This window comes from Acidocella aminolytica 101 = DSM 11237, from assembly GCF_900129125.1.
In the GTDB taxonomy this organism is placed as follows: Bacteria; Pseudomonadota; Alphaproteobacteria; order Acetobacterales; family Acetobacteraceae; genus Acidocella; species Acidocella aminolytica.
Genome location: NZ_FQVJ01000011.1, coordinates 55,720 through 106,680, shown reverse-complemented (window position 1 = coordinate 106,680; position 50,961 = coordinate 55,720). Strand labels below are relative to the sequence as shown.

Annotated in this window: 63 protein-coding genes, 1 tRNA gene, 1 other RNA gene and 2 pseudogenes (1 of these 67 only partly in view); 33 read left to right on the top strand and 34 right to left on the bottom strand. The window is 59.4% G+C overall.

Annotated elements, in window-relative coordinates; all coding sequences use genetic code 11:
• Positions 1-141: 141 nt before the first annotated feature.
• Complete coding sequence (locus BUB54_RS08170; RefSeq protein ID WP_217652465.1) at positions 142-1,140, top strand: IS4 family transposase; 999 nt, start codon at positions 142-144, stop codon at positions 1,138-1,140.
• Positions 1,141-1,217: 77 nt separating this feature from the next.
• Positions 1,218-1,349, top strand: coding sequence for a hypothetical protein (locus BUB54_RS21785; protein WP_280521937.1), 132 nt, complete (start codon positions 1,218-1,220; stop codon positions 1,347-1,349).
• A 42-nt stretch (positions 1,350-1,391) separates the two neighbouring features.
• Here BUB54_RS21785 and BUB54_RS08160 read toward each other — a convergent pair whose 3' ends face one another.
• Positions 1,392-1,676: a hypothetical protein gene (locus tag BUB54_RS08160; RefSeq protein WP_139284837.1), complete on the bottom strand. Its 285-nt coding sequence runs from the start codon at positions 1,674-1,676 to the stop codon at positions 1,392-1,394.
• Positions 1,677-1,721: 45 nt separating this feature from the next.
• A complete protein-coding gene (locus BUB54_RS08155; protein WP_048878712.1) occupies positions 1,722-2,957 on the bottom strand; it encodes an MFS transporter in 1,236 nt (411 codons plus the stop codon).
• A gap of 121 nt (positions 2,958-3,078) precedes the next feature.
• Between BUB54_RS08155 and BUB54_RS08150 the strand changes: the two genes are divergently transcribed.
• Positions 3,079-4,107 (top strand): aspartate-semialdehyde dehydrogenase, encoded by a 1,029-nt coding sequence (locus BUB54_RS08150; RefSeq protein WP_048878711.1) that lies wholly within the window; start codon positions 3,079-3,081, stop codon positions 4,105-4,107.
• A gap of 148 nt (positions 4,108-4,255) precedes the next feature.
• Positions 4,256-5,377, top strand: coding sequence for a mannosyltransferase family protein (locus BUB54_RS08145; protein WP_264798185.1), 1,122 nt, complete (start codon positions 4,256-4,258; stop codon positions 5,375-5,377).
• On the opposite strand, the gene BUB54_RS08140 is transcribed toward BUB54_RS08145, so the two are convergent.
• The 3 genes from BUB54_RS08140 to rph are packed head-to-tail and all read right to left on the bottom strand — an operon-like array spanning position 5,343 to position 7,455.
• On the bottom strand, positions 5,343-6,032 hold the full coding sequence (locus tag BUB54_RS08140; RefSeq protein WP_048878709.1) for an SIMPL domain-containing protein: 690 nt from the start codon (positions 6,030-6,032) through the stop codon (positions 5,343-5,345). The genes BUB54_RS08145 and BUB54_RS08140 overlap by 35 nt on opposite strands.
• Before the next feature lie 22 nt (positions 6,033-6,054).
• Positions 6,055-6,732 carry a 2-C-methyl-D-erythritol 4-phosphate cytidylyltransferase gene (gene ispD / locus BUB54_RS08135; RefSeq protein ID WP_048878708.1) on the bottom strand — a complete coding sequence of 226 codons (678 nt, stop codon included), beginning with the start codon at positions 6,730-6,732 and terminating at the stop codon, positions 6,055-6,057.
• Between the two features lie 9 nt (positions 6,733-6,741).
• The gene (rph, locus tag BUB54_RS08130) at positions 6,742-7,455 is read right to left on the bottom strand and encodes a ribonuclease PH (RefSeq protein ID WP_048878707.1); all 714 of its coding nucleotides are present in this window, start codon (positions 7,453-7,455) and stop codon (positions 6,742-6,744) included.
• A gap of 51 nt (positions 7,456-7,506) precedes the next feature.
• On the opposite strand from rph, the gene hrcA reads away from it, so the two are divergent.
• Entirely contained in the window at positions 7,507-8,574 is a 1,068-nt protein-coding gene (gene hrcA / locus BUB54_RS08125; RefSeq protein WP_048878706.1) for a heat-inducible transcriptional repressor HrcA, read from the top strand.
• A gap of 33 nt (positions 8,575-8,607) precedes the next feature.
• Here the strand turns inward: hrcA and BUB54_RS08120 are convergent, their stop codons facing one another.
• From BUB54_RS08120 to BUB54_RS20200, 9 genes and pseudogenes are all read right to left on the bottom strand, one after another.
• Positions 8,608-10,143 (bottom strand): Do family serine endopeptidase, encoded by a 1,536-nt coding sequence (locus tag BUB54_RS08120; protein ID WP_048878705.1) that lies wholly within the window; start codon positions 10,141-10,143, stop codon positions 8,608-8,610.
• A gap of 175 nt (positions 10,144-10,318) precedes the next feature.
• Positions 10,319-10,435, bottom strand: a complete 117-nt coding sequence (locus BUB54_RS21920) for a hypothetical protein (protein ID WP_307189080.1) — start codon at positions 10,433-10,435, stop codon at positions 10,319-10,321.
• Positions 10,407-10,625, bottom strand: coding sequence for a hypothetical protein (locus tag BUB54_RS21915; RefSeq protein ID WP_307189081.1), 219 nt, complete (start codon positions 10,623-10,625; stop codon positions 10,407-10,409). Before BUB54_RS21915 ends, BUB54_RS21920 begins: the two co-directional genes overlap by 29 nt.
• A 95-nt stretch (positions 10,626-10,720) precedes the next feature.
• Positions 10,721-10,840, bottom strand: a pseudogene (locus BUB54_RS21910) (pirin family protein); the annotation flags it as partial.
• A gap of 28 nt (positions 10,841-10,868) precedes the next feature.
• Positions 10,869-10,913, bottom strand: a pseudogene (locus BUB54_RS21905) (hypothetical protein); the annotation flags it as partial.
• 142 nt (positions 10,914-11,055) lie between these two features.
• Positions 11,056-11,925 (bottom strand): universal stress protein, encoded by an 870-nt coding sequence (locus tag BUB54_RS08110; RefSeq protein ID WP_048878704.1) that lies wholly within the window; start codon positions 11,923-11,925, stop codon positions 11,056-11,058.
• Positions 11,926-11,988: 63 nt separating this feature from the next.
• On the bottom strand, positions 11,989-13,245 hold the full coding sequence (locus BUB54_RS08105) for an NAD(P)/FAD-dependent oxidoreductase (RefSeq protein WP_048878703.1): 1,257 nt from the start codon (positions 13,243-13,245) through the stop codon (positions 11,989-11,991).
• A gap of 137 nt (positions 13,246-13,382) precedes the next feature.
• Positions 13,383-14,732: a glutamine synthetase family protein gene (locus BUB54_RS08100; RefSeq protein ID WP_048878702.1), complete on the bottom strand. Its 1,350-nt coding sequence runs from the start codon at positions 14,730-14,732 to the stop codon at positions 13,383-13,385.
• Positions 14,733-14,819: 87 nt separating this feature from the next.
• A complete protein-coding gene (locus BUB54_RS20200) occupies positions 14,820-15,038 on the bottom strand; it encodes a hypothetical protein (protein WP_139284836.1) in 219 nt (72 codons plus the stop codon).
• A 425-nt stretch (positions 15,039-15,463) separates the two neighbouring features.
• Between BUB54_RS20200 and BUB54_RS08095 the strand changes: the two genes are divergently transcribed.
• Both BUB54_RS08095 and BUB54_RS08090 read left to right on the top strand, forming a co-directional pair.
• Positions 15,464-16,015 (top strand): cupin domain-containing protein, encoded by a 552-nt coding sequence (locus BUB54_RS08095; RefSeq protein ID WP_139284835.1) that lies wholly within the window; start codon positions 15,464-15,466, stop codon positions 16,013-16,015.
• 2 nt (positions 16,016-16,017) lie between these two features.
• Positions 16,018-16,428, top strand: a complete 411-nt coding sequence (locus BUB54_RS08090; RefSeq protein ID WP_048878700.1) for a GFA family protein — start codon at positions 16,018-16,020, stop codon at positions 16,426-16,428.
• Here BUB54_RS08090 and BUB54_RS08085 read toward each other — a convergent pair.
• On the bottom strand, positions 16,416-18,071 hold the full coding sequence (locus BUB54_RS08085; RefSeq protein ID WP_048878699.1) for a glycoside hydrolase family 17 protein: 1,656 nt from the start codon (positions 18,069-18,071) through the stop codon (positions 16,416-16,418). The genes BUB54_RS08090 and BUB54_RS08085 overlap by 13 nt on opposite strands.
• 41 nt (positions 18,072-18,112) lie before the next feature.
• On the opposite strand from BUB54_RS08085, the gene BUB54_RS08080 reads away from it, so the two are divergent.
• The gene (locus tag BUB54_RS08080; RefSeq protein WP_048878698.1) at positions 18,113-18,544 is read left to right on the top strand and encodes a CoA-binding protein; all 432 of its coding nucleotides are present in this window, start codon (positions 18,113-18,115) and stop codon (positions 18,542-18,544) included.
• A 69-nt stretch (positions 18,545-18,613) separates the two neighbouring features.
• On the opposite strand, the gene BUB54_RS08075 is transcribed toward BUB54_RS08080, so the two are convergent.
• Positions 18,614-18,689, bottom strand: a tRNA-Lys gene (locus BUB54_RS08075).
• An 80-nt stretch (positions 18,690-18,769) separates the two neighbouring features.
• Here BUB54_RS08075 and BUB54_RS21445 point away from each other — a divergent pair.
• Positions 18,770-19,297 (top strand): chromate transporter, encoded by a 528-nt coding sequence (locus BUB54_RS21445; protein ID WP_241869369.1) that lies wholly within the window; start codon positions 18,770-18,772, stop codon positions 19,295-19,297.
• Between the two features lie 198 nt (positions 19,298-19,495).
• Positions 19,496-19,867 (top strand): chromate transporter, encoded by a 372-nt coding sequence (locus BUB54_RS21440; RefSeq protein ID WP_241869368.1) that lies wholly within the window; start codon positions 19,496-19,498, stop codon positions 19,865-19,867.
• Positions 19,868-20,077: 210 nt separating this feature from the next.
• Here BUB54_RS21440 and BUB54_RS08065 read toward each other — a convergent pair whose 3' ends face one another.
• Positions 20,078-21,214, bottom strand: coding sequence for a GNAT family N-acetyltransferase (locus BUB54_RS08065; protein ID WP_048878697.1), 1,137 nt, complete (start codon positions 21,212-21,214; stop codon positions 20,078-20,080).
• Positions 21,215-21,271: 57 nt separating this feature from the next.
• Between BUB54_RS08065 and pepN the strand changes: the two genes are divergently transcribed.
• From pepN to BUB54_RS08050, 3 genes are read left to right on the top strand one after another with little or no spacing between them, the layout of a single operon-like run.
• A complete protein-coding gene (gene pepN, locus BUB54_RS08060; RefSeq protein ID WP_048878717.1) occupies positions 21,272-23,857 on the top strand; it encodes an aminopeptidase N in 2,586 nt (861 codons plus the stop codon).
• 11 nt (positions 23,858-23,868) lie between these two features.
• Positions 23,869-24,555 carry a glutathione binding-like protein gene (locus BUB54_RS08055; protein ID WP_048878696.1) on the top strand — a complete coding sequence of 229 codons (687 nt, stop codon included), beginning with the start codon at positions 23,869-23,871 and terminating at the stop codon, positions 24,553-24,555.
• Entirely contained in the window at positions 24,552-25,223 is a 672-nt protein-coding gene (locus BUB54_RS08050; RefSeq protein ID WP_048878695.1) for a glutathione S-transferase N-terminal domain-containing protein, read from the top strand. The genes BUB54_RS08055 and BUB54_RS08050 overlap by 4 nt, the downstream gene beginning before the upstream one ends.
• Before the next feature lie 56 nt (positions 25,224-25,279).
• Here BUB54_RS08050 and BUB54_RS08045 read toward each other — a convergent pair whose 3' ends face one another.
• From BUB54_RS08045 to BUB54_RS08015, 7 genes are all read right to left on the bottom strand, one after another.
• The gene (locus BUB54_RS08045) at positions 25,280-25,906 is read right to left on the bottom strand and encodes a phosphoribosylanthranilate isomerase (RefSeq protein ID WP_048878694.1); all 627 of its coding nucleotides are present in this window, start codon (positions 25,904-25,906) and stop codon (positions 25,280-25,282) included.
• Positions 25,903-26,592, bottom strand: coding sequence for an orotidine-5'-phosphate decarboxylase (gene pyrF, locus BUB54_RS08040; protein WP_048878693.1), 690 nt, complete (start codon positions 26,590-26,592; stop codon positions 25,903-25,905). The genes BUB54_RS08045 and pyrF overlap by 4 nt, the downstream gene beginning before the upstream one ends.
• Positions 26,593-26,599: 7 nt before the next feature.
• Positions 26,600-26,854 (bottom strand): LapA family protein, encoded by a 255-nt coding sequence (locus tag BUB54_RS08035; protein ID WP_048878692.1) that lies wholly within the window; start codon positions 26,852-26,854, stop codon positions 26,600-26,602.
• 26 nt (positions 26,855-26,880) lie between these two features.
• Positions 26,881-27,207 (bottom strand): integration host factor subunit beta, encoded by a 327-nt coding sequence (locus tag BUB54_RS08030; protein WP_048878716.1) that lies wholly within the window; start codon positions 27,205-27,207, stop codon positions 26,881-26,883.
• Positions 27,208-27,325: 118 nt separating this feature from the next.
• Positions 27,326-27,484, bottom strand: a non-coding RNA gene (gene ssrS / locus BUB54_RS08025) — 6S RNA.
• 53 nt (positions 27,485-27,537) lie between these two features.
• Positions 27,538-27,864, bottom strand: coding sequence for a cell division protein ZapA (locus BUB54_RS08020; RefSeq protein WP_048878691.1), 327 nt, complete (start codon positions 27,862-27,864; stop codon positions 27,538-27,540).
• A 4-nt stretch (positions 27,865-27,868) separates the two neighbouring features.
• Positions 27,869-28,072 carry a hypothetical protein gene (locus tag BUB54_RS08015; RefSeq protein ID WP_048878690.1) on the bottom strand — a complete coding sequence of 68 codons (204 nt, stop codon included), beginning with the start codon at positions 28,070-28,072 and terminating at the stop codon, positions 27,869-27,871.
• Between the two features lie 52 nt (positions 28,073-28,124).
• Here BUB54_RS08015 and BUB54_RS08010 point away from each other — a divergent pair, with 52 nt between their 5' ends.
• From BUB54_RS08010 to thiE, 3 genes are all read left to right on the top strand, one after another.
• Complete coding sequence (locus BUB54_RS08010; protein ID WP_048878689.1) at positions 28,125-28,520, top strand: hypothetical protein; 396 nt, start codon at positions 28,125-28,127, stop codon at positions 28,518-28,520.
• Between the two features lie 57 nt (positions 28,521-28,577).
• Positions 28,578-29,492 (top strand): class I fructose-bisphosphate aldolase, encoded by a 915-nt coding sequence (locus BUB54_RS08005; RefSeq protein WP_048878688.1) that lies wholly within the window; start codon positions 28,578-28,580, stop codon positions 29,490-29,492.
• A 134-nt stretch (positions 29,493-29,626) separates the two neighbouring features.
• The gene (gene thiE, locus BUB54_RS08000) at positions 29,627-30,253 is read left to right on the top strand and encodes a thiamine phosphate synthase (RefSeq protein WP_048878687.1); all 627 of its coding nucleotides are present in this window, start codon (positions 29,627-29,629) and stop codon (positions 30,251-30,253) included.
• 3 nt (positions 30,254-30,256) lie between these two features.
• Here the strand turns inward: thiE and BUB54_RS07995 are convergent, their stop codons facing one another.
• Together BUB54_RS07995 and epmA are read right to left on the bottom strand one after the other, a co-directional pair.
• Positions 30,257-30,610 (bottom strand): hypothetical protein, encoded by a 354-nt coding sequence (locus BUB54_RS07995; RefSeq protein WP_048878686.1) that lies wholly within the window; start codon positions 30,608-30,610, stop codon positions 30,257-30,259.
• A gap of 60 nt (positions 30,611-30,670) precedes the next feature.
• On the bottom strand, positions 30,671-31,639 hold the full coding sequence (gene epmA, locus BUB54_RS07990; protein WP_048878685.1) for an EF-P lysine aminoacylase EpmA: 969 nt from the start codon (positions 31,637-31,639) through the stop codon (positions 30,671-30,673).
• Between the two features lie 23 nt (positions 31,640-31,662).
• On the opposite strand from epmA, the gene BUB54_RS07985 reads away from it, so the two are divergent.
• The 6 genes from BUB54_RS07985 to BUB54_RS07970 are packed head-to-tail and all read left to right on the top strand — an operon-like array spanning position 31,663 to position 35,208.
• Positions 31,663-32,634 carry a lysine-2,3-aminomutase-like protein gene (locus BUB54_RS07985; protein ID WP_048878684.1) on the top strand — a complete coding sequence of 324 codons (972 nt, stop codon included), beginning with the start codon at positions 31,663-31,665 and terminating at the stop codon, positions 32,632-32,634.
• Between the two features lie 39 nt (positions 32,635-32,673).
• Complete coding sequence (locus tag BUB54_RS07980) at positions 32,674-32,988, top strand: ArsR/SmtB family transcription factor (protein WP_048878683.1); 315 nt, start codon at positions 32,674-32,676, stop codon at positions 32,986-32,988.
• On the top strand, positions 32,985-33,212 hold the full coding sequence (locus BUB54_RS21435; protein ID WP_241869366.1) for a hypothetical protein: 228 nt from the start codon (positions 32,985-32,987) through the stop codon (positions 33,210-33,212). Before BUB54_RS07980 ends, BUB54_RS21435 begins: the two co-directional genes overlap by 4 nt.
• Positions 33,170-33,997, top strand: coding sequence for an MFS transporter (locus BUB54_RS07975; RefSeq protein WP_241869365.1), 828 nt, complete (start codon positions 33,170-33,172; stop codon positions 33,995-33,997). The genes BUB54_RS21435 and BUB54_RS07975 overlap by 43 nt, the downstream gene beginning before the upstream one ends.
• Positions 33,939-34,163, top strand: a complete 225-nt coding sequence (locus BUB54_RS21110; protein WP_217652464.1) for a hypothetical protein — start codon at positions 33,939-33,941, stop codon at positions 34,161-34,163. Before BUB54_RS07975 ends, BUB54_RS21110 begins: the two co-directional genes overlap by 59 nt.
• The gene (locus BUB54_RS07970) at positions 34,147-35,208 is read left to right on the top strand and encodes an alkene reductase (RefSeq protein ID WP_048878682.1); all 1,062 of its coding nucleotides are present in this window, start codon (positions 34,147-34,149) and stop codon (positions 35,206-35,208) included. Before BUB54_RS21110 ends, BUB54_RS07970 begins: the two co-directional genes overlap by 17 nt.
• A 57-nt stretch (positions 35,209-35,265) precedes the next feature.
• Here the strand turns inward: BUB54_RS07970 and BUB54_RS07965 are convergent, their stop codons facing one another.
• The gene (locus BUB54_RS07965; RefSeq protein WP_052948352.1) at positions 35,266-36,228 is read right to left on the bottom strand and encodes a GGDEF domain-containing protein; all 963 of its coding nucleotides are present in this window, start codon (positions 36,226-36,228) and stop codon (positions 35,266-35,268) included.
• Between the two features lie 47 nt (positions 36,229-36,275).
• Positions 36,276-37,445 (bottom strand): YbfB/YjiJ family MFS transporter, encoded by a 1,170-nt coding sequence (locus BUB54_RS07960; protein ID WP_073211458.1) that lies wholly within the window; start codon positions 37,443-37,445, stop codon positions 36,276-36,278.
• Between the two features lie 137 nt (positions 37,446-37,582).
• Between BUB54_RS07960 and purC the strand changes: the two genes are divergently transcribed.
• The 11 genes from purC to BUB54_RS07905 all read left to right on the top strand — a co-directional run bounded on the left by purC (position 37,583) and on the right by BUB54_RS07905 (position 47,453).
• Entirely contained in the window at positions 37,583-38,347 is a 765-nt protein-coding gene (gene purC, locus BUB54_RS07955) for a phosphoribosylaminoimidazolesuccinocarboxamide synthase (protein ID WP_048878680.1), read from the top strand.
• Positions 38,348-38,397: 50 nt separating this feature from the next.
• The gene (gene purS / locus BUB54_RS07950; protein WP_048878679.1) at positions 38,398-38,640 is read left to right on the top strand and encodes a phosphoribosylformylglycinamidine synthase subunit PurS; all 243 of its coding nucleotides are present in this window, start codon (positions 38,398-38,400) and stop codon (positions 38,638-38,640) included.
• Between the two features lie 82 nt (positions 38,641-38,722).
• Entirely contained in the window at positions 38,723-39,964 is a 1,242-nt protein-coding gene (kch, locus tag BUB54_RS07945) for a voltage-gated potassium channel protein (RefSeq protein WP_048878678.1), read from the top strand.
• A gap of 46 nt (positions 39,965-40,010) precedes the next feature.
• Positions 40,011-40,673 carry a phosphoribosylformylglycinamidine synthase subunit PurQ gene (purQ, locus tag BUB54_RS07940; RefSeq protein ID WP_048878677.1) on the top strand — a complete coding sequence of 221 codons (663 nt, stop codon included), beginning with the start codon at positions 40,011-40,013 and terminating at the stop codon, positions 40,671-40,673.
• Positions 40,670-42,838: a phosphoribosylformylglycinamidine synthase subunit PurL gene (gene purL, locus BUB54_RS07935; RefSeq protein WP_048878676.1), complete on the top strand. Its 2,169-nt coding sequence runs from the start codon at positions 40,670-40,672 to the stop codon at positions 42,836-42,838. The genes purQ and purL overlap by 4 nt, the downstream gene beginning before the upstream one ends.
• Positions 42,839-42,853: 15 nt before the next feature.
• Positions 42,854-43,087: a BolA/IbaG family iron-sulfur metabolism protein gene (locus BUB54_RS07930; RefSeq protein ID WP_048878675.1), complete on the top strand. Its 234-nt coding sequence runs from the start codon at positions 42,854-42,856 to the stop codon at positions 43,085-43,087.
• 14 nt (positions 43,088-43,101) lie between these two features.
• Entirely contained in the window at positions 43,102-43,437 is a 336-nt protein-coding gene (gene grxD / locus BUB54_RS07925; protein WP_048878674.1) for a Grx4 family monothiol glutaredoxin, read from the top strand.
• A gap of 118 nt (positions 43,438-43,555) precedes the next feature.
• On the top strand, positions 43,556-44,275 hold the full coding sequence (locus BUB54_RS07920) for a glycosyltransferase family 4 protein (protein WP_048878673.1): 720 nt from the start codon (positions 43,556-43,558) through the stop codon (positions 44,273-44,275).
• A gap of 343 nt (positions 44,276-44,618) precedes the next feature.
• Positions 44,619-45,362: an EAL domain-containing protein gene (locus tag BUB54_RS07915; protein WP_158320098.1), complete on the top strand. Its 744-nt coding sequence runs from the start codon at positions 44,619-44,621 to the stop codon at positions 45,360-45,362.
• Between the two features lie 81 nt (positions 45,363-45,443).
• Entirely contained in the window at positions 45,444-45,710 is a 267-nt protein-coding gene (locus tag BUB54_RS07910; RefSeq protein WP_048878671.1) for a DUF3253 domain-containing protein, read from the top strand.
• A 15-nt stretch (positions 45,711-45,725) separates the two neighbouring features.
• A complete protein-coding gene (locus tag BUB54_RS07905) occupies positions 45,726-47,453 on the top strand; it encodes an ABC transporter ATP-binding protein/permease (RefSeq protein WP_048878670.1) in 1,728 nt (575 codons plus the stop codon).
• A 44-nt stretch (positions 47,454-47,497) separates the two neighbouring features.
• Here the strand turns inward: BUB54_RS07905 and BUB54_RS07900 are convergent, their stop codons facing one another.
• From BUB54_RS07900 to BUB54_RS07875, 6 genes are all read right to left on the bottom strand, one after another.
• Positions 47,498-47,968 (bottom strand): Hint domain-containing protein, encoded by a 471-nt coding sequence (locus BUB54_RS07900; protein WP_048878669.1) that lies wholly within the window; start codon positions 47,966-47,968, stop codon positions 47,498-47,500.
• Complete coding sequence (locus BUB54_RS21780; protein ID WP_048878668.1) at positions 47,943-48,272, bottom strand: Hint domain-containing protein; 330 nt, start codon at positions 48,270-48,272, stop codon at positions 47,943-47,945. The genes BUB54_RS07900 and BUB54_RS21780 overlap by 26 nt, the downstream gene beginning before the upstream one ends.
• Positions 48,273-48,382: 110 nt before the next feature.
• Complete coding sequence (locus tag BUB54_RS07890; protein WP_048878667.1) at positions 48,383-48,607, bottom strand: hypothetical protein; 225 nt, start codon at positions 48,605-48,607, stop codon at positions 48,383-48,385.
• Positions 48,608-48,711: 104 nt separating this feature from the next.
• Positions 48,712-49,752 carry a tRNA 2-thiouridine(34) synthase MnmA gene (mnmA, locus tag BUB54_RS07885; RefSeq protein WP_048878666.1) on the bottom strand — a complete coding sequence of 347 codons (1,041 nt, stop codon included), beginning with the start codon at positions 49,750-49,752 and terminating at the stop codon, positions 48,712-48,714.
• A gap of 1 nt (position 49,753) precedes the next feature.
• Entirely contained in the window at positions 49,754-50,083 is a 330-nt protein-coding gene (locus BUB54_RS07880; protein ID WP_048878665.1) for a ferredoxin family 2Fe-2S iron-sulfur cluster binding protein, read from the bottom strand.
• A 29-nt stretch (positions 50,084-50,112) separates the two neighbouring features.
• Positions 50,113-50,961: the 3' portion of a cysteine desulfurase family protein gene (locus BUB54_RS07875; RefSeq protein WP_048878664.1), read on the bottom strand. Its footprint extends 243 nt past the window's final position; 849 of the gene's 1,092 nt are visible here — the last part of the coding sequence; its start codon lies off the right edge, out of view — the gene reads right to left on this strand; its stop codon occupies positions 50,113-50,115.

Below are 50,961 nucleotides of genomic sequence, written 5' to 3'. Positions count from 1 at the left end.
TGGCCATCCAAGACACCAGCGAGATTGTGCTGGGCGGGCCGAAGGTCCGTCAGGCGGGCTTTGGCCCAGTTGGCCGTGGCGGCTTTCTGGGTGGGGTCCTGCTCCATCCCGTGCTGGTGGTTGATGCCATGAGCGGTGAACTTGTGGGGGCTTGCTGATTTTGCCCTGTGGAACCGCGACAAGCAAAATGAATTGCACCACGCCAGGCGGCCGCTGGAGCAAAAGGAATCCCGGAAATGGCTGAATGGCGTAAGATGTGCCAGCGATACGCTTGGCAAGGCTCGACGCATCACGGTCGTGTCGGACCGGGAAAGCGATCTCTATGAGGACTTCGCGCTCAAACCCGTGAATGTCCACGTGCTGATCCGGGCCAGTTCCAACCGCAATCTTGTGAACGGATACAAACTCTTTGACCATGCGGATGGCTTGCCAGAAGCGGGGCGCATGACGGTGAATATTCCGGCCAGCCCTGGCAAATCCGCCAGGCAAGCCCGTCTGGCGTTGCGCTTTGGCCCGGTAACAATCAAGCGGCCGGAACGCGGCATGCCTAGTCCTGATCTGAAACGTTTGCCCCAGACGGTTGGGCTTCATCTGGTTGATATCCGCGAAGTTGATGCCCCAAAAGGCGTAGACCCCATCCACTGGCGTTTGCTTACCAGCCATGTCATCGAAGACTTTGGCGCGGCCCGTCTGATGCTGGATTTTTACCGCAAGCGCCGGATCATTGAGGACTATTTCCGAACCCTGAAATCGGCGGGCTTTAAGGTTGAGGATGCAAGGATGACCAATCCCGCCAGCTTCATGAACTTCGTTGCCCTGGCCGCCATAGCCGCCGTGACCGTCACCCAGATGCTGCGATCCCGCAACAATCCTTCCGGCCAGCCATTGGCCGACGCCTTTGATCCCGATGATAAACCGTTACTTATGGCCCTTTGTAAGGACTACGAAGGCGAAGCCCCAACTGAGCGTCAGAAAAATCCACATCCGCCCGATACACTGGCTTTCGCCGCATGGATAATCGCCCGCCTCGGTGCCTGGACCGGCTATTATGGCAAGCCCGGCCCCGTCACACTCTCACGCGGTCTGCGGCGCTATCATGAAATCAAATACGGCGCGCGAGTAGCAGCCGGAATTGAGTGAAGCGGATAGCGCGTGGCCGGGCGGACCACGATATCGGGTCGCATTGCGGCGAAGTGTGCCGCCAGCCGCGCACCAGCATGGGCCACAAACCCCACACCCACATTAATCAGCATCATGAGCGCAATGCTGAAAGCGGGCTTGTTGGCGACGATCAGCAGATCAACCACCTAGCCCTCTATATCAATATTAATTTTTTGTCCGGTAAATGAATCTGCGTCCAAAAAACGCCCCTGCGAAACGCGCTGGCGGCCCTACTGCCCCAGCCCCGGCAATATGAAATGCAGCAATAGCACCGCGGCAAACAAAAGGGCCACCCAGCCAAATAAACCGCCCAGAGTGCGCATTACCACCATGACCATCAGCGCCGTCAAAATCAGCATGACGCAAAGTTGCCATTGAGGCGCAACCACACCCAAAGCCACCATTATAGCAACCAAAGCGGCATCAATCTCGGCTGCAACCCCTATCACGGCGGTGGCGAAATTTGCAATCAAACCGTTAAATGCCCCCTCGCCGCCCATCGCATTCTCCCTCACGCGCCAGCGCAAAGAACTGCCCAACGCCGTCTAAGAATTAACGAATTATTCTAGTTTTTCAACGTTTTTTAATGTTGGAAACAATTTGATCCACAACATCGCCACGGCAATGGTGCCCAGGCCGCCCAGCACAACTGCAGGCACAGCGCCAAATAATGCGGCAGTCAGGCCACTTTCAAACTCACCGAGTTGATTGGACGCGCTGACAAACAAAAAGTTCACCGCCCCGACCCGACCGCGCATTTCATCCGGCGTCTGCAACTGCACCAGCGACAAGCGAATGACCACACTAATCGTATCGGACGCCCCCATGATCGCCAGTGCCAGCATAGAGAGCAGAATGGAATCAGAGAGGCCAAACACCACCGTCCCGACACCGAAAATGATCACCGCCTGGAACATCCGCATGCCCACTTTGCTGTTGATGGGGTAACGCGCCAGCCAGATTGTCATGAGCAATGCCCCCACGGCGGGCGCACCACGCAGCACGCCCAGCCCCCAAGGGCCGGTATGCAGCACGTCCTTGGCATAAACCGGCAACAGCGCCGTAGCGCCGCCTAGCAGCACGGCAAACAAATCAAGCGAGATTGTACCCAAAATCATTGGGTTACGGCGCACGTATCCCACTCCGGCGAACAAGGCCCGTAATGAGGGAGGCGCCTTTGCCACGGCGGGCCTGTCTAGTCGGATGCCGCAGACGCAAAGCGCGGCGCCGGCCCACCCCGCCGCCATGGCCGCATAGGGCCAAGCCGGAGACAGCGCGTAAATAAACCCGCCCAGCGCAGGGCCAAGAATGGTGGCAAGCTGAAACACGCCTGAGGACATGGCAGTGCCCTTTTGCAGCATCCCCTCCGGCGCAACAGCGGGCAGCAATGCGCCCATGGCCGGATTCTCAAAGGCACGTGCCGCGCTCATCACCATCACGGCCGAAAAAATCACCGGCACACTGGCCCAGTGCCCAAAGCTGGCCAGCGCCAACACCAGCGCCGTAGTGCTTTCCACCAGCTGACAGACGGTGACGACATATTTACGCGGATATCTATCCGCCACATGCCCCGCGAAGAACACCAGCCCCGCCGAGGGCAAAAACTGTACCAACCCCACCATGCCAAGCAGAAAAGCACTGTGAGCCAGGGCATAAATCTGCCAGCCTACGGCCACCGCCGCCATCTGATACGCAAAGCTGGCCATGCCTCGAGCTAGAAAAAACCGGAGAAAAGAAAGATGCCGCAGCAATGTGCTGGCGGGCGCGGAAAGAATTTCTGCGGAACCGGAACTCATGCCCAGCCTATACCCAGCCTGCCCCTGCCGCACTTATGCTATTCGCGCATGGCGCTTGCACCTGACCGCATTTGGCCCTAACCCCTGGCATCCAGTCTTAGATTTTTTGGGAGTTTTCGTCATGTCCTACAAGGTTGCGGTCGTTGGTGCCACCGGTGCGGTCGGGCGAGAGATTCTCAAAACCCTGGCCCAACGCAACTTCCCCGTTTCTGAGGTTGCCGCCCTAGCCTCAGGTCGCTCCGCCGGACAGGAAGTCTCCTTCGGTGACGACAAGGTGCTGAAGGTCCAGAATCTTGAGACCTTCGATTTCACCGGCTGGGATATCGCCCTGTTCTCGCCGGGCGCTTCCGTCTCTGCCGTTCATGCCCCGCGCGCGGGTGCCGCTGGCTGCGTGGTGATCGACAATACCTCGCAGTTCCGCATGGACCCGGATGTGCCGCTGGTGGTGCCTGAGGTGAACCCGCAGGATGTCGCGAAGTTCGCCAAGAAGAATATCATTGCCAACCCGAACTGCTCCACCATCCAGATGGTCGTGGCGTTGAAGCCCCTGCATGACCGCTTCAAGCTGAAGCGCGTGGTGGTTTCCACTTACCAGTCCGTCTCCGGCGCGGGGAAGGAAGGCATGGATGAGCTGTATAATAACACCAAGGTCTCCTTCGTGAACGAGAAGGGTAAAGCGCAGGTGTTCCAGAAGGACATCGCCTTTAACTGCATCCCGCAGATCGACGTGTTCATGGATGACGGCGCCACCAAGGAAGAGTGGAAGATGGCCGTCGAGACCAAGAAGATCCTGGACCCCAACGTGCCGGTTATCGCCACCTGCGTGCGCGTGCCGGTGTTCGTCGGCCATTCCGAGGCTGTTTATGCCGAATTCGAGAACCCGGTGACCGTAAAGGAAGCCCGCGATGTGCTGGCCAAGGCGCCGGGCATTGTGGTCGAGGACCAGCACGTGCCGGGCGGTTACATCACCCCCATCGAATGTGTGGGTGAGGACGCCACATTCGTCTCGCGTATCCGCAAGGATCCGACGGTTGAGAATGGCCTTGCGTTCTGGTGCGTCTCTGACAATCTGCGCAAGGGCGCGGCCTTGAACGCGGTACAGATCGCGGAAGTGGTCGTCGCGCAGAATCTGCTGAAAAAGGCCGCTTGACCCTAAAAGCTGGACTGTGCCTCACCGGGCGCTCCACCGCTTTTTTCCCGGCCGGCCTGATTCTGCTGCTTCTTGCGGGGCAGGCCGCCGGAATTGTGGCGGGGCAAGCCTTTTTGCCCCAGCATAGCCATGGCCGCTCGCGGAGCGGCTGCTTTCCTGGGATGGCCGGTTTTATTTCGGTATCATGCGGCGGGGCTATGAGTGGGCGCCCGCCAACCTGAAACAAACCCAGAATATCGCCTTTTTTCCAGCCCAGGCTTTGTTGAATTGGCTGGGCTCCCTGTTCACCAAGCCCAACAATCCGCTGCCCGCTTTGTTGATGTCCCTTAGTTTTGGGGCAGCGTCGATCTTTGCTTTTCATGCTTTAGCCAGCCGCGTTCTGGCCACGCGGGATGCTGGCTTCGCTGCAGCTTTGTTCGCATTTTGGCCCGCTAGCAGCTTCTTTATCATGGGTTACCCGACCGGCCTCATCTCCCTTTGCATCATCGGCGCGCTGGGCGCGCATGTGCGTGGGCAATATTGGCGTTCAGCCTTGTGGTGCGGGCTGGGCAGCGCGGCCGCGCCAACGGTCATGTTTGTGGTTGCCGCGTCATATCTGGACCGTGGGATTACCCTGCTGCGCCAAGGCATCACAGCGCGCAGGTCGCTGCATCTGGCCCTTTGGGTGTTGCTCTGCGCCAGTGGGCTGCTGAGCTTCATGATTTATCAGCGAATCCGGTTCCACGATGCCCTGGCCTTTAACGCGGCGCAGTCAGCCTGGGGTAAGGCCCCTGGCCTTAGCCAACGCCTGCACAGGTTTGAGGATTGGCACTGGTATATCCAACAGGCCCAAAGCGAACGGCAAGAGATCGCGCATGGTCTGGCGCTTTGGCGGCAAGACCACCTTTTACCGGGCATGACCGGGATTGAGGCCGGAGTGCAGCGTTGGGTCAGTAGCCTCAGTATGACCCTTGTGACCGTTGGGCTGGCTGCCGCCAGCTTTGGCCTTTGGCGGCGCGCGGCGATTCTGCCCTTTGCGGGCTGGTGCGTGTTTGTGGGCTATATGTGGTTCATTTTTACCACCAGCCAGCACTTGCTTTGCGTACCGCGCCTGCTTTCCCCCGCTATTGCGCTGTTTCTTGGATTTGGTCTTCTTGCCGGGCGGCTGCCTGGGATCGTGGGCAGCGCGATGCTATTGCTCGCGCTGCTGACTAGCGCATTGGAGCCGCCTTCGTCACAAGCGGCTATTGGGTTGTCTAAGAAGCCGGGTCCAGCTCTATCTTCGCAGTGACATGAGCTGTCATTCTGACTTTATCCGGGGCGGATTGCGGTGCGGGCGCAGCGGCCAGCGCCATCACCCGCGGCGCCGGCGGCAGCAGCCCACCTCCGCTATTCACGTTCAACGTCTTCAACGCCCCCACTTTCTTGTGCAGCGTAACGGCGATGGCCTTGGCTTGCGAACGCAGCTGCACCAGCGCATCACGAATCGCTGCCTGTTGCAGCATGTCTTGCCCCGCCTCTGAGAGTTCCCCGCTCAGCCCGTTCAACAACAGACCATCCGCCTGCAATTTGGCCAGCAGATCGGTAAAGGCCTTGTCCGGCACGCCGTCCTTGGCAGGTTGTACTAGCGTCAGGCTTTGGCGTGCGGTGAATTGCGGCTTGGTTTGCCCATCCGGCGTGCTGGAATAGCTGTCATAGCTGCCCGTGGTCACAACCACGCCCGGCACAGCATGGGCAGCCACCATGGCCTTGGCCACCGCCTGATTCACGGCCCCTTGCGCGTTGGACGCATTTGGCTTCACGGCCTGCACATTGAAATTCGCCACTGCCTCATCCGGTTCAGCCTGGGCCGCGCCATTCGCGCTCAAGGTCAATTCTGTCTGCGCCAAGGCGGGCAGCGCCAAGCCTGTGAGAACGGGAACCAGAAACCAAATGCCTCTTGCCATTTTCTTCTCCTCCTGGCTGATTTTAGCCTTGCAGCATTGCCTCCGCACGCGCCAGATCGGCCGGGGTGGTGATCTTGAAATTATCTTCTGTTCCCTCAACCATCTCCACCCGCAATCCGGCATGTTCGGCGATCATAGCGTCATCGGTGAAATCCATCTCTGGCGCGGTCAGCACTGCGTGGCGGTGGGCACGCAGAATATCCTGGAACTGGAACCCCTGCGGTGTTTGCGCCCGCCAAAGCCCGACACGGCTCACTGTACCCGTCACCACGTCATTTTCCACGCGTTTGAGCGTATCGGCCAGTTTTACCCCCACGATCGCGGCGTGTCCGCGTGCTAAAATCTCCAGCACGGCGAAAATTGTCTCCTCTGCAATGAACGGACGCACAGCATCGTGAATCAACACCTTATCCGGATTCAGGCCTGAAATCGCTTCCAGCCCCAAACGTACCGAATCCTGCCGCTCCTTACCGCCGAACCGTACCGGAAGAAGCTTTTCCAGCCCCTCGGTCGCTGAATCATAAAGCGCTTGATCATCCGGGTGGATCAGCACCTGCACGGCATCAATCGCAGGGTGCCGGGTCAGCGCCTGGATGGTGTGGCGCAGAATCGGTTGGCCCGCGAGCTTGAGATATTGCTTGGGTAGCGGCCCGCCGACACGGTAGCCCCGGCCCGCCGCGACGATCAGCGCGATATTCATACTTACCTCTTAGCCCAAAGCGGCTTTCTGTGCGGCGAAAAGTTCCATCGTGCCTTTCCGCGCTAGCCCCAGCAGCGCGTTGAAAGAGGCTTCATCGAACGTGTATTTTTCGGCAGTAGCTTGAATTTCCACAATTCCTCCGGCGGCGGTGAGGATAAAATTCGCATCCGCATCCGCGCCCGAATCCTCGGCATAGTCCAGGTCCAGCACCGGATTGCCTTGGAAAATACCACAGGAAACCGCCGCCACCTGCCCGATCATCGGCATGGATTTAATGACGTTATTGGTACGCAGCTTTCTGAAGGCCATGACCATCGCCACATAAGCACCAGTGATAGAAGCGCAGCGCGTACCGCCATCGGCATTCAGCACGTCGCAATCCAACGTCACAGTAATCTCGCCCATTGCTTTGCGGTCCACCACGGCCCGCAGGCTACGGCCGATCAGGCGTTGAATCTCTTGAGTCCGGCCGGATTGCTTGCCGCGCGCCGCCTCACGGTCGCCGCGCGTATGGGTGGCGCGGGGCAACATGCCATATTCCGCCGTCACCCAGCCCTCGCCCTGGCCGCGCATGAAAGGCGGCACCCGCCCCTCAACACTGGCGGTGCAGAGTACTTCCGTGTTCCCCATGCGGATCAACGCCGACCCCTCGGCATGGCGGGAAAAGCCCGTTTCGATGGATACTTGGCGCAGCGCGTTAAAATCTCTGCCGGAGGGCCGCATACTCATACTCCTTTGTTCATCTTAGCCGTGCTAATATCTGAGCAACGCCCGATGGACCATAGACAGAAACCACCTCAGCCCCGCTTACCGCCAGGGCTCGATATCCGCTCCGCCGCCGTCTTGCGCGAGATCGTGGAGCAATATGTGGAAACCGGTGAACCGGTGGGAAGCCGTACGCTCTCCCGCCTGCTGCCGCACAAACTTTCTCCCGCCACCATCCGCAACGTGATGGCGGACCTCACGGAAGCCGGGCTGCTCTTCTCGCCTCATACATCCGCCGGGCGCCTGCCGACAGACCGGGGGCTGCGCTTGTTTGTCGACGGGCTGCTGCAATTTGGCGAATTGTCGGAGGAGGAGCGGACCAACATCAACCTCTCTCTCGCGCATTCCGGGCGTTCCATGCAGGATACGCTGGCCCATGCGTCCTCGCTGCTTTCCGGGCTTTCCGCCGCAGCGGGGCTGGTGCTGGCCCCGAAGGGCGAGGGGCCGGTGAAGCATATCGAGTTCGTGCCACTTTCACCGGGCCGCGCGCTGGTTGTGTTGGTGTCGGCGGATGGGCAGGTGGAAAATCGCATCATCGAAACCCCTCCCGGCCTGCCTCCTAGCGCCTTGCAACAAGCGAGCAATTTCCTGAACGCACAGCTTTCGGGCCTGACCCTGTCGGAATTGCGCGCCCGCGTCCATTCCGAACTCTCCGCCGACCGCACCGCGCTGGATGAACTCACCAGCACCGTTATTGAGGCAGGCTTGGCCACATGGGGGCAAGAAGGCCGGTCGGGTTCTCTGATTCTACGTGGTCAGGGTCGGTTGCTGGAAGATATCGACCAGCTTGAAAAGCTCAGCATCATCCAGGCTTTGTTCGAGCGGCTGGAAACCGAGGAAACATTGCTGAAACTGCTTGATCTGGCCGAGGAATCAGACGGGGTGAGGATTTTCATCGGCGCCGAATCTGGGCTTTTCGGTACGGCAGGTGTTTCGACCATCGTGGCCCCGGCACGCAATGCGCAAGGCCGAATCGTCGGCGCCATTGGCGTCATCGGTCCCACGAGGATAAATTACGGCAAGATTATCCCGGTCGTGGACTACACCGCCCGTGTGATCGGGCGGCTGTTAGGGTAAGCGGGGCTTCGCTGAGCCCCGCTTTTCGTCGCCTTATTTGTCTTTGTTGTTCAGCGTGATGCCAACAAACAAAGCCTGTCCCTGACGGACAATGCGCAGTGCCACCGCACCGGCGCCCGCCTTGCGCGCGGCCTTGATGGCAGCCACCGCTTCATCCGGAGAGGAAACATCAACGGCGCCCACGCCCACCAGCAGATCGCCCTGCTGCAGACCGGCCTGATCCGCCAGAGAGCCCGGCTTCACATCCATGATCACAGCGCCCGTCGCGTCATTCGGCAGGTTAAGTTGGTTACGCAGATCCGGCGTCAACGGCGCCAGCGTAATACCCAGTTGCCCCTGCTGGGCATTCTGGTGGCTACCGGAGCCGTTCATCTGGAAGCTGGCGTCCGGATTCTTCGGCATTTCCTCCACCGCCACGGAGACATCCTTCTTCTCACCATCGCGGATAAACGTGATGTCCGCATTATGAGAAGGGTCGATGTCGGCAATGTCGCTGGCCAGATCGCTGGGGTCGGTCACTTTTTGGCCGTTTACGGCCACGATCACATCACCCGGCTTCAACCCCGCTTTCGCGGCCGGGCTGTTGGGGGCCACCGCTGCAACCAGCGCACCATCGGCATTAGGGTTGACTTTCGGCAGTTTCAGCGCCTGCGCCATCTGCGGCGAAACCATCTGCGCCGAAACACCCAGGAAGCCGCGTGTCACTTTGCCATGGGCGATCAACTGCGAAACCACGCGCTTGACCATATCCGAGGTGATGGAGAACCCAATACCCACCGAACCGCCGGACGGAGACAGAATGGCGGTGTTCACGCCAATGACCTGCCCTTGCTGGTTAAATAGCGGCCCGCCGGAATTGCCTTCATTGATTGGCGCATCGGTCTGGATGAAGCGGTCATAAGGGCCGTCACCAATATTACGCCCCAACGCGGAAACGATGCCAGCCGTAACGGTATTACCCAGGCCGAACGGATTACCCATGGCCACAACCCACTGGCCGGGCTTCACATCCTTGGAGTCACCAAGCTCAACATACGGCAAGGACTTACCAGCATCGATTTTCAACACCGCGAGATCGGTCTTGGGGTCCGTACCAAGGATCTTGGCCGGGTAGGTGTCGCCGTTGGAGAGCGTGACAGTAACCGTCTTGGCCCCTTTCACCACGTGGTTGTTGGTGACAATGGTCCCGTTCGCGTTAATGATAAAACCAGAGCCCTTGGCCTCAACTGCCTGCGGCTGCTGGGGGGCGCCAAAGCTGAACGGGAAGCCCGGCGGGAAGCCGGGGATCTGCGGGAACCCCGGCGGCAAGCCATTCCGCCCCTGATCGCCATTGCTATCATCCGAGGTCTGGTCCGTTTTCAGCTTCACCGTCACCGAAACCACAGCCGGGGTAACCTTTTGTACCAGAGACGAGAAATCCGGAACTGGGGTGAAGCTCTGCTCCACGGCCTTGGTTGCATCAAGCGAGGTATCCGCCGCATGGGCCGGCATCACGCTGACCGCAACCAGTGCGGTTGCTCCTAACAGGGCAAATGTGGACGCCACGCCACGGGAACGGAACTTCTTCATGATGTTAACTCCTGCGTCTGACTGGGACCGTACTTCTTCGCCGTTTGGCGGCTGTGACTTAAATGACACAGGGATATGGCGATCTCAATTGTAACAGCCCCAGAGGTTACACTTCTTCACCGCCAGTGCAAAGGCGTTTCAATCTGCGGCAAGATTGTTTCGTTTCTTCCTCTGTTTACGCCGCTGCAGCTTCAACCAGCACAATTTCCGCACCTTCTGAGGTAGTAATCCGCAGCTCAGTTTCGGCCTGAATCGCCGCGCCATTACGCTCGCCAAGCTGCACGCCGTTCACAGACGCGTTGCCCGCCGACACCACCAGGTAAGGAAGTCAGAGGGTAAGTCACGCTCTCGCTAGCGCCGAGCTTGGCCACGAGCAGCGCCGCATCCGCATATAAGGGCAGCGCCTCGCTGTCCTGGTCGGACTTGCACCCATTTGCCAACACCTGCAGCCCCTGCCCCGTCTCGCGCGGAAACTCACGCATCCCCAGCCAGGCGTCACATTCTCCCGGTCTGGCAAAATCCAGATCTGGAACAGGCGCGTCGGCTCATCCCCAGGATTGACCTCGGAATGCACGATGCCGCTACCAGCATGCATCACCTGCACATCTCCAACCCCGGTTACACCATGGTTGCCGGTGGAATCCTTGTGGGTAATTGCCCCCCTGCCGAACGTAGGTAATGATCTCCATATTGTCATGCGGGTGGGCGCCAAAACCCATTTTGGGAGCGATTTCGTCGTCATTCCAGACGAGAATCCGGCCAAAGCCCATGCCCGCCGGGTTATGATAGCGCGAGAAGCTGAAGTGGTAATGGGCATTCAGCCATTCATTTTGAAAACGGCCAAGACTGAAGAGGGGACGGTATCAATCATAATTCACCGCAGATGGTGCCCCTGGTGCCGGAATAAAGAGTTCAGCGGTTCATCAGAACGCAAATCTCCGCATTCTCCAGCACATGGCGCGTGATGCCGCCCAGAATAAGCTGCCGCAGACGTGAGGCAGTAGAGTATGCCCCCATCACCATTAAATCCGCCCCGAATGCACCCGCCGCCGCCAACAGCCCGGCACCGATATTGCGGTCAACGGAACGGAAGCGCGCAATATCCGCCTCCACCCCATGATGGGAGATATATTCGCGCACATCCTCCGGGCTGGGGCCAGGACGGCAATATTCCTCGGATGACAGGACGCACACCGAATCCCCCTGACGGATAAACGCCATGGCGGAAGCCAGCGCTGAAGCCGCGTTGGCCGTACCGTTCCAGGCAATGGCTATACGCTTACCAATATGTAGCGGCGGCGCAACCGGGGCCAGCAGCACTGGCCGCCCGGAATCAAACAGCACCGCATGCAGGGCTTCCGCCGCCGCCACGTCCTCCCCCGCCAGTGGATGTGGCACGATGGTCAAATCCGCCAGCCGGGCTTTGTGCGCCACCAGCATCTCCTCCCGCCCGGTGAGCGTGGTGAAGCTGGCGCTAGGCTCATCAGCCCCGCGATGCGCGGCCCCCACCGGCACGGCGGCGTGGTCTGTCGCAGCGCGGAAAAGTTCCTGCAGGCTCTGCGCCCGCGCACCGCCTTCGCGCTCCGTCGCGGTCATCATGTCCTCGATCAGCGCGCTGGAAAGCCCTTCCCCCGCGAACGGCGCGATCTCTCGTGTGTCGGACTGGACATACAGCACCTCCAGATGCGCGTTCCACATCCGGGCCAACAAAAGCCCGGCCTGGAGCGCTGCCTCGGCAGACGCCGTGCTGCTGACAGGAAGCAGGAATTTGCGAACCGACATGAGACTCTGCCTTTACCTAACGCTCTTACCGGCCATTCTGCACCGGCACCGACAAAAGGCAAACTACAACATGTCTCGTAGACGGAACCATGTCGTCGCCAGCACCAAAGCCGGGGTGCGGAAGAGTTGCCCACCCGGAAAACGCGCATGAGGAATCCCCGCGAACACGTCGAACCGTTCCGACTGCCCGGCCACAGCCTCCGCTGCCAGTTTGCCAGCCAACCCGGTAAGCGACAGCCCATGCCCGGAAAACCCTTGCAGGAACAAAATATTGTCCGCAAGCCTGCCAAAATGCGGCGCCCGGTTGCGGGTAATATCAACAAAACCGCCCCAGGCGAATTCCACCTTGGCGTCTTTGAGTTGCGGGAACACCGCAACCGCCCGGCGCAACATGGCCGCGCCTAAATTCGGCGGCGGCAACTTGGAGTAAGACACGCGTCCGCCAAACAGCATACGGTCATCCGCCGAACGCCGGAAATAATCCAGAACGAAATTCACATCCGCCACGGCTTCATTATGCGGGATCAAGTCACGTACATCCGCCCGCGGCTCGGTGGCCATGATGTAAGTGCCAACGGGCATGATATAGCCGTCGATCTTCTGTTCCAGTCCGTTCAGATACGCCCCGCCCGCGATGATGAGATATTTCGCGCGGACTTTATGCGCCCCTACATGCAGCGTGACCGTCTTGCCATGCTCCACTCTCGAAACGGGAGAATGTTCAAACAACCACGCTCCCGCCTGCCGCGCCGCCAGAGCCAAGCCCAGATTATAATTCAGCGGATGAATATGCCCCGCCAGCTTATCTTCAAGAGCGGCGATATAGCGCGGGCTATTGAGGCGCGAACGCAACGCGCCACCTTCCAGTAGCCGCCCCACGGGCGCGCCCAGTTTGGCAAGTTCTTCCTGTTCCTCGCGCAGTTCCCGTACTTGGCGCGGCTTCAACGCGGCGTGCAGATAACCAAGCTGCGGATCACACGGAATTGCGTATTGCTGGATACGTTCATGCAACAAATCCACCGCTTCCACTGACATATCCCAAAGCTTTTTAGCCTCGGTGGCACCAACAAGTTTGGTGATGGTGTGCATGGATGCGCCAAACCCCGCCAAGGCCTGCCCACCATTGCGCCCGGATGCGCCCCAGCCAATGCTTTGCGCTTCCAGCAGTACCGGCTTGTAGCCACGCTCCGCCAGATGAAGCGCCGCCGACACACCGGAAATACCACCGCCGACGATGGCAATATCGGTTTCAATATCCTGATCGAGCGCAGGCGCGGAAAAATCCACGCGGCGCGTCGCCTGATAGTAATTGTTCTCCATGAGGAACCTATATTTTCAGAATGTTTCTGGCGTGGCTTGTTTCTGAAACAGCCGAAAATATGCAGCTTTTCAGAGAAAGCTGCACCAGAAACGTTGTTTATTCAGGCCGGCGTGCTAGTGCCGGCCCAGCCCGAGGCTCAGACGTTCAGAAGCAGATGCTCTCGCTCCCAAGAGGAGATCACCCGCAGATAGGTTTCGTATTCCAGCCGCTTCACCGCAACCAGAACATCAACCATCCTGTCGCCAAGAATCTCACGGATCTCCGCTGACTCGTCCATCAATTCGAGAGCATGGGAAAGTTCGCGCGGCAGCGTGTAGTCGCCAGTATAGGCGGAGCCAATTTGCTCCGGCGGGGCCTCAAGGTTTTGCACCATGCCCAGATAGCCGCAAGCCAGCGTCGCCGCGAAGGCGAGATACGGGTTGGCATCCGCCCCCGGCACACGGTTTTCCACGCGCATTGCAGCCGGGTCGCCAAAGGGCACACGCAAGCCGCAGGTCCGGTTGTCATACCCCCATTGTAGGTTAATCGGCGCGTTGGAGAAACGTGTGAGCCTGCGATAGGAATTCACATTCGGCGCGAAAATCGGCATTACCGAGGGAATGTATTTCTGCAAGCCCGCCAGATAGCTCTTGAAGAGCGGGCTGGCCTTGCCATCGGGTCCGGCAAACAGGTTTTCACCAGTTTTAGGGTTCACGATACTCTGATGCACATGCATGGCACTGCCCGGCTCACCACTCATCGGCTTGGCCATGAAAGTAGCATAGATGTTGTGGCGCAGCGCCACTTCGCGCACCGTGCGCTTGAACATGAACACCTGGTCTGCCAAAGCCAGCGGATTGCCGTGCAGGAAGTTAATTTCCACCTGCGCCGCGCCTTCCTCATGGATCAGCGTATCGAGATCCATCTCCTGCATATCGCAGAAATCATACATATCCTCGAACAGCGGATCGAATTCATTAACCGCGTCGATAGAATAGCTCTGCCGCCCGCTTTCCTGCCGACCGGAACGCCCCACGGGCGGCACCAACGGGTAGTCAGGGTCGGTGTTGCGGCCCACGAGGTAGAATTCCAGTTCGGGCGCCAAAACCGGCTTCCAGCCCTTATCCTCATAGAGCTTGAGCACGCGTTGCAGCACTTGCCGAGGCGCGATCGGCACCGGCGTGCCGTTCGCGTATTGGCAATCATGGATAATCTGCGCGGTCGGCTCATGCGCCCAGGGCACAAGGCGGACAGTGGAAACATCCGGGATAAGCTTAATGTCGATGATCGCGGGATCTGTCAGCTTGTCCGTCGGATCGTCAGGATATTCACCCGTCACAGACTGAACAAAAATGGCTTCCGGCAAGCGCGGCGCGCCGCCTTTAATGAATTTCTCAGCAGGCATGATCTTGCCACGCGGAATGCCGCTGATATCAGGAACGAGGCATTCAACCTCAGTAATACGATGTTCTTCGAACCATTCTTTTAAATTGATCTGTTCACTCATGTTGTCCTCGGGAAAAGGCGCGACGCCAAAAACAGCATCACGCGCAAGATTTATTACAGCACACTAGCCAAAACCTGTTTGAAAAACTCATATTTTTCCTGTCCAACGCACCAGAAAGATGAAATATCCTGATCCGGGGCAGGGTTGGATTGCACAAAGCCTCCCGCTTAATAACCATAATTGTTGTTTTTTCAGATCAAAAAAAGCAACAACCGCCAGCCCCTTACTGATACGGAACCAAGCATTTATCACCAGAATTATAATTGAGTTTTTGAACGCTGATACAACGTTTTTTAGAGCGGCCATGCTTTACGCCATCTCCCCTCTGTAACCGCAATCCGGCTACCAGCTCCGCCTTTTTGACCCGTGCATGGCCCCAAATAAAGAGTATAGCCTGCAGGTCCCGTCCAGATGAAATAACACCGCTCTGGCCGGGTTTGCTGTGGGTGGAGTTGACGACAAAGGCTGAGGGCATCAGAAACGCCCCTCCTTTCCAACCTTCAAAATATTATTCTTGTCCGGCCCGATGAACCACCGCACGCAAATCCTCGATTTACTGTTACTCGCTCAGTCTCGCTCAGCTTCACAAGAGGCGTCAAGAATATTCGTACGAAGTTTTCACTCAAAACATCCATTTTTCTTGCAGACGAATGAAACCTACGGTTAAATTGTTGAAAATTCTAAACGCAAAGGCTTAACTTGACATGTCATTGGCATTGCAAGACGCGGGGATGACCGATGATATCGGCACCAGGCTGAAGCTGGTCCGGCAGATTTTCGGGCTGACCCAGCGCGAGTTGGCACGCCGCGCTGGGGTAACCAACGGGGCTATTTCGCTCATTGAACAAAACCGGGTCAGCCCCTCTATTTCCTCCCTTAAAAAAATCCTCGACGGTATTCCCTTATCCCTGGCGGATTTTTTCACGCTAAACTTCTCCCCTTCGGACGACGTGTTTTTCACGGCGGACGAACTGCCCAAAATCACCCACCAGCCGGAGATTTCTTGGCGTTTGGTAGGGCGCAAGACCAAAGGCCGAGCCCTGGGCATGTTGCAGGAGGTTTATCAACCTGGTGCCGATACGGGCGACACCATGCTGCGCCATGAAGGTGAGGAATGCGGCATCGTGGTATCCGGCAGCATCACGGTCACGGTGGGTGTGCAGGAAAAAACCCTCAATCCCGGCGATGCCTATTACTTTAAATCAGACATTCCGCATCGCTTCCGCAATCTGGGAGATGAGCCGTGCGTGCTCATCAGTGCCAACTCCCCCCCCACCTTCTAACCATGTCAAACCTTCTCACCGGCGGCTGCCTATGCGGCGCCATCACCTACCAGTTGGAGCATGAGCCGGATGATGTAGCGGATATCTGCTTCTGCCGCGAATGCCGCAAAGCCAGCGGCGCTGGCACCCTGCCCTGGGTTCAGGTCCCACCCGAGCGCTTTGCCCTCATCAAAGGGACGGCAAAGCCCTTTGCCTCATCTGCGGCCGCAACGCGCTGGTTCTGCCCTGATTGCGGCACACCGCTTTACATGACAGACCAAGAAGGCCGTTCAATCGGGGTCACGCTAGGCTCGCTGGATGACCCGGAGCACATCCGTCCGACAACGCAAGGCTGGGTATGCGAACGCGTGTCCTGGCAAGGGCTGGATGCTGCCCTGCCCACTTACAGCAAATCACCGCCTTACGATTTATAACGCCGCGCGAGCCTCAGCCAGACCGGCGCCGCCAGCAGCAAAGCCGCGACGTTCCAGAAAAGGAACTCCAGATTTTGCGGCCCTTCAACAACTATATCCGCCAGCGCCAACACCACCAGGGCCAGGGCGGCGGCTATCTCCTCCCAGTTCAAAGCAGGCCAGTCACGGGTCCATATCCGCAAGGCCGAAGCGATTACCGGCACAATGAACACCGCCATTGGCGCATCCCGGTAACGCCCATCAAAAACCAGCAACGCCTCGAACACCACCGCCGAGACCAGAAACAGGAACCAGAGCGTACCGTAATCGAAGCTGAAACGCAGCCGGCGCAGCTCCGCGAACATCTCCGCCCCGCCGCACGTGGCGGTCAGCTTCTGTCCCCCCTGCAAGGCCCCCGCCCGCCGGATAGCGATGAATGCCAGCAAGGCTTGCAATGGCAAATTCACCAGCGCATCTAGCAGCATCCAGCTATTGAACGGCAGATTAAAGGTGGTTGAGGACACCAGCATCCCCAAATGAGACGGGCTAAAATAAAGCAGCGGCAGCGTGCCGATACATGCCACGGCAAACCCATTCGCCAACAAAAAGGCCGGTACAGCCAGCCGCGCCTTACGGAACCCGGCCACGCCAAACAACAACCAGCCGCTTAAAATCGCCAATCCCGCATACCAGGGCCATGAGGGGTGCTCCACGACCGGTCCATTCAAAGGAAATTTCTGCACCCGGCTTGCATTCCAGATGCCCCAATTCCCCCCGGCCACGCCTTCATCCTGCGCCTTCCAATTTTGGTCGAAGGCTTCAATGAGATTGTAATCCACTCCCTCCTTATCCGCGAGGGCCACGAAGCGCCGCAGAAATACAGCCTCATTCACTCGCGACGGGGCGGCAGGGCCACGCCAGCGTCCGCGTGAGGGCCACCCCGTCTCGCCAATGGAAATCTGCTTGCCTGGAAACAGCTTTTTGAATTTTTCAATCGTGGCGCCAATCTCCGCCAGCGCCCCGTTCACTGAAAGCGGCTTATTCTCCCAGTAGGGCAGAAAATGAAGCATCACGATATCCACATTCGGTGCCACCTGCGGAAATTGCGCCCAAAAATCCGTGACATCGGCATATGCGACCGGCTGCTTCACCCTGACGCGCACATAATTGATGTCTTTGATCAGATCATCCACGGAAAGATCGCGCCGCAGCAGCACCTCATTACCCACCACAACGCGCGTCACGGTACTGGGGTAGGCGTTGGCCTCGGCAATACCTGCCGCCATCTCCTTTGCGTTATCCGCCGGGCTGGAACTCAGCCAGATCCCCAGCCAAACCTTAAGCCCCGCCTTCTTGGCCAAGCCAGCGACATCCGTCCCCGCCTTAATCCGCGTCAATGTTTCAGGCAGCGTTCCCTCTATCGCGGAATAGGTGCGAATGCCATTGGCCTGCCCCTTAACCAGCGCGAGATCCTTGGATATCTCCTCCGGAGTTGGGAATTTTTTGTCCATTGGTGACTGCCAGGCCTGATAGGGCGCGTAAGACAATGAATTGAATTTGCCGGATGGCATGCCCACATCGCCAGCCTGAGGCTGATTTGGCACCCACCATAAAATGACGGTGAGCAGGCTGAGCAGCAGACAGGCGGAAAGACCTTTGATCATGCTTTTAGGCTTAACCAAAGGCCGTGGAATGGAAAAGAGACATGACAGACCAGACCAGCAATAAGGACCTTACGGCCATTCTCACCACCAATCGCCGAATCGCGCTGGTTGGGGCATCCGCCAAACCGGACAGGCCGTCTTACGGCGTCATGAAATTCTTATTGAATCACGGCTATGAGGTTATTCCAGTCAATCCCACACTGGCTGGTACGGAAATTCACGGCCGCCGCGTTGTGGCCACGCTGGCTGAAGCCGCACCTTTTGACATGCTGGATCTTTTTCGCCGTCCCACGGAAGTTCTAGCGCCGGTACGGGAAGCCATTCAACTAGGGGCCAAAACCATCTGGATGCAGCTTGGCGTGATCAATGAGGACGCCGCGCACGAGGCCGAGAATGCCGGTCTGACCGTTATCATGAACCGCTGCCCGGCCATTGAAATTCCCCGCCTTCACATCAGCGGCCCGACACCATAGGCACAAAAAAATGACCCGGCGGCCTGCTTAGGAGTTTTTGTTCAGCTTTGGACTGCCTTGAAAATTTTTTGGTGGGTGCACAAGGATTCGAACCTTGGACCTACTGATTAAGAGTCAGCTGCTCTACCAACTGAGCTATGCACCCAACCCATAGCGCCGTGTGACGCGTCGGTGGCGCCGTATAACCACTGTTGCTGAACTTGAAAAGCCCTGGGAGAAAAATTTTTGAAATTTCTTCCTGTCCAGCCCCCGGCCCGCCGTAGGCTGGCGCTCAACCTTCGCCCTCCGGCACAAAGCCGCCAGGACGAAACAGCAGAGGACACGGCGATGCAAGAGACTCAAAACGCGTTGACCGTCCCCCGGCCAGTCTTTGAAATCTTCCGCCTTTTCCTGAAGCTCGGCCTTAACTGCTCCGGCGGACCAATCGTCCATATCGGCTATTTCCGCAATGAGTTCATCACCCGCCGCCAATGGCTGAACGACCAGTCTTATTCGGACCTTGTAGGGCTGTGCCAGTTTCTCCCCGGACCGGCCAGCGGTCAGGTTGGATTTTCCATCGTGCTCATGCGCGGCGGACTCGCGGCCTGGGCAGGTTTCATCCTTCCCTCTGCCATCTTGTTAACGCTGTTCGCTTTCAGGGCCAGCCCCCTGACTGGCCCCGCCGGAACCGGCTTATTACATGGCCCGAAACTCACCGCTGTCGCCATCGTCGCGCAAGCCGTCTGGGGCATGGTGCGGTCTTTACTGCCCTGACAAACCACGCTCCAGCCTCGCGATTCCGGCCACGCTTATCATGCTGTTCACCGGCGGCGCGGCGGCACAGATCGGCGTTATTCTGCTCGACTGGATTGGCGGGCTTTGGCTTTGCCGTGAGGCACCCAGCCAGCCGGCGATTTATTATTATGCCCTATTTCCCGTAAAGCCGGCTTGTTTGCCCTGGCCGCCTAAGCGTTGCTTCTGCTTGGCCTACCGCTTGTGCTGGCACTTACCCAGTTGCCGGCCCTAGCCATGTTCTCCGCCTTCTACCACGCGGGCGCGCTGGTTTTTGGTGGCGGCCACGTGGTCCTGCCCTTGCTGCACGATGCTTTTGTCACGCCCGGCGGGGTACAGAACAATATTTTCCTTGCCGGATACGGCGCGGCACAGGCCATCCCAGGGCCACTTTTCACTTTCGCGGCCTATCTCGGCGCCGTCGCCACTCCATCGCCGCACGGCATCGCGGGGGCAGCGCTGGGCCTGTTTGGCATTTTTTTGCCGGGCATTCTGATTTTGCTTAGCGCGTTACCTTTCTGGGATGGTTTCCGCCAACAGCCCCGTGCCTAGGCCGCCATGCGCTGCGTTAATGCGGCGGTGGTTGGGCTGTTGGGGGGGCGCTTTTAACCCACTCTGGACCTCATCCGTCCAGACCGCCGGAGATTTCGGAATTGCCCTGCTTGGCTTTGGGCTACTCACGGTCTGGAAGGCCCCCCTCTGGCCGCCGTGGCATTAAGCGCCTTAGGCGGCATGGCCCCTCCTTGCTTTAATCACGTTGCTTTAATCGCGGCGATACGGCCCCTCTTTCACCATCTCCTCCAATACCCGAAAAACCTCCTCGCGCTCCACGTCCAAAAACCGCGCCACGGCCTCCCTCAATCCCGGATGCGCTATGTAATGCGCGGAATAAGTCGGCTTCGGCAGATAACCGCGCTGGATCTTATGCTCCCCTTGCGCGCCCGCCTCCACACGCCGAAACCCCTGAGCAATGGCGTACTCAATCGCCTGATAATAACAAAGTTCGAAGTGCAGAAAGGGCACATCCTCCGTACAGCCCCAATTACGGCCATACAGCACGCCATCTCCAACCAGGTTCAGCGCCCCTGCAATCGGCCGGCCATTCCGCTCGGCCAGCATCAACACCACTTTTTCACCCAGATACTTCCCCAGCAGCGGAAAAAATTCCGGCGTCAGATACGCCCCTCCCCATTTGCGCTCCACAGTGGATAAATAGAATTCATAAAACCGCTTCCACACGCCGGGCGTCAGTTCAGCGCCGCTCAGCGCCCGGAACTGTAAGCCCGCCTGGGCCTCCCGGCGCTCTCGCCGAATCGCCTTGCGCTTGCGTGAGGACAACGCCGCCAAAAAATCCTCAAAACTCTCATAACCTGGATTTTCCCAATGGAACTGCGTGCCCAGCCGTTGCAGCCACCCGGCCTGCCCCAGCCCATCCCACTCATCCTCGGTACAGAATGTGACATGCACCGAGGAACAGCCCGAGGCCTCACACGCCGCCTCCAGCGCCGCCGCCATTGTGCCCAGGCTAGGCCCGTGCGTCAGCAGCCTTGGGCCCGGAACCGGCGAAAACGGCGCCGCAACCTGTAATTTTGGGTAATATTGACCACCCGCTCGCTCAAACGCATTGGCCCAGCCATGGTCGAACACATATTCCCCATAGGAGTGGGTTTTGGCGTAAACAGGCGCCACCGCCTGTACCTTACCCCCCGCATCCCGCACCACCAGATAGCGCGGATACCAGCCTGTGCGCCCGCCCACCGATCCACTTTGCTCCAACGCCAACAAAAACGCATAGGAAACAAATGGATTGCAATCTCCCGCGCACGCATCCCATACCTCTTGCCCGACCTCGGCAAGGCGTGAAAAATTTTCTACTTGAAGAGGTGTCTCATCCGCCATGACCTACCATATGTGCGGCGGCAGGCATTTCACCAGAAGGAACAGGACGAGATTGTGATGGCTGATGAACAAATCCCCTCCCGCAACCCGGTAAATCTGGCCGATTACCGCGCTCCTGCTTATCAGGTGGAGCATGTGGCGCTGGATTTTGAGCTTGCCCCCGAGGCCACCATCGTCAAAGCCCGGCTGCAACTGCGCCGCAACGCCCCGGGCCCCCTAAAGCTGGATGGCCGAAAGCTGGAATTGCTTTCCGTCTCCCTGAACGGCGAACCGCTGGGCGACAACCGCTACACGCTGGATGAGGACAGCCTCACCATCCAGGACGTTCCCGACCAAGCGGTGTTGGAGACCAGCGTACGGATCAACCCCGCCGCCAATAGCGAACTTTCCGGGCTTTATACGTCCGGTTCCGGCTTATTCACCCAATGCGAGCCCGAGGGCTTCCGCAAAGTCACCTTCTTCCCGGACCGGCCGGATGTGATGGCCCGCTACCGCGTGCGGATGCGGGCGGATGCCGCTAAATTCCCCATTCTGCTCTCCAACGGCAACAAGCTCTCCAGCGGAGTGGAAAACGGCATCGCCCATGCCGAGTGGGAAGACCCGCACCCCAAACCCTCTTACCTCTTCGCCCTGGTGGCGGCGGACCTTGTTTCCCTGAAAGATGAATTCACCACCCGCTCCGGCCGCAAGGTGGATCTCGGCATCTGGGTTGAGCGCGGCGATGAAGCGCGTTGCGCACACGCCATGGGCGCCCTCAAACGCTCGATGAAATGGGACGAAGACATTTTCGGTCTCGAATATGACCTCGATATCTTCAACATTGCCGCCGTGTCGGACTTCAATGCCGGGGCGATGGAAAATAAGGGCCTCAACATTTTCAACACCGCCTATGTGCTGGCCGACGCCAACAGCGCCACGGACATGGATTTCCAGAATGTCGAGCGCGTCATCGCCCATGAGTATTTCCATAACTGGACCGGAGACCGCGTCACCTGCCGAGATTGGTTCCAGCTTTCCCTGAAGGAAGGCCTGACCGTTTTCCGCGACCAGGAGTATATGTCGGACCAGTTCTCCGCGGCGGTGAAACGCATTGCCGATGTGCGCCTGCTACGTGCCACACAGTTCCGTGACGATGCCGGACCACTTGCCCATCCTGTCCGCCCGGCGAGCTATCTCGAAATCAACAATTTCTACACCACCACAATCTACGAAAAAGGCGCGGAGGTGGTGCGCATGTACCGCACCATCATCGGGCGTGAGGCCTTCCGCCGCGGCATGGAGGCATATATCGCCAAAAACGATAACGCCGCCGCGACGGTCGAGGATTTCTGGGCGGCCATGCAGTCAATCACAGACATCGACCTCAAACAGTTCATGCTGTGGTATGAGCAAGCTGGCACGCCCGAGATCACCTTCGATGAATCCTGGGACGATGCCGCACAAACCTTCACCCTCACTTTACGCCAGCGCACCGCCCCCACGCCGGGCCAGCCGGAAAAGCAACCGCTGCTGATCCCCGTCGCCATCGGGCTGCTGAACCAGACCGGGGAAGAAATTCATGCCGAAACCTTGCTGCTGCGTGAGACGGAACAAAGCTTCACCTTCAAGCTGCCGCAAAAACCTGGAGCCGTCTCCTTGTTCCGGCATTTCTCAGCGCCCGTCAAACTAAAAGGCCAAAGCCGCGCACGCCTCGCCTTTCTGGCCGCGCATGACAGCGACCTGTTCAACCGTTGGGATGCGCTTCAGCAATATGCCTCCGCCGTGCTGCTGGATTCCGTGGCCACACACCAAATCGGCCAACCTTTTACATTGGATGAAGGACTGAAAGACGCTATCGCCGCCACGCTGCGGGATGCCACGCGCGACCCGGCCTTTGCTGCTGAGGCGTTGATACTGCCCATGGAATCGCTGCTGGCTGACGACATGACCGTGGTTGACCCGGACGCCATTCATCTCGTCCGCGAGGCAGCCCGCAAGGCGCTGGGCCAAGCGCTGAGCGCTGAATTCCATGCGGTTTACGAGCAATTCGCTAACGCCGCGCCAGATGACGTCTCCGGCCCCGCCATGGGTGCCCGCGCCTTGCGCAACGCCGCGCTTAGCTATCTCACCGCTGCCGAAGGCCCGGCCTTTGCCGCGGCACAATTCACCGCGGCAGGCAACATGACGGAGAAACTCGCCGCCCTCACCAATCTGGTTGATGAGCCCGGCCCCGCGCGGGAGAGCGCATTGCACGCTTTCTACACAGAATGGGAACATAACAGGCTGGTGCTGGATAAATGGTTTTCCGTGCAAGCACGTTCCAACGCGTCGGATACGCTCACCCGCGTGCAGGCGCTGGCCAGCCATGCCGCCATGGATCTGCGCAATCCAAACCGCGTCCGCGCGCTGATTGGCGCCTTCACCGCCAACCCGTGGAAATTCCACGACAAATCCGGCGCAGGTTACAAACTCTTGGCGGATTTTGTCTTGCGGTTGGACGAAACCAACCCGCAAATCGCCGCCCGCTTCGTCACCGCGCTCGGCCTTTGGCGGCGCTTTGACACAAAGCGGCAAGGCCTCATGAAAGCAGAGCTTGAGCGTATCCTGGCGCGCGAACAACTCAGCCGTAATACTTACGAACTCGCCTCCAAGGCGCTGGCATAAGGAGATTTTGAATGATTGAGCTTTATTACTGGACCACGCCGAACGGCCATAAGGTCACCATCTTCCTTGAGGAAACCGGGCTGGATTATAAAATCTTCCCCATTAACATTTCCAAGGGCGATCAATTCAACCCAGACTTTCTAAAGTTCGCGCCAAATAACCGCATCCCCGCCATCCGCGACCTTGCCCCCGCTGATGGTGGCGCGCCGCTTGGAATTTTTGAATCCGGTGCCATTCTTGAATATCTGGCGGACAAAACCGGCCAGTTCCTGCCCAAAGAAGCTCGCCAACGCTTCAATGTTCAACAATGGCTTTATTGGCAAATGGGCGGCCTTGGCCCCATGGCCGGGCAAAATCATCATTTCGTGCAATACGCGCCGGAGCGGATTCCTTATGCGATGGAGCGCTACGTCAAAGAAACAAACCGCCTCTATGGCGTGCTGAACAAGCAGCTTGAAGGCAAAGACTATATCGCGGGCGATTATTCGATTGCCGACATGGCCAGCTATCCCTGGGTTGTGCCTTACGAACGCCAGCAGCAAAAGCTTGAGGATTTCCCAAATTTGAGAACTTGGTTCGAACGCATGGCCGCCCGCCCCGCCGTGCAGCGCGCTTATGCCAAAGCCAAAGAAGTGAACAGCACCCCCACGGTTTCCGAAGACGCAAAGAAAGTCCTTTTCGGCCAAACAGCCCGATGACACGCACGCTTTACGATCTCGCGGCGGCGGACGGCACGCGCTTCAGCCCCTATTGCTGGCGCGTGAAGCTCGCGCTCGCGCACAAGAGGCTGGATTACGAAACCGTCCCCTGGCACTTCACCGAGAAGGCGGCCATCGCTGCGTCCGGCCAGAGTAAGGTTCCGGTTCTTGTTGATGGCGCGCGCATTGTTTCAGACAGCCAAACCATCGCCGCCTATCTGGAACAAACTTATCCCAATAGCCCGGCTTTGTTTGGTGACGCGCAAACCCAAGCGCTCACTCTGTTTATTAAAGACTGGACGGAGACCATCCTGCACCCGGCCATCGCCGCCACCGTTCTGGGCGATATCTACCGTTGTCTGTGCCCGGAAGATCAGCCCTATTTCCGTGAAACCCGTGAAGCTGCTTTCAACCGCAGCATCGAAGACATCGACGCCAACCGCCAACAGGCCGAGGCGCATCTCTACGCCATGCTGAAACCGCTACAAAAGCGACTATCGGCGCAAACCTTCATCGCCGGAGACAGCCCTTCCTGGGCGGATCATCTCGTTTTTGGCGCGCTGCAATGGGGCAAGCTTGTTTCCGCCACACCGTTACTGGCGCAGGACGACTCCATCTCCATCTGGATGGACAAGGTTCTATCGACTTACAATCTACAGACTGTTTAACCTTAGAAACGCTCAGGGGATGTGAGAGCTTTTCAGAAACGTCAGCACCAGAACATTTAAACGCCGCGTACCGCCGCCACGAAGGCCTTGATCAGATCCGGGTCTTTCTCGCCAGGGGCGCGTTCCACGCCAGAGGACACATCCGCCCCCGGCGCGCCAGTCTGGCGCAATCCGTCCGCGACATTCCCGGGCTTTAACCCGCCCGCCAGCAGCCAGGGCTTTGCCGGCCTGAAACGCGACAACAAATCCCAATTCGCCCGCACGGCGTTACCGCCCGGCCTCGTTGCGCTTTTTGGCGGCTTAGCTTCCACAATAAAGCCGTCAGCTACCTCATCGGGCGCCGGAAAATCTGATACGCTTTCCACGCCAACCTGCCGCCACACCGGCCGCCCGAACCGGTCCCGCAGGGCCGCAACCAAATCCGGGGCGCCATGGACCTGCAAGACATCCAGCGAGACATTCCTAAGAATATCATCCACCTCACCCAGGCTGGGATTCACAAACAAACCCACGCGCTTTGGCCCGCCCGCATACCGCTCGGATAAAAGCTTCGCCGCCACGCTGGTGACGTAACGCGGCGAGGGCGGAAAAAACACGAACCCCACATAATCCGCACCCGCCTTCACAACCGCGTCAAACCCCGCCGCATCCTTGATACCGCAGATTTTAACTAACCGGCTCACGCGATGGACGCCGCAATCGCCGCTGCCGCCACGCCAGGGTTAGCCGCCCCGGTAATCGGCCGCCCGACCACAATATAATCAGCACCTGCTTCTACGGCCTGCTCGGCCGTCATCACCCGCGCCTGGTCCCCCAGCGCGGCGCCAGCCGGGCGAATCCCCGGCACCACCAACAGCGGCCTTTCACCAAACGCATCCCGCAAGACCGCAATTTCGTGCGCCGAGCATACCAGCCCATCCGCCCCGGCCCCCAATGCCAGCCGCGCGAGCCGCAACACCTGCTGAGACGTGCCACCCGAAACCCCCGTTTCCGCCAACCCCGCCGCGTCAAAGCTGGTTAACACCGTCACCGCCAGAATTTTTGGCCGCGCCTCTCCGGCCGTCGCGGCGGCCTCAGCGGCTGCGGCCACCATCTTGGCCCCGCCACCAGCATGAACCGTCATCAGCCTTGGCGCCAGCGGCAATATAGACCGCACCGCCCCCGCAACTGTATTCGGAATGTCATGAAGCTTGAGGTCCAGGAATACATCCGCCCCGTGCGCGGCGTCTCTATATCCACCCGGCCCATGACGCAAAAAAAATTCCAGCCCCAACTTCACCAACCCGCAATGCGGCGCCACCTCCCGCACCAAATCACGCGCGTGCGGCAGCTCCGGCGTATCAATTGCCGCGATTAAACGACCCGTCATCTCACTCTCACTTAATAATTGTTGGCGCCGAAGCAGAAATGGAAGGCGTCAGTTCAGCCACGCGCTTCTCCGCGTTCCTGGCACGGCGGCGCCAATGCAACTGCCTGGGCATCGCCACAAATAACCCTGCGAAGAACCCAATCCCCAACGCCACAATGGCCACTGGCCCCAGCCAAGCGGACATGCTGCCAAGGGGCCAGAATCCCACCTGCACCGGCACGCGGTTGGACAGCACAAAAATAACCAGCGCCAGAATCACCATGAATCCGACGATGAGTTTCAGGGATTTCAGCTCTTCTCTCCGCCACTTTTCTTTGCCGCCTGGGAAGACGCGGCGGGCTTGTTGATTCGCTCGCGCAATTCCTTACCCGCCTTGAAGAAAGGCACGGATTTCTGCGCCACTTCAACGGTCTCGCCTGTACGCGGGTTGCGCCCGGAGCGCGCCTGACGATGCTTCACGGTAAATGCGCCGAACCCCCGCAGCTCCACCCGTTCTCCACGCGCCAGGGCGGCGGTCATTTCGTTGAACAGGGTCGAGACGATTTTCTCCACGTCCGTCATTGTCAGATGCGGGTTATCCTCGGCCAATCCTGCGATCAATTCCGAACGTGTCATGATGTCCCCCAGCGCATGAGGATGCCAGCATACAACAATCTGGTCAATAAAACCTAGCTGAAAACCCGACCGAACCTGTTGTTTTTCCACCCGTTCAGGGTGAAAATCAGCATTTTGTTGTGGAGCCACCCTGGCCGTTGGCACTTGCATCCTCCCAAGGCCTGCTTGTGCAGGTGGGCACCAGATATTCAGACCACGGCCTGAACAGAGCCAGTTCCCAAGGGAAGTTGCTTAACGGCCCAGGGGATGTCTTGCCTGACGCACCGGGCAGCTCCTGCGCGTATTTAGGCAGGAACTCGTCCGTCCGCAATCTCTGTTTGATGCAATATCTTAAAGATCCAATAGGTCGGAGGCGATTTCTTCTGCCCGGGCCGCCACGCGGCGCAGCCGGGCCCGGCGTTCGCCATCTTCCTTGGCGGGCACTGGAGGCGGGGTGATCTGTGCGCCCCCGTTGGTTTTCACGTCGTGCAACTCATCCGCCAGCAACAAGGAGGCCAACATCAGCAGCCGCGCCTCACCAGACTGCCCTCCGATCGCCTTGATATGCGTAACACGCTGTTCCACCTCGCCCGCCATCTTGGCCAGATGTTCTTCCTGCCCATCTTCGCAACCAACCGTATAGGCATAGCCATTGATGCGAATGGTGACCTGTGCCATGGAGTTACTCCGTTGTGGGGGGCTGCGGCGGCGTCAGCTCGCCGCGTAGCCGGGCGATCACGCTGTCCAGCGTCGCCACCAGGGCCTCGCGGTCCAGCGGCAGATCGCCCACCGGCGCGGGCTTGCTCGCCTCGGTCACACTTGCGATCTTGCGCAGCGCTTCCTCAATACGATCCAGGATTTCGTCTTCAGATTCCGACTCGGACATAGGCTTTATTCAACCCGAGCCCACCCTGTAAGGTCAAGGAATAAGCCTTGCCATGATCGAAGAGTTCTCAAACCCCTTCCTGCCGCCCGCCGTCATTGTGCACGGGCTGAGCCACGCCATACGGGCCGTGGCCTCAGCCCTGCCCGTCACCTTGCTCTCAGCCCCCGGCGCGGGGGCGGCCTGGGGCTGCCTATGGTGGCAAGAACTGCTGGCAGCCACCGGCCATCATGGCCCGGCATTGCTGGACTGCGCCGCCTCCCCCGGCCGCGCGGCCGAGGCTCTGGCCATCGGCCTGAACGGCATCGTCCTCACTCCCGGCGCATCATGGTCGGAAATCGCCGCGCTGGCGGCGCAAAGCAGCGCCTTGCTGTTGCCCAAACGGCCCACGGCGCTGGATTTAGGGTTAAAGCGCAATGAAAGACGGCTGATCCCCTGGCTTGGCGGATGACATGGAAGCCGCCATGCGTTACATGGCCGCCAGTTTCCTGAAGGAGGACTGGTTCAGATGGCGATGACCGAAACGGTTAAAAAAATCCTGTCGCACTATGAGAGCGACAATCCCGGCACCAAGGCGAATCTCGCCCGCATCCTGATGCAGGGCAAGCTAGCCGGCACCGGCAAGCTGGTCATTCTGCCCGTGGACCAAGGGTTCGAGCACGGCCCTGCCCGCTCCTTCGCGCCGAATCCGGCTGCTTATGACCCGTACTACCACTACCAACTCGCCATTGATGCCGGGCTGTCCGCCTATGCCGCCCCTCTCGGCATGCTGGAAGTCGGCGCGGCGGAGTTTGCCGGGCAAATCCCGACGATCCTGAAGGTGAACTCTTCCAACTCCCTGGCCACCGACAAGAACCAAGCCATCACCGGCTCGGTGTCGGACGCGCTGCGTCTGGGTTGCTCCGCCATCGGCTTCACCATCTATCCGGGTTCCGAATTCGCGTTCGACCTGATGGAAGAAATCCGTGAAATGGCTGAGGAAGCGAAGTCCGTTGGCCTCGCCGTGGTCATCTGGTCCTATCCGCGCGGCCCGATGCTGGACAAAGCTGGCGAAACCGCGCTCGATATCTGCGCCTATGCCGCCCACATGGCCGCGCTGCTGGGTGCTCACATCATCAAGGTCAAGCCTCCCACGGACGTCATCTCCCTGGAAGCCGCGAAGAAATCCTATGCCGGATTCGACGCCTCCACCATGGCCAAGCGCGTCAAGCATGTGGTTAACAGCTGCTTCGCGGGCAAGCGCATTGTGGTGTTCTCCGGCGGCGAAGCCAAGAGTCTGGAAGGGCTTTACCAGGAAATCCGTGGCCTGCGCGATGGCGGCGCCAATGGCTCCATCATCGGTCGCAACACCTTCCAGCGCCCACGCGAGGAGGCCCTGGCCATGCTGCAGACCATCACCGACATTTACCTGAACAAGGCCTGAAATACGGGCGGGAGGCCCCCCTCCGGCCCATCTTTCAAATCTTTCGAAGCGCCCTTTATAATAACGGGCGCTTCTTTATTTCACCGTCTTTTGCAAAAAGCGGTATCGAACCCACTTGGATTTTAACGCCAGCCATGACCGCCGATTGCCGCCTATACCTCATCACCCCGCCCGTGCTGCCCGCTGATTTTGAACATACGCTGGCCAGCGCGCTGGATGCAGGCGATATTGCTGCGCTGCAACTGCGCCTGAAAAACGTTCCGGAGGACGAGTTGCTGCGGATAATCGACCGGCTGCGTCCTATCGTCCAAAGCCGCGAAGTCGCCTTTTTACTCAATGACGATCCGGCCCTCGCGGTCAAATCCGGCTGCGACGGCGCCCATGTCGGCCAAACCGACATGCCTGCTAAAGAAGCCCGTAAAGTCCTGGGCGACCTTACGCTGGGCGTCACTTGCCACAACTCCCGCCATCTTGCGATGGAGGCCGGAGAGGCCGGAGCGGATTATGTCGCCTTCGGTGCTTTCTTCCCCACCACCACCAAGGAACCGCCGGAAATGGCGGAGATCTACACACTGCGGATCTGGGCGGAGATGATGGAAATTCCCTGCGTTGCCATCGGCGGCATCAATGCGGAAAATTGTGCGCCTCTGGTGCGGGCCGGGGCGGAGTTTCTGGCCGTCTCCGGCACGGTCTGGGGCCACCAGGATGGCGCGGCGGCAGGCGTGCAGGCCATGCTGCGCGCCATCGCAGCGGTTTCTTGAAAGTCAGCTGCAGTCATTTCCCCGCAGGGTGAAGCTCTGCACCCTGTCCTTGACCACGGCAAACGTCGCCTCACAAGACCAAACCTGCACATTCTGCGGCATGGGCTGGGTCACAAACCCCGGTCCCCATACAGGCCCCCAATACGGGCCTGTGGATATGGTCTGCGCCTGATAGGTCATCTGATAAGCGAGATATTTCACACCATCCACGTTGATCTGACGGGCGGGCACCCCAAAATCCTTCACCAGCGTAGCCTCCGGGGCGCCGATATAGGCGGCCAAACGTGATTGCAAACCAGGGCCCGTGACGCATCCGCTCAGTGCCAGAACCACCCCAAGAGCCAAAATCGTACGCATCCTGACCTCTCCTTACCCGACCTCTTAAGCGACTGCTCTTATATCAGTAGTGTAATATCTTTATTTAAATGGCTCCGGTAGCCAAAGCACATCTGCGATGCGTCTTGCATTGGTGGCCAGTATCGCAAGCCGGTCAAACCCCAGCGCGATTCCGGCGCAGGCGGGCAAGGCTTCCACAGCCGCCAGAAAATCCTCATCCATGGCCCAATCCGCTCCATAAAGCGCATGGCGCCGCGCCCGGTCCTCGATAATACGCGCCCGCTGCTCAGCTGCGTCCGTCAGCTCGACAAAGGCGTTGGCCAGTTCCATCCCGCAGACATAAAGCTCAAACCGCTCCGCCACCCTCGAATCTGTCGGGCAACGGCGAGCCAAAGCCGCCTGAGCCGCAGGCCAATGGGTCAAAAACGTCGCCCGTTCCCGTCCCAAATGCGGCTCCACCCTTTCCAGCATCAGCCGGAAGAACAGATCCTCCCAATCTTCGCCCCAGCGCAGCGTTGTCCCGGCCTGCCCCGCCAGCGCCGCCGCATCTCCCGACGTACCCAGCACATCCGCCCCCACATAGCGGGTAAAGGCCTCCGCCACTGTCAGATATTCCGGTTCATCCAGCCTCGTGGTGATGCCCTTGCAACTTACCTCCGGCGGCAGTGTGGCTTGCAGCAAGGCAAAAGTCTCACGCATCAGACGCCCCATATCGTCATGCAGGTCATACCATTCCAGCATGGTGAATTCTGGCGCATGGGTATCTGACCACGGCTCCTCCCGCCAGACCCGCGCCAGTTGAAAAATCGGCCCCGACCCACCGGCCAGCAGCTTCTTCATGGAAAACTCCGGCGAGGTGTTCAGCCATTTATCCCCCGCCGAGCGGGCGCATAGATGCACCTCCTCCCCTGGTGCGACTACCGCGTAAGGAGTTTCCACCTCCATGTAGCCGCGCGCGGTGAAGAAGGCCCGCACGGCGGCGGTCAGCAAGTTCCTCCGGCGCAGAAGCGCCATGCGGTCGGGCAGGGTCTGCCAGGGTTGAGAGCTCATGACGCCGGGTTTACACGCTTCCGATGCCAGACGGAATTTCCTCCCCCAAACAACGCACGCTGCGCACCCCGCAAGAACTGGTGCAGGCTGGGCTGCTGCGCCCGGAGGACCTGCCGGGTGCCGAGGCTGTTGCCGCCCGCTATGCCATTGCCGTTCCCCCGGCCCTCGCCACGCGCATCGAAACGCAAGACGACCCGCTCGGCTTGCAATTCCTGCCCAACCCATCGGAACTCATCACCACTCCGCATGAAGATGTGGACCCGATCGCGGATGAAGCCCTCTCCCCCATCCCCGGTATAGTCCACCGCTACCCGGACCGCGCGCTCCTCAAACCGCTTCTGGCGTGCCCGGTCTATTGCCGCTTCTGCTTCCGGCGCGAGCAGGTAGGGCCTGATGGCGGCCTGCTCACCGCTGAGCAACTCGATGCCGCCTATGCCTATATCGCCGCCCGCCCCGCCATCCGTGAGGTTATTCTCACCGGCGGCGACCCGCTGATTCTCTCGCCGCGCCGCCTGGGCGAAATCCTGCGCCGCCTTGAGGCCATTCCCCATGTCGAGCTGCTGCGCATCCATAGCCGCGTGCCCGTGGCGGACCCCAGCCTCATCAACGAGTCGCTGCTCACCACGCTGGATATACAAAAGCCGCTCTATATTGCCGTCCACGCCAACCATGCGCGCGAGTTTGGCACCGCCACCAACGCAGCTCTTCGCCAACTCTCCCGCCTTGGCATCCCGCTTCTCGGCCAATCCGTACTGCTGGCTGGGGTCAATGACTCAGAGGCCACCCTGGCCGATCTTTTCCACGCTATGCTCCGAGCCCGGGTGAAGCCATATTATTTACACCAGCTCGACCCTGCCCCCGGCACCGCGCGGTTTCATGTGCCACCTGAACGCGGGCGCGCGCTGCTCGCCAACCTGCGCGGCCAGCTTAGCGGCACCGCCTTTCCCACCTATATTCTTGACCGCCCCGGCGGCCTGGGTAAAATTCCGCTTTGACCCCTTTAAATCGGTTTTTTCCGATTTAAATATCGGCCAATGACGAAAGAAAGCCTCCCTGCTTTGGACGATATTTTGAAAGCCCTCTCCAATCCGGTGCGGTTGAAGATTTTACGTGGCCTGCGCACCCCGGCCGAGAATTTCCCCGGCCAGGAGCACCCTTATGAATGGGGCGTATGCGCCAACAAGATCGAAACCATTTGCGGCCTTTCGCAATCCTCCGTCTCCGGCCATCTCTCGATCTTGCATCAGGCGGGTCTCGTGACCGCCAAAAAGGTCGGTCAATGGATTTTCTACCAACGCAACGAGGCCGCCATCGCTCAATTCCTTGCCGATTTGAAGGATAATCTATGAGCGGACAAAAACTCCCCGCCCCTCTGCTGGCCCTCAGCCTGAGCGCCTTTGCCATCGGCACCACCGAGTTCGTAATCATGGGGTTGCGATCGCAAGTGGCGCAATCCCTCACCGTCTCCATCCCCAAAGCTGGCTGGCTATTACGTGCTATGCGCTGGGCGTTTGTCTCGACGGGCCGGTCATGGCTGTGCTCACCCAGAAATTGCCGCCACGTAACGCGCTGATTGTGCTGATGAGTTTCTTCATCCTGGGCAATCTATTATGCACCCTGTTGCCCTCTTACGACTTTCTGATACTGGCCCGGATCGTCACGGATATCTGCCACTGTGCCTTCTTCTGCATCGGCACAGTGGAAGCCGCCGCTCTGGTGCCCCCCACCCGCCGCGCCCAGGCGGTCGCGCTGATGTTTACGGGCCTGACAATCGCCATTGTTCTCGGCGTGCCTTTGGGTGCGGCGCTAGGTCAGGAGTCTGGCTGGCGTGCCATGTTCTGGGCTATCACCGCCATCGGCATTGCCGCGCTAGGCGGGCTTTACCTTCTGCTGCCCAAACATACGGGCTTTCATGAGTGCCCGGACATGCTACGCGAATTCCTCCGCATCCGACTGCCGGTCTGGATCGCGCTCAGCGTCAGGGTCATGTTTTCCGCTTCGGCGTTTTCCATCTTCACCTATGTCGCGCCGCTTTTGAATCAGGTCACGCACATCTCCCCGCGCGACGTTACTTATACGCTGTTCCTGATCTACGCTGTTCCTGATCGGCATTGGCCTGACCATTGGGAACTGGATTGGCGGCAAGCTGGCGGATTGGCGCATCACCACCACGCTGACCCTGGTGTTCATTGCCTTCACCATCATCCTCGCCGCCTTTACCGGCACGGCAGATCATCTGCTGGAAGCCGAGATCACGCTAGCCTTGTGGGCGGTTTGCTCCTTTGCTTCCATTCCCGCTATGCAAATCAACCTGGTCAATCTCGGCAAGGCCCTGCCGAACCTCATTTCAACCCTTAACATCTCCGCTTTCAATGCTAGCAACGCGCTTGGCTCCTGGGTCGGCGGGGTTGTCATCTCGCATGGTCTCGGCCTTACCGCGGTGCCACCTACAGCCGCGCTGCCACCCGTTTTATTCGTGAAGTTTCTAACCAAGAAGGACCTGCATTATGCCCAGCCTGTTTGATCCGCTGGAACTTGGCGATCTAACTCTGCCCAACCGCATCATCATGGCGCCGCTCACACGCTGCCGTGCCTCCGATGGCCGTGTGCCCAACGCGTTGATGGCCGAATATTACGCCCAACGCGCCGATGCCGGGCTCATCATCTCTGAAGCCACCGCCGTCACCCCGATGGGCGTTGGCTATCCCGACACTCCGGGCCTCTGGTCGCAAGAGCAAGTCGAAGGCTGGAAGCTCATCACCAAGGCCGTGCATAACAAAGGCGGGCGCATCTTCGCCCAGCTTTGGCATGTGGGCCGTATCTCAGCGCCACTTTATCTGAATGGCGAACTGCCGGTGGCGCCTTCCGCCATCGCCGCCGAGGGGCATGTGAGCCTCGTGCGCCCGATGCAGAATTTTACTACCCCCCGCGCGCTGGAGACCAGCGAGATTCCCGGAATCATCGAATGCTACCGCAAAGCGGCGATGAACGCGCAAATGGCCGGGTTTGACGGTGTGGAAGTCCATGGCGCCAATGGCTATCTGTTGGATCAGTTCCTGCAGGACTCCACCAACAAGCGCACCGACGAATATGGCGGCTCCATTGCCAACCGCGCGCGGCTTCTGCTGGAAGTCACAGACGCCGTCTCCTCCGTCTTCGGGCCTGAGCTGGTGGGTGTGCATCTCGCTCCACGCGGCGACGCGCATACGATGGGCGATTCAACCCCCCTCGCCACCTTTACCTATGTGGCGCAGGAACTACGTGACAAAGGCATCGCCTTCATCTGTTCCCGTGAGCATCAAGCAGACGATTCCATCGGCCCGCAGATCAAAAAAGCTTTCGGCGGCATTTATATCGCCAATGAGGGCTTCACCAAGGAGAGCGCCGAGGCCGCTTTGGCCACCGGTACCGCCGATGCCGTGGCCTGGGGTAAAGCGTTCATCGCCAACCCGGACCTCGTCACGCGCTTCGCCCAGAACGCGCCGCTGAACGAGTTGGACACTAGCACCATGTATGGCCAAGGCCCCAAGGGCTACACGGACTATCCGGTGCTGGAAACTGTGGCCTGATTAGCTTGATCAAAAAAACGCGGGGGCGGCACAGCAAGCCCCCGCGTGCATACCCGCCTAAAACAGCTCGAAACCGCCGCCGACCTTCTTGGCACCAGCCAACACACCTTCCCGCACCAGCCATTCATGGCAATGCACCTGATTCCGCCCGGTCTGCTTGGCCACATAGAGCGCCTCATCCGCCCGGCCAAACACGGCTGACGCATCATCAAACTGCCGCACGGCAGAAAACCCGATACTCACACTCACCTGCCCGACCTGGGGAAACGATGTCCGCGCAACCTTGGCGCGGAAGGCCTCCAGCCCCTTAGCAGCGCCTTCCAGCCCCGTATTGCGCATGACGATCACGAATTCCTCTCCGCCAAAGCGGAAAATCCCATCGGCCTCCCGAAAGGCGCTACGCATCAGCCGGGCCATGAGAATCAGCACCTCATCCCCGTAAAGATGCCCAAATTCATCGTTGATGCGCTTGAAATGGTCGATATCCGCCACGCCAATCACGGTGCGGCCCGCCCCGCAGCCCAAAAGCTGTTTGAACTCACTATTAAACCCGCGCCGGTTCCGCAGCCCTGTCAGCTCATCACGTTCGCCGTAATTCAACAGCCCCGTATGGTTGCCAAACAACCGGGCCAGCAACGCCACCGTCCGCGCTGTTTCCGGGTCTAGCCGCTCAGCCACCAACAAATCAATCAGCGCGGCCACACGGTGGTTCTCACTGACCGGGAAAAAATAACGCAGCCCTTTCCCCCCCGGCATGGCACGCCGGCAAAGCGGCTTCTGCTCCTCCTGCAGCAACGCGCAATCCTGTAAGGAGGGCGCCTCGCTCGCAAGCGACGCGCCAACTTCAGGCAGCGTCACGCGCTTTTGCAGGGTCAGGGGGCCCAGCCCTTCCTCCAAACGCCACAAAACGGCGCACGCTGCCTTGGCGACCTGGCAGACGAGTTCAGTAAACCCCGCTTCCAACTCGTTCAGGTTTCTTAGATCGGTTAGGTTTCCGAGGGTGCTGAGAAGATAAGACATTGGCTTACCGCCCTATCATTCCGCATCCGGGTAAAAGAAACGCTAACTCAATGGACTTTCGTGTTAAGTCTTGCGCTCAGCAAGATCAGCAGCACCGCCACCACCATGGCTGCCGCGCCAATGGCAAAAAGCAGCCCGTAGCTACCGGTGATATGAAACAAATTGGAGAACATGGCCGCCACCAGCGCCTGCATCACTGCATAAACCATGGTGGCCAAGCCCCAATCGCCCGGCAGCCGGGCCGCGGGCACCATGCCCGCAATAGCGCCCGCCACCAGCATCACCGCGCCCAGCGCCACCGCCCCCACCGCAATGGCCGAGCAGATCAAGGCGAACTGGGCATCCACCAGCAATGGCAACGCCACGGCACAGCCCATCACCACATAGCCAATGCCCAGCGTGGGCAAAAACCCGAATCGGTCTGCCACCCGCCCCAGAACAGGCGGTCCCAGCATCGCGGCTATTCCCAGCCATGCCGCCACCTGCGCCCCCGCCGCCACACCGCGATGCAGCCCCAGCGCGGCGAAGCTGGAAAGAAACAGCATATGCGGTACAAACCCTAAGGCTGTCAGCGCATAGGCGCCGATCATCAGCAAAACCGGGCGTGGCGGCAGCCCCTTGGATTCGTGGCGAGCAGACGGTTCAATCCGCGCGGCTGGCATCATCACCGCAACCGCCAGCGTGGCCAGTACACAAACTAGCCCCAGCAACATCCAGGTAAAAACCAGCCCCTTCGCCAATAGCAACGGCACCAGAATCGCGCTGAACGCCGTGCCCGCCCCCATCCCGGCGAAGGTAATGCCGGAAACCCGGCCACGCGCGGCAGATGGCGCGCGCCCCACCACGGCGGCGGCCATCAACACCATCAAAATCCCGCCGGTAATGCCGGAAACCAGCCGCCAGAACCCAAACCACCCCCAGCCCCAGTTCAATGCCGAGCCCAGCGTGGCGGCGGAGGTCAGCCCCATGAACAGCAGTACGACAGGCTTGGCGGGAAAAGGCCGCCTCCAGACGCGCATAACCGCCGCCCCAAAAAAATATCCCGCGAGATTCACCGTGCCAAGCCAGAACGCCCCCGCCGCGCTGTACCAATGCGCCTTGGCCAAGGCGGGCACCAGAGGCGCAAAACCAAACCGGGCCACGCCAATGCTGACAAACATGGCAAGAAGTCCACTCAACGCGGCACGTGTAATCGGAAATGGCGGGGCTTTTTGCATGGTAACAAGACAAATACCCTGCCCAACATTTTTGCACACGCCCGCCCAGGGCTTGCCCCCCATGCGGCCGCCCCCATGGTATTCATTGGACTCTGTTGGTATAGACCGGCTCCGTAAAATTTCGAAGGTTGTGATCCATGGCCCGCCGCCGCCAGCTCTATGAAGGCAAAGCAAAAATCCTGTTCGAAGGTCCCGAGCCCGGCACACTCGTGCAATATTTCAAGGACGACGCCACCGCGTTCAACGCCCAGAAAAAAGGTACGATTACCGGCAAAGGTGTGCTGAACAACCGGATCAGCGAATTCCTGATGACGAAGCTGGCGGAGATCAACATCCCCACCCACTTCATCCGCCGCCTGAACATGCGCGAGCAACTTATTAAGGAAGTTGAGATCATCCCCATTGAGGTGGTGGTACGCAACATCGCAGCAGGCAGCTTGGCGCAGCGCCTTGGCATCCCGGAAGGAACCCGCCTGCCGCGCTCCATCGTCGAGTATTATTACAAAAACGACCAGCTCAACGACCCGATGGTGGCTGAGGAACACATCACCGCCTTTGGCTGGGCCAGCGCGCAGGATGTGGATGACATCGTGCACTACACCCTGCGCATCAACGACTTTCTGACCGGGCTGTTCCTTGGTGTTGGCATCACTCTGGTTGATTTCAAGCTGGAATTCGGCCGTCTATACGAGAATGACGAGATGCGCGTGGTCCTGGCCGATGAAATCAGCCCGGATAATTGCCGCCTCTGGGATGCGAAGACCAACGAGAAGATGGACAAGGACCGTTTCCGCCGTGATCTTGGTAAGATCGAGGAGGCTTATCAGGAAGTCGCCCGCCGCCTGGGGATTCTGCCCGAGGCAGGGTCGCGCGACATGAAGGGCCCGGAGACGATGCAATAACACCTATCGCCTATCAGTCAGCGTTCTTCAATAAAAAGGTTTTGTGATTCATGAAGGCCATCGTCACCATCATGCTGAAAAATGGCGTGCTCGACCCGCAGGGCAAGGCCATTGGCCATGCCCTGAACAATCTGGGCTTTGACCAAGTTGGAGAGGTCCGCATGGGCAAGGTCATCGAGCTTGAACTGACCGAGACCGACGCCGCCAATGCCAAGGAAGCCGCCGAGGAAATGGCCCGCAAGCTGCTGGCCAACACGGTTATCGAAAGCTTCAAGGTTGAAATCGTCGGCTAAGCCCACCAGAGGGGCGCTTTACATCAGCACCCCGCACCCCCAAACATAAGGGCATGGCTGTCCTGTCCCTTTTTTTGGCCGCATGACGGCATTTCATCGCCTTGACGGCGGGATTGCCTGGCTACGGCGGTTGGCTTTGCGGGTTTACCGCCGCGCGCGCCTGGATCTTTGGTTTCCACAGCTGCCCCTGGCGGTTGCTGTCGGCGGGGCAGGGCTTTTGGCGCTGCTACCCAGCATCCGGCAATACGCCTCTGAGTATCTGCATCTGAAGCTGGATGGCTTGTTCGACGCGCTGCACCCGCTGAACGCCAGCGTTCCGGCGCTGATTCTGCGCGGCGTGCCCACGGCCATGATCGGGCTGTTGCAGATTTTTGTGGCCATCGGGTTGCTTGTTCGTTCGCGTATGGCGTGGATCTCCGCCCTGTTGATGACCTTCACCCAGGGCGCCCTGGCAATAGGTTACACGCATCAGCGGTTTTTCTCCGGACCGGTTATTTATATCGTCGTTCTGTTCCTGCTGCTAAGCGTCTCCGGGCAGAGTTTCCGGCGGTCCTCTCTGGCGGCGGGGTCGCTGTTTGCCATTGCCGCCACGGTGCTGCTGCTAACATACGGCGTGCTCGGCTCGTTGATTCTGGGGGAAGGCTTCTCCCCACCCATCGTAACCCTACCGCAGGCGGCCTATTTTACCGTCGTCACCATGTCCACCGTCGGCTATGGTGACATCTCACCCAAGAGCGACGAGGCACGCTTGTTCGTGATGTCGCTGATCGTAGTGGGGATCACGGTGTTCGTCACCTCGCTCAGCGCCGTGGTCGGGCCGCTTGTACAAGGGCGGCTCAGCCGCATCATCGAACCGCAGAGGAAGCGCATGAAACGGGTAAACCATTACATCATCGCGGGTACCGGGCCGCTGGCGCACAATACCGCGCGGGAATTGCTGGCGCGGGATAAATCCGTGATCGTGATTAACGATATGGATGAGGATTTCGGTGACGCCGAAGTGATCCGCGGCGATGCGACAGAATTGGATGTACTGCGCCGGGCCGGGGCGGAAACCGCCCATGCCGTGCTCGCCCTCTCACCGGACGATGCTGAGAATGCCTTCGTGATTCTTGCCCTGCGGGAGATCACGACTGAAGCCAAGAAGGTGGCGGCGGTAAGCAACCGCAAGAATCTGGAACGGGTACGCCGGGTGCAGCCGGATATGATTCTGGCCCCCAACGTATTTGGCGGCGAGGTGCTGGCCATGGCGCTGACAGAGGAAAAAATCGACGGAAACAGCTTGGTCGAGAAGCTGTTGGAGGCTGGCACAAAGCCGGCTTGAAGAAAGCGATATTGCTTGGCCGGATGAGTTCCGGCAGAAGCGGGCCATGCAAGCCGCCATCCTTCTGTTTCCCGGCATCAACCGGGAACGCGACATGATCCTGGCCGTGCGCCAGAGCTTTGGCCGTGAACCGGCGATCGTCTGGCACAAGGAGACCGAGTTGCCCGCGGGCACGGATCTTGTGATCCTGCCGGGCGGGTTCTCCTTCGGCGACTATCTGCGCTGCGGCGCGATGGCGGCACAAAGCCCCATCATGCGCGCGGTGAAGGCCCATGCCGAGCGCGGCGGGTATGTTCTGGGTGTATGCAATGGTTTCCAGATCATTACCGAAACCGGGCTGCTACCGGGCGTGCTGCTGCGCAATGCGGGCTTGCGCTTCCTGTCCATGGACACGATGCTGAGGGTTGAGCGGAACGACACGGTGTTCACCGCCAAATGGGAAAAAGGCGCAGAGTTCCGTGCCCCGATGGCCCATGGCGATGGCAACTACACCGCCGATGAAGACACGCTGGACCGACTGGAAGGGGAAGGGCTGGTGGCGTTCCGTTACAGCGACATCAACCGCAACGGCTCGGCACGGAGCATCGCGGGCATTTTCTCGCCCAATCTGCGGGTCCTGGGGCTAATGCCCCACCCGGAAAACCTCGTTGACCCGCTCATGGGCGGCACCGACGGCAAACCACTCTTTGACTCCCTGGCGGCCGCATGACTGACGTAAATCTGACCCTTGCCAAATCCTTCGGCTTAAATGAGGAGGAATGGGGCAAAGTTCTTGAGATTATGGGCCGCACGCCCTCGCTCACGGAGCTTGGCATCTTCTCCGTCATGTGGTCGGAGCATTGTTCCTACAAATCCAGCCGCGTCTGGTTGAAGGAACTGCCAACCAAGGCACCCTGGGTGATCCATGGCCCCGGCGAGAATGCCGGCGTGATCGATATTGGAGATGGTCTGGCAGCGATCTTCAAAATGGAGTCGCATAACCACCCGAGCTTCATCGAACCTTACCAGGGTGCCGCGACCGGTGTGGGCGGTATTCTGCGCGATGTGTTCACCATGGGCGCCCGCCCCATCGCCAACCTGAACGCGCTGCGTTTTGGCGACCCTGCCCTGCCCGTGACCAAGCGGGTTGTGGACGGCGTGGTACGCGGCATTGGCGGTTACGGCAACTGCGTGGGCGTGCCGACCGTAGGCGGTGAGGTAAATTTCCACCCGGCCTATAACGGCAACCCGCTGGTGAACGCGATGACCGTGGGCATTGCGCATCAGGATAGAATTTTCCTCTCCGCTGCCGCGGGGGTGGGCAACCCGGTGGTTTATGTCGGCTCCAAGACCGGCCGTGACGGCATTCATGGCGCGACCATGGCCTCAACCGAGTTCGACGCTGCCTCCGAGGATAAGCGCCCCACCGTGCAGGTGGGTGACCCGTTCACAGAGAAGCTGTTGATCGAAGCCTGCCTGGAGCTGATGCAAACGGATGCGATTGTCGCGATTCAGGACATGGGCGCGGCGGGCCTAACCTCCTCCTCCGTAGAAATGGCGGGCAAAGGCGGGGTTGGCATCGAACTGAACCTGGACGATGTACCCCAGCGCGAAACCGGCATGAGCGCTTATGAGATGATGCTCTCCGAAAGCCAGGAACGCATGTTGCTAGTGCTCAAGCCCGAGCGTTCAAACATGGCACGCGCGATCATTGAGAAATGGGACCTGGATTATGCGGTGATCGGCCATATCACCGATACCGGACGGATCGTGGTGAAGCATAAGGGCCAGACCGAGGCGGATATTCCCCTCAGCCCGCTGGCGGATGCCGCGCCGCTTTACAACCGCCCGATCGCGGAAACACTAAAGCCCGCGAAGCTCGGCCCCATCACCAGCCACGCGCCGCTGGACCAGGCGCTGATGAAGCTGGTCGGCTCGCCTGATCTGTGCTCGCGGCGCTGGATTTTCGACCAGTACGATTCGAGCGTGGGCGGCCAGACGGTGAAGCGCCCCGCCCAGGCGGATGCCGCCATCGTGCGGCTGGACGGTTCCAACCGCGCTTTGGCCATCACCACGGACGTTACCCCACGCTATTGCGTGGCGGACGCGGAAGTGGGCGGCGCCCAAGCGGTTGCTGAAGCTTGGCGCAACATCACTGCCACGGGCGCGAAACCGCTGGCGATTACCGACAACATGAATTTCGGCAATCCCGAGAAGCCGGAGATTATGGGCCAGTTCGCCAGCGCCATCAAAGGCATGGCGGCTGCCTGCAAGGCGCTGGATTTCCCGGTCGTCTCGGGCAATGTCTCGCTTTATAATGAGACCGAGGGCAAGCCGATCCTGCCGACCCCGGCAATTGGCGCCGTGGGTGTGCTGGCGGATGCGGCTCAGGCTGTCGGCTATGGGCTGGTCAGCGGCCTATCCCTGGTCGCCGTAGGTGACACCAAAGGCGAGCTGGGTTGCTCGCTTTATCTACGCGAGTTGCTGAACCGCGAAGAAGGCGCTCCCCCGCCGGTTGATCTAGTCGTTGAACGCCGCAATGGTGACTTCGTACGGGCGCAGATTCTGAGCGGTGAGGTGCAGGCCTGCCACGACGTCTCTGATGGCGGGCTGCTCGTGGCCGTGGCCGAAATGGCCCTGGCTGGGGATTGTGGCGCGGAACTCACTGGCGCTGGCGCCGCCGAATATTGGTTCGGCGAAGATCAGGGCCGCTATATCCTGGCCGTGAAGGACGCCCACAAGCTGCTGGCCGCCGCCGCCGCCGCCGGTATTCCGGCGCAGCATATCGGCCGTTCGTCTGACGAGAAAAAATTGACTCTGCCAGATGGTCTTGCCATATCTCTGCCTCAATTGCGCGAAGCCCACGAGGGTTTTTTCCCTCGCTGGTTCGCCTGAAGAGGATTACACGACATGGCCATGCCAGCGGGCGAGATCGAGGCTTTGATCAAGGCCGCCTTCCCTGACGCCAAGATCCATATTGAGGATCTGGCCGGTGATAATGACCATTATGCCGCGACCGTGGTGTCTGAAGCATTCCGGGGCGTGCCCCGGGTACGACAGCATCAGATGGTTTATGCGGCTCTTCAGGGCCGGATGGGCGCCGAGCTTCATGCCCTGGCGCTGCAAACCTCAGCGCCAGAATAAGGATTGTGAACCCTATGGAAAATCCCGTTTTCGTCGAAATTCAGAAGCATATCGACGGCGCTCCCGTGATGCTGTTCATGAAAGGTACCCCGCTCTTTCCGCAATGCGGCTTTTCGGCCCGCGTTGTACAAATTCTGAAACATGCCGGCGTGCCCTTCTCATCCGTCAATGTACTGGAGGACCAGGAGATCCGTGAGGGGATCAAACAATTCTCCAACTGGCCGACCATTCCGCAGCTTTATGTGAAGGGTGAGTTCGTCGGAGGGTGCGATATCGTGACCGAGATGTATCAGAGTGGCGAATTGCAGAGCCTGCTGACTGAAAAGGGCATCTCCCAGGACGCGGCCTAATCGCATTTAAGGGCAGGTGATCGTCTTTATTACAGACCAACTGCCCCGGGCAGGTGCAGCAGGCCATCTGGCGCCTAATGACGCCATTATAGATTGACTAAGAGCACAAGGGCATGAGGTGAGGCTGCTGCTCACCAGTGCCCGGCTTTCCACCCCCATAGAACGCTACGATCTGGCCCGACTCGCCGGCCCGCATATCACGCGGATCGGCCAGTATGCCGTGGCTGCATCGCCCTTGACGGCAGGCGGATACGGTGCTGGGCGGTTTTATCTCGAGGCTGAACAGCGCTGGTGCGCCCGGCATATCGCCGCCATCCAGCCCGAGGAAGCCGCGCTGGTTAGCCCGATGTGCCCCAACACAAATATCTTTATTGCCCCCATACCCGCATTGCCACGCCCGCCCCCGCCAGGAACGGCCAAGCTACCGGGACGGCTGATATTTATGGGCAGCGACTCGTTACCTACTCTGGATGGGCTGCGCTGCTTCTTCGAGGAAATGTGGTCCGCCTTACGCGGCCAGGGCGTCAGCCTGGACCTAGTTGGCGATTGCGGTTTGGCGATGCGCCACTTGCCGCCGGAGGTAACCTTGCATGGGTGGGTACGTGACCCCGCCTTGCTGCTGCACAGTGCTTTCCTGGCCATCGCACAGCTCCGCGCCAGATTCGGCCTGAAAATCAAGCTGTTGGATTATGCCCGGCACGGGCTACTGACCATCGCCACCCCGCCCAGCCTGCAAGGATTCGCTGCACTGGCCGAAGCGCCTTTTGTCATCGCGGGCACCCGGCATATTCGCCGCCGACATTCTGCGTCACTTGACCTCCCCGCCCCCACCGGATGAAGCGCTGGATTACGTCACGCATTATTAAGCGGTAAGACGTGCCTTTGCTGGGTTGGACCGCGCGCTGGCGCAAACGCCCCTGATAACACCGCCATAAGATTCTATATCGAGCAAAACCTCCCGATCTTTCCTAAAAAAAGAAAAATTTAATTGGTCCACTATTAAGATTCGACCGGCAAAGTTCTCAAAATGTCATCCGCGCTTTGCCATGCCAAACCATAAACTTCTCCTCCACACCATCCCGCCGGACGAGCCGGCTGACCAGCCTTCGGGCCTCTCACAGCCCAGCGAACGGATGCTGCGTCAGAACCATGCTCGCCACCGAATCACGGAACGAAGGCGCGTGATTCAGAAGCTCCGGCAAGCACTAGCAACGGACGGGCTAGCCCTGCATTTCCAGCCCATTCTGTCGCTCAGTTCCGGGCTGGCGCGCGGCGCGGAGGCCCAATTAAGGCTTCGCCATTCACGGCGCGGCTTAATTCCCATCGGGCATTTCCTACCCATGGTCGAGCAATCGGACGTGATTATCGATGTTGGCGGATGGATGCTACGCGCCGCCTGCACCCAGGCCGCGGCTCTGCCAGGGAATTTCAGCATTGCGCTGGCGCTCTCACAGCGGCATCTGCAAAGCGGCAAGCTGGTCAAGCAGCTCCTGGAAGCGCTGAATGCAGTTAATCTGAACCCTGACAGGCTGGAATTACTGATCACCGAGGCCATGCTGCTGGACGAAAACGAGGATACAATCTTCGCTCTCAAAGCGGTACGCGGGCTAGGGGTGAGGCTGGCGCTCGACCATTTCGGCGCGGGATATGCCTCCCTTACACCTTTGAAACGCCTGCCTTTCTCAACGTTGCGCCTGGACCGCTCGTTAACACAAAGCCTGTCAGAAGGCGGGACATTTACCGCTATCACCCATGCCGCGGTAGAGGCCGGGCACGCTTTGGGCTGTATTGTGCTGGCGGATGGCGTAGAAAGCGCGGTACAATATGAGCTATTGCGTCAGGTGAAAGTAGATGAAGCCCAGGGCAGCTTCTTCGGCGCGCCCATCTCCGGCCCGGAACTGGGCGCGATGTTTGGCGCGGTCTAAGACAGGCGGCAACGTAACTTTGCAAAATGAAATCTGTTGCCCGTTTGAAGCAAACAAAGGTTCAGGCATAAGTCTGCGGTCATGACCGCAGATCCCGCAGAACAGGCCATTCTCGATACGCTCGCCATACGCGGGCCACAGAAATCCATTTGCCCCACCGAAGCAGCGCTTGCTTTGGCGGGCAATCCGCCGGATGAAAGTTGGCGGCGCAGCTTGGCGCCCATAAAGCTGGCCGCGCAACGCCTGGCACGGGCCGGGCAAATCGAAATTCTCCGCAAGGGCAAACCGATTGACCCGGAAACACTGCACGGCGTCATCCGCTTGCGCCTGAAAAGCCAGGAGTCCTGAACCTTGCGCAGAGTGATGACGAATTTCTTCATCGGATTCGCCGAGGGCTGGAGTCTGGCAAAGCCTTACTTCAAATCCGAGGAAAAATGGACGGCATGGGGGCTTCTAGGCACGGTCATTGGCCTTAACCTGCTGCTGGTCGGGCTGAATGTGGTGCTAACCTACTGGAACAACGACTTCTTCAACGCCATCCAGGTCTATGACGTCAAAACGGTACTGACGCTGCTTTATATGCCGCTGGTGCATATCAAAGGCAAAGGTCCTATGCCGGGCTTCGCAGAGCTGGTGATTATTTACGTGCTCATCGCGGTCTATGCCACCTATCTGAGCCAGATGCTGCAGATCAAATGGCGGCAATGGATGACCGTGCATTATGTCGAGAACTGGCTGCGCGACCGGGCCTATTACAATATCAGCCTCGCCCACGCGCCGAGCGACGTGGTAGACAACCCGGACCAGCGTATTTCCGAGGATTTGAATAATTTCACAGCCAATACGCTGTCTCTGGGTACGGATTTCATCACCAATGTGGTGACGCTGTTCAGCTTCATCTTCGTGCTCTACGCTATTTCCGGGTCGATCACGCTGCTGGGTGTGACCATCCATGGCTATATGCTGTGGGTCGCGGTGTTGTATTCGCTAGTCGGCACGGGGCTAACGCATCTCATCGGCCGCAAGCTGGTGCCGCTCTCCTTCAATCAGCAGAAGCTGGAAGCGAATTTCCGCTACCGTCTAGTGCGCGTGCGCGAAAACCCAGAAGCCATCGCACTCTCCCATGGCGAGGTTGAAGAGCGCGCCGAGCTGAATTCCAGCTTCCAATTCGTGCGGGATAATTTCTGGGCGATCATGCGCCGGACTAAGGCGCTGAATTTTTTTACCATCAGCTTCACGCAGATTGCCAATATTTTCCCGTTGGTGGTGATTCTGCCGCGCTATTTCGCCAAGGAGATCGGGCTGGGCGGATTGAGCCAGATCCCGATGGTGTTCGGGCAAGTGCAGGGGGCACTCTCCTGGTTCATCGGCTCTTATACCAACCTCGTAACCTGGCGTGCGACTGTTTCGCGTCTTTACGGCTTCCGCGAGGCGATGGAGACCGCCCGCGCCCTGGCTTCGGGAGGGCCGCGCTTGGCACAGGCCGGCGACCGGCTGACGCTAAAGGACCTGACCCTGACCTTGCCGGATGGGCGCAAGCTGCTTGACCACGCCTCCCTGACGCTGACGCCGGGTGAGTTGGTGACCATTTCCGGCCCGTCTGGCGCGGGCAAATCCACCTTGTTTCGTGCCATTGCGGGAATCTGGCCGTTTGGCACGGGCGAGATCGAGCGCCCGACCGGACGGCTACTGTTCCTGCCACAAAAGCCCTATTTTCCGCTCGGTACATTGAAGCGGAATCTCGCTTATCCCGACAATGCCGACAGGCTGGAAACCAAAATGGCGACGGAAACGCTCAGCGCCGTGGGGCTCGGGCATCTCGCCAACCGGCTTGATGAGGTGGCGAATTGGGGGCTGGCGCTCTCCGGCGGTGAGCAGCAACGCTTGGCACTGGCTAGAGCCATACTGGCCAAGCCGGACTGGCTGTTTCTGGATGAAGCCACCTCGGCGCTGGACAAGAAGCTGGCGGACGATGTGCGAGCTGTGTTGCTGACGCATCTACCGGCCACAACGATTGTGGCGATCAGCCATCACGAAACCAGCAACCGGCGTATCCGGCTAGAAGAAGGCACTCTGGCGGCAGCCCTTTAAGGGTTAAAGGCCGTTAGAGAGCCGCAGCCCGGTCTGGCGGGCGGCTATGCGGGCGGGGATTTCCTCCAGCTTCGGCCCCTGGGTGCAAAGCGGCGCAAAGCCTTCCGCTTCACGCGATGCCGCATCGCCTCCGGCAAGGCCACGATTTGCGCCAACGCATTGTCGAAAATGCCACGATGGCCGTTATCAAGGAAGGATTCCATCGCAGTTCCCTCTGCGAATAACGCCCCATAGCGTGGCAGTTCAATATGGTAACAGGCCACACGGGCAGGAAGCGGATCCTGGCGGATGGAGTTCCAGTTGATCAAAGCCTTGGCCGGGACCAGAACACCTTCCAGATACAAAGCATGATCCGGTGAGAGGCACAGGCAGCGGGCAGGCAGACCATCCGCCAGCGCATCGGGCTCGATAATATCCGGACGCAGAACCTCCGGCCGTAAAGCAGCAGCAAGGTCAATCTCCCGATGGCCGATCCAGATAATCTCGCATTCATCGCCTTCCGTGGGTAATGGCATTATCACCCGGCGACAGCGTTTTCACCGGCACGTCACCGCGCGGGGTTAGAATCAACGTACCCGCCACAAAGCACGGATTGATCGGCGTATCGGCGGTAACAATCGCGTCAACGAATGGGTTGTTGCTGTTGGGGTTGGTGCGCTCAGCAAAAGCAATTTCCGGCGTGCCCTGGTTGGCCACGGTACCGAACAGTCCCAACATCATCTCATCAACAATCGTCTTTTCGTTGGCGTTGAGGGTGAAGGGCCTGCTGGTCCTCATCTCCACCGTACCGTTGGTGATGAGGATATGTTCTTCACTCAACGCCGCAAGGGTAACTTAATTACTGAAAGAGGCATTATCCGCGCTGGCGTTACCTGCGATGTCCAGCGCGTCAAACAAGGTCTGCACCGACTGGATGCTGATCTCATCCCCTACAAACCCGTAATTACTATAACGCTGAGGAACATATTGGCGATGATGCCGCCGCCAAAATCGGCCACCGAGCTCAGAGTGCCGTTAATGGTTTCTGTGCCCGCCGAGATGCCTGTGCAAGACAAGATGATAACGCCGCCTTGTGTCCCCTCATTCGCGAAGGTGAGATTGGTGGCGACGCTATAAGGCGAGGTGATAGCCAGCGTTTCTCCCGTGGAGACCACAGAATTATAGCTTAAACCCGATATGATGCTTCCCCAATCTGACGCGTCGTCAGGGCGTCGCGTCAGATTGGAAAAGCGGTTAATTTCGTAATAAAGACGAGGCGTTAGATAATAAAACCGCCACCAAGAATTCGTGAACCCTCATAAAACACCGCCGCCTGTCCTGGCGCGGCCAAGGCTGGCTCTTCAAGCTCCAGCATGGCGCCCTGCCCGTCCGGGCGGATGGTGGCTGCGCGCAGGCTGTCGCGCGCGCGCAGCTTCACGCTGGCACGCAATTCCTCCGAAGCGGTGAGCCAGTTTACATCACGCAACCTGATGATACGGCTTTGCGTGCCGCGTGGGCCAACGACAATGCGTTTGGTGCCGGGTTCGATGGATTTCACCACCATATGCGCCGCCTTGTCCGGTAGGCGCTTGGCTTGGCCGATGGTGTAACGAGCAATACCCTGATGGGTCCCGAGCACACGGCCATCCTCGGAGACGACTTCGCCTTCCTCCAGCGCATCGGGGCGCAATTTCTCGACAATACCGACATAGGTGCCGGACGGAACAAAGCAGATATCCTGGCTGTCGGCTTTCTCCGCCACGGCAAGGCCCATCTCCGCCGCCACGACGCGGACCTCAGCCTTGGAGGCATAGGCACCGAGCGGGAAACGGCAGAAATCAAGCTGTTCCTGGGTAGTGGCGAACAAAAACCAGCTCTGGTCACGGGTTTCATCCACGGCCTTGTGCATCTCAGCCCCGTTTGGGCCTTCGAGACGGCGGACATAATGGCCGGTGGCCAGCGCATCGGCGCCAAGACCCTTGGCCATTTCCAGCAGATCACCGAATTTCAGGTGCTGGTTGCAAGCGATGCAGGGCACCGGCGTTTCACCCTGCGCATAAGCATCGGCAAAGGCGGAGATCACGCTATCCTTAAAACGGGTTTCGCTGTCGATCACATAATGGGCAATACCGAGCCTGTCCGCGACGCGCTTGGCGTCGTGAATATCCTGCCCGGCGCAACATGCGCCCTTACGCCCCACCGCAGCCCCATGGTCATAAAGTTGGAGCGTGACGCCGATCACCTCGTGCCCCTCACGCGCCATCAGCCCGGCCACCACCGAACTATCGACGCCACCGGACATGGCGACCACCACCTTCATATTACTTGCCCGCGTTCCGGGTGGCGGCTGGCAGCTTCACCACCAGCCCGTCCAACGCCTCGGTGATGACGATCTGGCAACCGAGACGGGAGGTTTTTTCCAGCCCGAAGGCGAGGTCGAGCATGTCCTCTTCATCTTCTGAAGGGCCTTTGAGCTTGCCGAACCACTCCGAATCCACGATGACATGGCAGGTGGAGCAGGCAAGCGAGCCTTCGCAAGCACCTTCAATATCAATGCCATGCTTATGGGCGACCTCAAGCACGGAAAGTCCCACCGGGGCCTCAACCTCGCGGCAGGTTCCGTCGCGTTCGATGAAAGTCATTTTCGGCATAACTGATCCTTGAATTCCTCGGCCGATGGTTAAGCCGATTGAGGGGCGCTCCGCAAGGCGCGCCGGGCCATCGCCTCATAGGCCGCCTTGAATTTTAGTACCATCGCCGCCTCCGCATTCCAGGGCAGAGAGACGCGGATAGCCTGCCCGGCCAAGTCTCCAAGCCCCATGGCCAGCAGCACATGGCTGGCCGTGACCTTGCCCGATGAACATGCCGAGCCGGAGGAAACACAAATCCCCGCCATATCCAGCGTGATAAGCTGAATGTCCGCCCGCACACCCGGCAGCGCCAAGCAAAGCGTGTTAGGCAGGCGCGGCGCCCCTGCCCCAACGGAAACCGCCCCCTGAGTAACACAAAACGCCTCGATCTCATCACGCCAGGCGGCAATTTGGCCGGCGAAGTAAGGCTTGCCGAGGGCTGCCGCCAAACCAGCAATGGCGGGAAGCGCAGGTGTTCCCCCACGCCGCCCCAACTCCTGCCCCCCCCCTCTAATAAGGGCCTTGATCTCCAGATAGGGGCGCGTCACCAGCGCTCCGGCACCAGGCGGGCCGCCAAATTTATGGCCCGAAAGCGCGAAGCTGGCTGCCCCCAAAGCAAGCCAGTCCTGATTACAGCGGCCAACGGCCTGCACCGCGTCCACATGCAGCAACGCCCCCGCCTCAGCACAGAGTTTGGCAGCTGACTCAATATCATGCAGCACGCCAGTCTCGTTATTCGCGGCCATCAGGCAGACCAGCGCGCCCGGGTGGGCAGTGAGATGGGCCTGCAATGCCACCAAATCAACCTGCCCATTGGGATGAACCGGGAGGGGGAGCGCGTGAGGCGCGGCGGCGCGGATGGCGTCGTGTTCCGTAGCGCCGATAAGAACAGACCGCCC

Excerpts from the sequence above, each read along its gene's own strand:
- BUB54_RS21785 (WP_280521937.1), top strand. The coding sequence starts at position 1,218 with ATGGGCCACAAACCCCACACCCACATTAATCAGCATCATGAGCGCAAT.
- BUB54_RS08155 (WP_048878712.1), bottom strand. The coding sequence starts at position 2,957 with ATGAGTTCCGGTTCCGCAGAAATTCTTTCCGCGCCCGCCAGCACATTG.
- BUB54_RS08150 (WP_048878711.1), top strand. The coding sequence starts at position 3,079 with ATGTCCTACAAGGTTGCGGTCGTTGGTGCCACCGGTGCGGTCGGGCGA.
- BUB54_RS08140 (WP_048878709.1), bottom strand. The coding sequence starts at position 6,032 with ATGGCAAGAGGCATTTGGTTTCTGGTTCCCGTTCTCACAGGCTTGGCG.
- ispD (WP_048878708.1), bottom strand. The coding sequence starts at position 6,732 with ATGAATATCGCGCTGATCGTCGCGGCGGGCCGGGGCTACCGTGTCGGC.
- rph (WP_048878707.1), bottom strand. The coding sequence starts at position 7,455 with ATGCGGCCCTCCGGCAGAGATTTTAACGCGCTGCGCCAAGTATCCATC.
- hrcA (WP_048878706.1), top strand. The coding sequence starts at position 7,507 with ATGGACCATAGACAGAAACCACCTCAGCCCCGCTTACCGCCAGGGCTC.
- BUB54_RS08120 (WP_048878705.1), bottom strand. The coding sequence starts at position 10,143 with ATGAAGAAGTTCCGTTCCCGTGGCGTGGCGTCCACATTTGCCCTGTTA.
- BUB54_RS21915 (WP_307189081.1), bottom strand. The coding sequence starts at position 10,625 with ATGCGTGAGTTTCCGCGCGAGACGGGGCAGGGGCTGCAGGTGTTGGCA.
- BUB54_RS08110 (WP_048878704.1), bottom strand. The coding sequence starts at position 11,925 with ATGTCGGTTCGCAAATTCCTGCTTCCTGTCAGCAGCACGGCGTCTGCC.
- BUB54_RS08105 (WP_048878703.1), bottom strand. The coding sequence starts at position 13,245 with ATGGAGAACAATTACTATCAGGCGACGCGCCGCGTGGATTTTTCCGCG.
- BUB54_RS08100 (WP_048878702.1), bottom strand. The coding sequence starts at position 14,732 with ATGAGTGAACAGATCAATTTAAAAGAATGGTTCGAAGAACATCGTATT.
- BUB54_RS20200 (WP_139284836.1), bottom strand. The coding sequence starts at position 15,038 with ATGGCCGCTCTAAAAAACGTTGTATCAGCGTTCAAAAACTCAATTATA.
- BUB54_RS08095 (WP_139284835.1), top strand. The coding sequence starts at position 15,464 with ATGACCGATGATATCGGCACCAGGCTGAAGCTGGTCCGGCAGATTTTC.
- BUB54_RS08090 (WP_048878700.1), top strand. The coding sequence starts at position 16,018 with ATGTCAAACCTTCTCACCGGCGGCTGCCTATGCGGCGCCATCACCTAC.
- BUB54_RS08085 (WP_048878699.1), bottom strand. The coding sequence starts at position 18,071 with ATGATCAAAGGTCTTTCCGCCTGTCTGCTGCTCAGCCTGCTCACCGTC.
- BUB54_RS08080 (WP_048878698.1), top strand. The coding sequence starts at position 18,113 with ATGACAGACCAGACCAGCAATAAGGACCTTACGGCCATTCTCACCACC.
- BUB54_RS08065 (WP_048878697.1), bottom strand. The coding sequence starts at position 21,214 with ATGGCGGATGAGACACCTCTTCAAGTAGAAAATTTTTCACGCCTTGCC.
- pepN (WP_048878717.1), top strand. The coding sequence starts at position 21,272 with ATGGCTGATGAACAAATCCCCTCCCGCAACCCGGTAAATCTGGCCGAT.
- BUB54_RS08055 (WP_048878696.1), top strand. The coding sequence starts at position 23,869 with ATGATTGAGCTTTATTACTGGACCACGCCGAACGGCCATAAGGTCACC.
- BUB54_RS08050 (WP_048878695.1), top strand. The coding sequence starts at position 24,552 with ATGACACGCACGCTTTACGATCTCGCGGCGGCGGACGGCACGCGCTTC.
- pyrF (WP_048878693.1), bottom strand. The coding sequence starts at position 26,592 with ATGACGGGTCGTTTAATCGCGGCAATTGATACGCCGGAGCTGCCGCAC.
- BUB54_RS08035 (WP_048878692.1), bottom strand. The coding sequence starts at position 26,854 with ATGGTGATTCTGGCGCTGGTTATTTTTGTGCTGTCCAACCGCGTGCCG.
- BUB54_RS08030 (WP_048878716.1), bottom strand. The coding sequence starts at position 27,207 with ATGACACGTTCGGAATTGATCGCAGGATTGGCCGAGGATAACCCGCAT.
- BUB54_RS08020 (WP_048878691.1), bottom strand. The coding sequence starts at position 27,864 with ATGGCACAGGTCACCATTCGCATCAATGGCTATGCCTATACGGTTGGT.
- BUB54_RS08015 (WP_048878690.1), bottom strand. The coding sequence starts at position 28,072 with ATGTCCGAGTCGGAATCTGAAGACGAAATCCTGGATCGTATTGAGGAA.
- BUB54_RS08010 (WP_048878689.1), top strand. The coding sequence starts at position 28,125 with ATGATCGAAGAGTTCTCAAACCCCTTCCTGCCGCCCGCCGTCATTGTG.
- BUB54_RS08005 (WP_048878688.1), top strand. The coding sequence starts at position 28,578 with ATGGCGATGACCGAAACGGTTAAAAAAATCCTGTCGCACTATGAGAGC.
- thiE (WP_048878687.1), top strand. The coding sequence starts at position 29,627 with ATGACCGCCGATTGCCGCCTATACCTCATCACCCCGCCCGTGCTGCCC.
- BUB54_RS07995 (WP_048878686.1), bottom strand. The coding sequence starts at position 30,610 with ATGCGTACGATTTTGGCTCTTGGGGTGGTTCTGGCACTGAGCGGATGC.
- epmA (WP_048878685.1), bottom strand. The coding sequence starts at position 31,639 with ATGAGCTCTCAACCCTGGCAGACCCTGCCCGACCGCATGGCGCTTCTG.
- BUB54_RS07985 (WP_048878684.1), top strand. The coding sequence starts at position 31,663 with ATGCCAGACGGAATTTCCTCCCCCAAACAACGCACGCTGCGCACCCCG.
- BUB54_RS07980 (WP_048878683.1), top strand. The coding sequence starts at position 32,674 with ATGACGAAAGAAAGCCTCCCTGCTTTGGACGATATTTTGAAAGCCCTC.
- BUB54_RS21435 (WP_241869366.1), top strand. The coding sequence starts at position 32,985 with ATGAGCGGACAAAAACTCCCCGCCCCTCTGCTGGCCCTCAGCCTGAGC.
- BUB54_RS07975 (WP_241869365.1), top strand. The coding sequence starts at position 33,170 with ATGGCTGTGCTCACCCAGAAATTGCCGCCACGTAACGCGCTGATTGTG.
- BUB54_RS21110 (WP_217652464.1), top strand. The coding sequence starts at position 33,939 with ATGCAAATCAACCTGGTCAATCTCGGCAAGGCCCTGCCGAACCTCATT.
- BUB54_RS07970 (WP_048878682.1), top strand. The coding sequence starts at position 34,147 with ATGCCCAGCCTGTTTGATCCGCTGGAACTTGGCGATCTAACTCTGCCC.
- BUB54_RS07965 (WP_052948352.1), bottom strand. The coding sequence starts at position 36,228 with ATGTCTTATCTTCTCAGCACCCTCGGAAACCTAACCGATCTAAGAAAC.
- BUB54_RS07960 (WP_073211458.1), bottom strand. The coding sequence starts at position 37,445 with ATGCAAAAAGCCCCGCCATTTCCGATTACACGTGCCGCGTTGAGTGGA.
- purC (WP_048878680.1), top strand. The coding sequence starts at position 37,583 with ATGGCCCGCCGCCGCCAGCTCTATGAAGGCAAAGCAAAAATCCTGTTC.
- purS (WP_048878679.1), top strand. The coding sequence starts at position 38,398 with ATGAAGGCCATCGTCACCATCATGCTGAAAAATGGCGTGCTCGACCCG.
- kch (WP_048878678.1), top strand. The coding sequence starts at position 38,723 with ATGACGGCATTTCATCGCCTTGACGGCGGGATTGCCTGGCTACGGCGG.
- purQ (WP_048878677.1), top strand. The coding sequence starts at position 40,011 with ATGCAAGCCGCCATCCTTCTGTTTCCCGGCATCAACCGGGAACGCGAC.
- purL (WP_048878676.1), top strand. The coding sequence starts at position 40,670 with ATGACTGACGTAAATCTGACCCTTGCCAAATCCTTCGGCTTAAATGAG.
- BUB54_RS07930 (WP_048878675.1), top strand. The coding sequence starts at position 42,854 with ATGGCCATGCCAGCGGGCGAGATCGAGGCTTTGATCAAGGCCGCCTTC.
- grxD (WP_048878674.1), top strand. The coding sequence starts at position 43,102 with ATGGAAAATCCCGTTTTCGTCGAAATTCAGAAGCATATCGACGGCGCT.
- BUB54_RS07910 (WP_048878671.1), top strand. The coding sequence starts at position 45,444 with ATGACCGCAGATCCCGCAGAACAGGCCATTCTCGATACGCTCGCCATA.
- BUB54_RS07905 (WP_048878670.1), top strand. The coding sequence starts at position 45,726 with ATGACGAATTTCTTCATCGGATTCGCCGAGGGCTGGAGTCTGGCAAAG.
- BUB54_RS07900 (WP_048878669.1), bottom strand. The coding sequence starts at position 47,968 with ATGCCATTACCCACGGAAGGCGATGAATGCGAGATTATCTGGATCGGC.
- mnmA (WP_048878666.1), bottom strand. The coding sequence starts at position 49,752 with ATGAAGGTGGTGGTCGCCATGTCCGGTGGCGTCGATAGTTCGGTGGTG.
- BUB54_RS07880 (WP_048878665.1), bottom strand. The coding sequence starts at position 50,083 with ATGCCGAAAATGACTTTCATCGAACGCGACGGAACCTGCCGCGAGGTT.